The organism is Paenirhizobium daejeonense, assembly GCF_014280875.1.
Lineage (GTDB): Bacteria > Pseudomonadota > Alphaproteobacteria > Rhizobiales > Rhizobiaceae > Allorhizobium > Allorhizobium daejeonense.
Genome location: NZ_JACLAL010000009.1, coordinates 115,344 through 173,014 on the forward strand (window position 1 = coordinate 115,344; position 57,671 = coordinate 173,014).

44 protein-coding genes (2 of these 44 cut by a window edge) are annotated in these 57,671 nt (G+C 61.3%); 18 read left to right on the forward strand and 26 right to left on the reverse strand.

Annotated features, from left to right (window positions below; all coding sequences use genetic code 11):
* From H4I99_RS20355 to H4I99_RS20365, 3 genes are all read left to right on the forward strand, one after another.
* Window positions 1–163, forward strand: the end of a protein-coding gene (locus H4I99_RS20355; protein WP_163898803.1) for an ABC transporter permease. The gene continues 752 nt to the left of window position 1, outside the view; only the last 163 of its 915 coding nucleotides appear in the window; its start codon lies beyond the left edge, outside the window; the stop codon is at window positions 161–163.
* Window positions 156–1,784 carry an ABC transporter ATP-binding protein gene (locus H4I99_RS20360; protein ID WP_163898806.1) on the forward strand — a complete coding sequence of 543 codons (1,629 nt, stop codon included), beginning with the start codon at window positions 156–158 and terminating at the stop codon, window positions 1,782–1,784. Before H4I99_RS20355 ends, H4I99_RS20360 begins: the two co-directional genes overlap by 8 nt.
* A 209-nt stretch (window positions 1,785–1,993) precedes the next feature.
* The gene (locus H4I99_RS20365; RefSeq protein WP_163898809.1) at window positions 1,994–2,560 is read left to right on the forward strand and encodes an NADPH-dependent FMN reductase; all 567 of its coding nucleotides are present in this window, start codon (window positions 1,994–1,996) and stop codon (window positions 2,558–2,560) included.
* Between the two features lie 29 nt (window positions 2,561–2,589).
* Here H4I99_RS20365 and H4I99_RS20370 read toward each other — a convergent pair whose 3' ends face one another.
* Both H4I99_RS20370 and iolG read right to left on the reverse strand, forming a co-directional pair.
* The gene (locus H4I99_RS20370) at window positions 2,590–3,348 is read right to left on the reverse strand and encodes a sulfite exporter TauE/SafE family protein (RefSeq protein ID WP_163898813.1); all 759 of its coding nucleotides are present in this window, start codon (window positions 3,346–3,348) and stop codon (window positions 2,590–2,592) included.
* Between the two features lie 45 nt (window positions 3,349–3,393).
* A complete protein-coding gene (iolG, locus tag H4I99_RS20375) occupies window positions 3,394–4,386 on the reverse strand; it encodes an inositol 2-dehydrogenase (RefSeq protein ID WP_163898816.1) in 993 nt (330 codons plus the stop codon).
* 156 nt (window positions 4,387–4,542) lie between these two features.
* Between iolG and H4I99_RS20380 the strand changes: the two genes are divergently transcribed.
* From H4I99_RS20380 to H4I99_RS20405, 6 genes are all read left to right on the forward strand, one after another.
* A complete protein-coding gene (locus H4I99_RS20380; protein ID WP_163898819.1) occupies window positions 4,543–5,355 on the forward strand; it encodes a MurR/RpiR family transcriptional regulator in 813 nt (270 codons plus the stop codon).
* Window positions 5,356–5,542: 187 nt separating this feature from the next.
* Complete coding sequence (locus H4I99_RS20385; RefSeq protein WP_163898822.1) at window positions 5,543–7,495, forward strand: bifunctional 5-dehydro-2-deoxygluconokinase/5-dehydro-2-deoxyphosphogluconate aldolase; 1,953 nt, start codon at window positions 5,543–5,545, stop codon at window positions 7,493–7,495.
* A gap of 50 nt (window positions 7,496–7,545) precedes the next feature.
* Window positions 7,546–9,366, forward strand: coding sequence for a 3D-(3,5/4)-trihydroxycyclohexane-1,2-dione acylhydrolase (decyclizing) (iolD, locus tag H4I99_RS20390; protein WP_163898825.1), 1,821 nt, complete (start codon window positions 7,546–7,548; stop codon window positions 9,364–9,366).
* Window positions 9,367–9,368: 2 nt separating this feature from the next.
* Complete coding sequence (iolE, locus tag H4I99_RS20395; protein WP_163898828.1) at window positions 9,369–10,277, forward strand: myo-inosose-2 dehydratase; 909 nt, start codon at window positions 9,369–9,371, stop codon at window positions 10,275–10,277.
* Between the two features lie 72 nt (window positions 10,278–10,349).
* Complete coding sequence (gene iolB, locus H4I99_RS20400) at window positions 10,350–11,159, forward strand: 5-deoxy-glucuronate isomerase (RefSeq protein WP_163898831.1); 810 nt, start codon at window positions 10,350–10,352, stop codon at window positions 11,157–11,159.
* 48 nt (window positions 11,160–11,207) lie between these two features.
* Window positions 11,208–12,323: a Gfo/Idh/MocA family protein gene (locus H4I99_RS20405; protein WP_163898834.1), complete on the forward strand. Its 1,116-nt coding sequence runs from the start codon at window positions 11,208–11,210 to the stop codon at window positions 12,321–12,323.
* Window positions 12,324–12,391: 68 nt separating this feature from the next.
* On the opposite strand, the gene H4I99_RS20410 is transcribed toward H4I99_RS20405, so the two are convergent.
* The 10 genes from H4I99_RS20410 to H4I99_RS20455 all read right to left on the reverse strand — a co-directional run bounded on the left by H4I99_RS20410 (window position 12,392) and on the right by H4I99_RS20455 (window position 25,066).
* Complete coding sequence (locus H4I99_RS20410) at window positions 12,392–13,204, reverse strand: TIM barrel protein (RefSeq protein ID WP_163898837.1); 813 nt, start codon at window positions 13,202–13,204, stop codon at window positions 12,392–12,394.
* Window positions 13,205–13,266: 62 nt separating this feature from the next.
* Window positions 13,267–14,298, reverse strand: coding sequence for an ABC transporter permease (locus H4I99_RS20415; protein WP_099061357.1), 1,032 nt, complete (start codon window positions 14,296–14,298; stop codon window positions 13,267–13,269).
* Between the two features lie 31 nt (window positions 14,299–14,329).
* Window positions 14,330–15,868, reverse strand: coding sequence for a sugar ABC transporter ATP-binding protein (locus H4I99_RS20420; RefSeq protein WP_164490825.1), 1,539 nt, complete (start codon window positions 15,866–15,868; stop codon window positions 14,330–14,332).
* A gap of 80 nt (window positions 15,869–15,948) precedes the next feature.
* On the reverse strand, window positions 15,949–16,878 hold the full coding sequence (locus H4I99_RS20425; RefSeq protein ID WP_163898839.1) for a sugar ABC transporter substrate-binding protein: 930 nt from the start codon (window positions 16,876–16,878) through the stop codon (window positions 15,949–15,951).
* A gap of 491 nt (window positions 16,879–17,369) precedes the next feature.
* The gene (locus tag H4I99_RS20430; protein ID WP_163898340.1) at window positions 17,370–19,688 is read right to left on the reverse strand and encodes a xanthine dehydrogenase family protein molybdopterin-binding subunit; all 2,319 of its coding nucleotides are present in this window, start codon (window positions 19,686–19,688) and stop codon (window positions 17,370–17,372) included.
* On the reverse strand, window positions 19,681–20,154 hold the full coding sequence (locus H4I99_RS20435) for a (2Fe-2S)-binding protein (RefSeq protein WP_163898343.1): 474 nt from the start codon (window positions 20,152–20,154) through the stop codon (window positions 19,681–19,683). The genes H4I99_RS20430 and H4I99_RS20435 overlap by 8 nt, the downstream gene beginning before the upstream one ends.
* A 13-nt stretch (window positions 20,155–20,167) precedes the next feature.
* Complete coding sequence (locus H4I99_RS20440) at window positions 20,168–21,466, reverse strand: c-type cytochrome (protein WP_163898346.1); 1,299 nt, start codon at window positions 21,464–21,466, stop codon at window positions 20,168–20,170.
* Between the two features lie 161 nt (window positions 21,467–21,627).
* Entirely contained in the window at window positions 21,628–23,124 is a 1,497-nt protein-coding gene (locus H4I99_RS20445; protein WP_163898348.1) for an HAL/PAL/TAL family ammonia-lyase, read from the reverse strand.
* Window positions 23,125–23,195: 71 nt separating this feature from the next.
* A complete protein-coding gene (locus H4I99_RS20450; protein WP_163898351.1) occupies window positions 23,196–24,122 on the reverse strand; it encodes a fatty acid desaturase in 927 nt (308 codons plus the stop codon).
* Between the two features lie 89 nt (window positions 24,123–24,211).
* Complete coding sequence (locus H4I99_RS20455) at window positions 24,212–25,066, reverse strand: phosphate/phosphite/phosphonate ABC transporter substrate-binding protein (RefSeq protein ID WP_163898354.1); 855 nt, start codon at window positions 25,064–25,066, stop codon at window positions 24,212–24,214.
* A 215-nt stretch (window positions 25,067–25,281) separates the two neighbouring features.
* On the opposite strand from H4I99_RS20455, the gene H4I99_RS20460 reads away from it, so the two are divergent.
* From H4I99_RS20460 to H4I99_RS20485, 6 genes are all read left to right on the forward strand, one after another.
* Window positions 25,282–27,321 carry an O-linked N-acetylglucosamine transferase, SPINDLY family protein gene (locus H4I99_RS20460; protein WP_163898357.1) on the forward strand — a complete coding sequence of 680 codons (2,040 nt, stop codon included), beginning with the start codon at window positions 25,282–25,284 and terminating at the stop codon, window positions 27,319–27,321.
* 250 nt (window positions 27,322–27,571) lie between these two features.
* Window positions 27,572–34,483 (forward strand): hypothetical protein, encoded by a 6,912-nt coding sequence (locus H4I99_RS20465; protein WP_163898360.1) that lies wholly within the window; start codon window positions 27,572–27,574, stop codon window positions 34,481–34,483.
* Between the two features lie 151 nt (window positions 34,484–34,634).
* Entirely contained in the window at window positions 34,635–35,378 is a 744-nt protein-coding gene (locus H4I99_RS20470; RefSeq protein ID WP_163898363.1) for a fumarylacetoacetate hydrolase family protein, read from the forward strand.
* A gap of 105 nt (window positions 35,379–35,483) precedes the next feature.
* The gene (locus H4I99_RS20475) at window positions 35,484–35,834 is read left to right on the forward strand and encodes an MbcA/ParS/Xre antitoxin family protein (protein WP_163898366.1); all 351 of its coding nucleotides are present in this window, start codon (window positions 35,484–35,486) and stop codon (window positions 35,832–35,834) included.
* An 8-nt stretch (window positions 35,835–35,842) separates the two neighbouring features.
* Window positions 35,843–36,346 (forward strand): RES family NAD+ phosphorylase, encoded by a 504-nt coding sequence (locus H4I99_RS20480; protein ID WP_163898841.1) that lies wholly within the window; start codon window positions 35,843–35,845, stop codon window positions 36,344–36,346.
* A 225-nt stretch (window positions 36,347–36,571) separates the two neighbouring features.
* Window positions 36,572–37,492: a sugar kinase gene (locus H4I99_RS20485; protein ID WP_163898369.1), complete on the forward strand. Its 921-nt coding sequence runs from the start codon at window positions 36,572–36,574 to the stop codon at window positions 37,490–37,492.
* A 58-nt stretch (window positions 37,493–37,550) separates the two neighbouring features.
* Here H4I99_RS20485 and H4I99_RS20490 read toward each other — a convergent pair whose 3' ends face one another.
* The 6 genes from H4I99_RS20490 to H4I99_RS20515 form a co-directional block, all read right to left on the reverse strand.
* Entirely contained in the window at window positions 37,551–38,852 is a 1,302-nt protein-coding gene (locus tag H4I99_RS20490) for an alpha/beta fold hydrolase (protein ID WP_163898372.1), read from the reverse strand.
* 150 nt (window positions 38,853–39,002) lie between these two features.
* Window positions 39,003–40,100 (reverse strand): ABC transporter ATP-binding protein, encoded by a 1,098-nt coding sequence (locus H4I99_RS20495; RefSeq protein ID WP_163898375.1) that lies wholly within the window; start codon window positions 40,098–40,100, stop codon window positions 39,003–39,005.
* A gap of 9 nt (window positions 40,101–40,109) precedes the next feature.
* A complete protein-coding gene (locus H4I99_RS20500) occupies window positions 40,110–42,056 on the reverse strand; it encodes a glycoside hydrolase family 127 protein (RefSeq protein WP_163898378.1) in 1,947 nt (648 codons plus the stop codon).
* 28 nt (window positions 42,057–42,084) lie between these two features.
* Window positions 42,085–42,951: a carbohydrate ABC transporter permease gene (locus tag H4I99_RS20505; RefSeq protein ID WP_163898381.1), complete on the reverse strand. Its 867-nt coding sequence runs from the start codon at window positions 42,949–42,951 to the stop codon at window positions 42,085–42,087.
* Window positions 42,948–43,829 (reverse strand): carbohydrate ABC transporter permease, encoded by an 882-nt coding sequence (locus tag H4I99_RS20510; protein WP_163898844.1) that lies wholly within the window; start codon window positions 43,827–43,829, stop codon window positions 42,948–42,950. The genes H4I99_RS20505 and H4I99_RS20510 overlap by 4 nt, the downstream gene beginning before the upstream one ends.
* Window positions 43,830–43,999: 170 nt before the next feature.
* Window positions 44,000–45,244: an ABC transporter substrate-binding protein gene (locus tag H4I99_RS20515; protein ID WP_163898384.1), complete on the reverse strand. Its 1,245-nt coding sequence runs from the start codon at window positions 45,242–45,244 to the stop codon at window positions 44,000–44,002.
* Window positions 45,245–45,425: 181 nt separating this feature from the next.
* Between H4I99_RS20515 and H4I99_RS20520 the strand changes: the two genes are divergently transcribed.
* The gene (locus H4I99_RS20520; protein WP_163898387.1) at window positions 45,426–46,421 is read left to right on the forward strand and encodes a LacI family DNA-binding transcriptional regulator; all 996 of its coding nucleotides are present in this window, start codon (window positions 45,426–45,428) and stop codon (window positions 46,419–46,421) included.
* A gap of 23 nt (window positions 46,422–46,444) precedes the next feature.
* Here the strand turns inward: H4I99_RS20520 and relB are convergent, their stop codons facing one another.
* Complete coding sequence (gene relB, locus H4I99_RS20525) at window positions 46,445–46,993, reverse strand: type II toxin-antitoxin system RelB family anti-toxin (protein WP_099061186.1); 549 nt, start codon at window positions 46,991–46,993, stop codon at window positions 46,445–46,447.
* 144 nt (window positions 46,994–47,137) lie between these two features.
* Here relB and aptA point away from each other — a divergent pair, with 144 nt between their 5' ends.
* Complete coding sequence (gene aptA, locus H4I99_RS20530; RefSeq protein WP_163898390.1) at window positions 47,138–48,472, forward strand: omega-aminotransferase AptA; 1,335 nt, start codon at window positions 47,138–47,140, stop codon at window positions 48,470–48,472.
* A gap of 120 nt (window positions 48,473–48,592) precedes the next feature.
* On the opposite strand, the gene H4I99_RS20535 is transcribed toward aptA, so the two are convergent.
* From H4I99_RS20535 to H4I99_RS20565, 7 genes are all read right to left on the reverse strand, one after another.
* On the reverse strand, window positions 48,593–49,969 hold the full coding sequence (locus H4I99_RS20535; RefSeq protein WP_163898393.1) for an FGGY-family carbohydrate kinase: 1,377 nt from the start codon (window positions 49,967–49,969) through the stop codon (window positions 48,593–48,595).
* On the reverse strand, window positions 49,966–50,289 hold the full coding sequence (gene rhaM / locus H4I99_RS20540; protein WP_163898396.1) for an L-rhamnose mutarotase: 324 nt from the start codon (window positions 50,287–50,289) through the stop codon (window positions 49,966–49,968). The genes H4I99_RS20535 and rhaM overlap by 4 nt, the downstream gene beginning before the upstream one ends.
* On the reverse strand, window positions 50,289–51,305 hold the full coding sequence (locus H4I99_RS20545; RefSeq protein WP_163898399.1) for an ABC transporter permease: 1,017 nt from the start codon (window positions 51,303–51,305) through the stop codon (window positions 50,289–50,291). Before H4I99_RS20545 ends, rhaM begins: the two co-directional genes overlap by 1 nt.
* Window positions 51,302–52,300, reverse strand: coding sequence for an ABC transporter permease (locus tag H4I99_RS20550; protein ID WP_163898402.1), 999 nt, complete (start codon window positions 52,298–52,300; stop codon window positions 51,302–51,304). Before H4I99_RS20550 ends, H4I99_RS20545 begins: the two co-directional genes overlap by 4 nt.
* Window positions 52,301–52,310: 10 nt before the next feature.
* Complete coding sequence (locus H4I99_RS20555) at window positions 52,311–53,843, reverse strand: sugar ABC transporter ATP-binding protein (protein WP_163898405.1); 1,533 nt, start codon at window positions 53,841–53,843, stop codon at window positions 52,311–52,313.
* Between the two features lie 177 nt (window positions 53,844–54,020).
* The gene (gene rhaS / locus H4I99_RS20560) at window positions 54,021–55,016 is read right to left on the reverse strand and encodes a rhamnose ABC transporter substrate-binding protein (RefSeq protein ID WP_163898408.1); all 996 of its coding nucleotides are present in this window, start codon (window positions 55,014–55,016) and stop codon (window positions 54,021–54,023) included.
* 55 nt (window positions 55,017–55,071) lie between these two features.
* A complete protein-coding gene (locus tag H4I99_RS20565; protein ID WP_112826959.1) occupies window positions 55,072–55,884 on the reverse strand; it encodes a DeoR/GlpR family DNA-binding transcription regulator in 813 nt (270 codons plus the stop codon).
* Between the two features lie 204 nt (window positions 55,885–56,088).
* Between H4I99_RS20565 and H4I99_RS20570 the strand changes: the two genes are divergently transcribed.
* Window positions 56,089–57,671: the 5' portion of a bifunctional rhamnulose-1-phosphate aldolase/short-chain dehydrogenase gene (locus tag H4I99_RS20570; protein ID WP_163898411.1), read on the forward strand. 514 nt of this gene lie beyond the right edge of the window; only the first 1,583 of its 2,097 coding nucleotides appear in the window; its start codon is at window positions 56,089–56,091; the stop codon falls past the right edge of the window.

Genomic DNA, 57,671 nt, shown 5'->3' on the forward strand with positions numbered 1-57,671 from the left:
GGGGCGGCAGTACCTTACGAATGCATGGTGGCTCTCCTTCTGGCCGGGTCTCGCCATCATTCTCACCACCCTGTCCCTGAACCTTCTGTCGAACTGGCTGCGCATCGCACTCGATCCCGTGCAGCGCTGGCGACTGGAAATGAGAGGTCACAAGAATGGCTGAGCATCTTCTCGAAGTCAGGAACCTCTCGGTCGAGTTCCATACCGCAGCTGGCGTGGTCAAGGCGGTCAAGGATATCTCCTGGTATCTCGATCGGGGCGAAACGCTCGCCATTCTCGGTGAATCGGGATCGGGCAAGTCGGTCTCCGCCTCGGCGGTCCTCGACCTGATCGACATGCCACCGGGCCGCATCACCAGCGGCGAGATCCGGTTCGACGGTAAGGACCTCTTGAAGCTTTCCGCTTCCCAGCGCCGGGACATCAACGGTCGGAAGATCGCCATGATCTTCCAGGATCCGCTCAGCCATCTCAACCCGGTGTACCCGGTCGGCTGGCAGATCGTCGAGGCGCTCACCACCCATGGCGTCGACCGGCTGGCGGCCCATGCAGAAGCACTCAGGCTCGTGACCCGCGTGGGTATTCCCGAACCTGAAAACGCGCTCAAGAAGTATCCGCACCAGTTTTCCGGCGGCCAGCGCCAGCGCCTGATGATCGCCATGGCGCTCGCCATGAAACCCGATGTCATCATCGCCGACGAACCGACGACAGCCCTCGACGTGACCGTGCAGGCCGAAGTGCTGCGGCTGCTTGACGAGTTGCAGCAGGAAACCGGCATGGGCGTGCTCATTATCACCCACGACCTCGGCGTCGTCGCCGAAATTGCCGACCGCGTCGTGGTGATGAATGCCGGCGAAATCGTGGAAACCGGCAGCACACGCGAGGTCTACAAGAACCCCCAGCATCCCTATACGCGCAAGCTAATCGGGGCTGCCCCCGGGCGCGGCGAGATGCATCCGCCGCTGGAAGCCCGCGAGCCTGTCTTGAAGGTCCGGGACCTGCAGAAATACTACAGCGCCTTCCACGCGCTGGACGGCGTTTCCTTCGATCTCATGCCGGGCGAGACGCTGGCTGTGGTCGGTGAAAGCGGCTCCGGCAAGTCGACGCTCGCCCGCATCCTGCTTCGCCTAGACGAGCCGAGCGGCGGGCAGGCTTTCTGGAAAGGACGGGATCTCTTCACCCTTTCGCCGGCCGAACTCTTCAAGCTTCGCCGCGACCTGCAGATGGTCTTCCAGGACCCGACCCAATCGCTCAATCCGCGCATGACGGTCTACGATCTGGTGTCCGAGGCATGGGTCATCCACCCCGAGATCCTGCCGAAGAAACAGTGGCGCAGCCGCGTCGCCGAACTGTTGGTGCAGGTCGGCCTGCGGCCCGAGCATGCGGTGCGTTACCCGCATCAGTTTTCCGGCGGGCAGCGCCAGCGTATCGCCATTGCCCGGGCGCTTGCGCTCGAACCGCAACTGATCGTCTGCGACGAGGCCGTGTCAGCCCTTGACGTCTCGGTTCAGGCGCAGGTGATAGACCTTCTCGACAAGCTGAGAAAGGAGATGGGCATCGCCTTCATCTTCATCGCCCACGACCTGCCTGTTGTGCGCGATTTCGCCGATCACGTGATGGTGATGCAGAAGGGCAAGGTGGTGGAACTCGGTACGGTTCGCCAGATCTTCGAGGCACCGAAGATGCCCTATACACAGGCCCTGCTGGCCGCTGGCCTCGACCCCGATCCGGATGTGCAGGCAGAACGCCGCGAGGCACGGCTCAAGCTGGCGCGGGCCACAGGCTGAGCCCTTCAACACACGCAAAAGAATACGGATATCAGGCGGCTTCAGCCGCCTGACTGTTTTCACCCTCCAGCATCGGACACCTTTCCGCCTATCCTACCGCCAGCGGATAACAGCTTGACGCCGGGCCGTGCTGCCTCTCTTTTCCTTATCCGGATTGCCGCGTTGGCAATCCCCGGAACCATGAAGCCTGAACCAAGAGGAATGAAGATATGGCGAAACTGATCGGTATCTCCGGAAGCCTGAGACGCGGCTCCTACAACAGCGCATTGCTCAACGCTGCCGCCAAGCTTGCACCGACAGGATCGGAGCTTGCCGTCGGGACTATTCACGGAATCCCGCTCTATGACGGCGATCTCGAGGCGGAAAAGGGCATTCCGGAAGCGGTGCAGACGCTGAAAGACGCGATTGCGGCGGCCGACGGCCTGATCCTCGTGACGCCGGAATACAACAACTCCATTCCCGGTGTTTTCAAGAACGCCATCGACTGGCTTTCACGCCCTTCGAACGACATCAAGCGGGTCTTCGGCGGCAAGCCCGTCGCGCTGATGGGAGCCTCGCCGGGCGGTTTCGGCACGATCCTTTCGCAGAATGCCTGGCTACCGATCCTTCGCACGCTCGGGGTGGATTTCTGGTCGGAAGGCCGTCTTCTGGTGTCGCGCGCTTCGGGCGTCTTCGATGCCGATGGCAATCTCGCGGACGCCAAGATCGAGGAACAGCTTAAGGCCTACCTTGAGGGCTTTGCCGATTTCGCCACATCCCCGCGCAGCGGCCGGTAACGAATTCCGTGCTCGCTGACGCCGGTGGGTCAGATCAGCGATGCAACGTAATCCCAGATGAGCTTCAGCGAGAGCAGAAGTAGGGTTATCTGGATCAATCTGAAGAACAGCCCATCCGGAATCATCCGGGTGAGCTGCCGCCCGGCGATGGTGCCGATGATCGCGGGTACGGCGAGACCGAGAACGAGCGGCACGTCGAAATGCGAGAACTGGTTGAGCTGCCAGTAGGGAACGAGCTTCACCGCATTGACGATGGCAAAGAGGATCGTCGACGTCCCCGCGAAGGTCATCTTTTCCAGACGCTGCGGCAACACGTACATCTGGAACGGCGGCGCGCCGGAATGGGAGACGAAGCTCGTGAGCCCCGTCAGCACACCCCAAAAGACCCCGCCCGGAACGTCCGCCGAGCGCACGCGCGCCGCGCGGTAACGCTCGCCGAACCAGGCGTTCAGGCAGAAAAGGACCCCGACGGCGCCGACCAGCATGCCGATGAAGACGCTCGAAAGCGAGGCGCTGAAATACCAGCCGATGGCAACGCCCGCGATCGCGGCAGGCGTCAGGATAGCAAGATTTCGGGCGGAATAATCTCGCCGGTAGAGGTAGAGACCGACCATATCGCTGGCGACGAAGATCGGCAGCAGCAACGCCGCTGCCGTCACCGGCGAAATGACGAGGGCAAGGAGCGGCACCGCCAGCGTGCCGACCGAAGGCAATCCGCCCTTGGAAAGGCCGACCAGAAAGGCCGAGACGACAGCGATCGCCAGGATGAGTGGCGTATGTTCGATCAACGGCCCTGCCCTTCGTTCACAATCACCCCGCTACGGGTTTAGCCCTCAGACGAGTGAGATCGTCACATGCTCCGAGGCGGATCTGAGCGCCGCATCGGCAAGCTGAAGGGCAATCAGCCCATCTTCCGCCGAAGGCGACGGCGCGGTTCCCTCCACGATCGAATCGATGAAGGCGGAGATTTCCGCCGCATAGGCAGCCGTATAGCGCGTCATGAAGAAGTCGTGCAATGGCGGGCGAGTGTAGCCGTTTCCGGTTGCGATCTCGATCGACACCGGCCGCTGGTTTTCGGCAGAAACCGCACCAAGCGATCCATGAACCTCGATACGCTGGTCATAGCCATAGGAGGCGCGGCGTGAATTGGAAATCATCGCCTGCCGGCCGCTTGCCGTCGTCAGGATGATGCTGGCGCTGTCGTAATCGCCGAGCTTGCCGATTTCCGGATCGACCAGCACCGAGCCGAATGCGGTGACGCTGACGATTTCCTCGCCGAGGAGGAAACGGGCCATGTCGAAGTCATGAATGGTCATGTCGCGGAAAATGCCGCCCGAAACCTTGATATAGGAGGCCGGCGGCGGACCGGGGTCGCGGCTGGTGATCGTCACCATTTCCACGTTGCCGATCGTGCCGTCTTCGATGGCCTTGCGTACCGCACGAAAATGCGGGTCGAAACGACGATTGAAGCCGAGCATGACGCGCGCGCCGGTCTGGCGAACAACCTCAAGGCAGGCTTTCGCACGCACGACATCCAGATCGATTGGCTTCTCGCAGAAAATGGCCTTGCCGGCCTTGGCGAAACGCTCGATCAGGTCGGCATGGGTATTGGTCGGCGTGCAGATGACGACGGCATCGACCTCGGGATCGGCGAGAACCGCGTCGATCGTGCTGACCTTGCAGCCGGCCTGATCGGCAATGGCCTGCGCCGCCTCGGCCACGGCATCCACCACCGCCACCAGTTTGGCGCGGCTGTCGCTGGCGATTGCCTGTGCATGAACCTTGCCGATGCGACCGGCGCCCAGAAGCGCAAGCTTCGTTACCATGATATCTCCTCCCTTAGGTGTTGCCGCCCTGCGCCGGGCTACCCCTTCATTCCTCGATCCGGGGGAGCATAAATATCGGCGTAAAACGCGTTTGGAATATATATTCTATTTTGCTAGAGTGTGGACAGATGGCTGTCAAGCAGGAAAGGAAACCGCATGAATGAAAGCGCAGTGCCCGCCACGGTGAAGGCCTTCGAGGAGCGCCTGCTAGAGGTTTCCGCCAGCCTGCCGAAGCGGCTTCGGCAATGCGCCGACTATGTCGCGGCCAATCAGGACCGCATCGCCGTCTCCACCGTGGCCGAGATGGCGGAAGGGGCCGGCGTGCAGCCTTCGGCATTCATGCGCTTCTGTCAAATCATGGGGTTTTCCGGCTTCTCCGAGATGCAGCGACTGTTTCGCGATTCCTATGTCGGGGGATGGCCGGACTATGCCACCCGTCTCGACCATCTACGCGAAAAGGGGAAAGAAAGCGGCGGCGGCCTCTTGGCGGAGTTCGTGGAAGCAGGTCGCGCCTCTTTGGAAAGTCTGCTGAAAACTGTCGATCCGCACGAGCTTGACGAGGCCGTCTCCATTCTTGCCAAGGCCGACATCATCCATATTATCGGCCTTCGCCGTTCCTTCCCGGTCGCGAGCTACCTCGCCTATGCCTTCGAGAAGATGAAGGTACCTGCCATGCTGCACAGCGCCGTGGGTAAGCTCGATAACCAGAGCGCCATCAGGCCCGGCGATGCCGTGCTCGCCATCACCTTCTCTCCCTACACCGCGGAAACGGTCGATCTCGTTACCGCCGCGAGAAGCCGTGACATCCCGGTTGTCGCCCTAACAGATACCGCCGTCAGTTCGCTTCGAAAATCAGGCGCAAAGCTGATCTCCGTCACGGAAGTGGATTTCGGGGCCTTTCGCTCGCTCTCCGCAACGCTTTGCGTGGCGATCACGCTGGCCGTCGCGGTTGGAACGCAACGTGACTGAATATTTTTGTTGAAATTCCAAAAAATGGAATTTAAAATCCAAATTAAGAATAGGCGACGCTAGGGAGTGCGATCGTCAGAAAATACCGGATGCTTCACGAGACCTGAGGAGGGTTTGGGCACCGGCAAACGATAGGAACAGGCCCGAACGCTCTGCGGACAAGGGCATGCAGCCAGGGAGGAGGCTCGTGAAAACACTCGATCTCATCACGATCGGCCGATCGTCTGTCGACCTCTACGGCGTACAGATCGGAGGCCGGCTCGAAGACATGGCCTCCTTCAACAAGTATATCGGCGGTTCCCCGACAAACATCGCCGCCGGCACCGCCCGCCTCGGGCTGAAGTCGGCGCTGATTACCCGCGTCGGCGACGAGCATATGGGCCGCTTCATCCGCGAACAGCTTGAGCGCGAAGGCGTCGATGTGCGCGGCGTAAAGACCGATCCGGAGAGGCTGACCGCGCTGGTGCTGCTGGGCATCCGCGACGAGCACCAGTTTCCGCTGATCTTCTACCGCGAAAACTGCGCCGACATGGCCTTGTCGGAAGAGGATATCGATCCTGCCTTCATCGCGGAAGCGGCCTGCGTCTGCGCGACCGGAACGCATCTCTCTCATCCGCGCACCGAAGCTGCGGTCCTGAAGGCGCTAAACCTCGCCCGCGAAAGCGGCGCCAGAACAGCGCTCGATATCGATTACCGCCCGAACCTCTGGGGTCTTGCAGGCCACGGCGCCGGCGAAAGCCGCTATATCGGCTCCGATGCCGTGACGGCCAAGCTGCAATCGACGCTGCACCTGTTCGATCTCATCGTCGGAACGGAAGAAGAATTCCATATCGCGGGCGGTTCCACCGATACGATCCAGGCGCTGAAGGCGGTTCGCCGCATCTCTAAGGCAGCACTCGTGTGCAAGCGCGGACCGCTTGGCGCGGTCGTCTTCGCCGGAGACATTCCCGAAAGTCTGGACGAGGGCCAAACGGGCCAGGGCTTCCCGATCGAGGTCTTCAACGTGCTGGGCGCGGGCGACGGCTTCATGTCCGGCCTGCTTAAAGGCTGGCTGACCGGAGAGGACTGGCCGACGTCGCTCAAATTCGCCAATGCCTGCGGCGCTTTCGCGGTGTCTCGCCATGGTTGCACGCCGGCCTATCCGAGCTGGGAAGAACTCCAGTATTTCTTCCGCACCGGCATTCGCGACAAGGCGCTGCGCAAGGACGAGGCACTGGAACAGGTGCATTGGTCTACCAACCGCAAGATCGATCGGTCGACCATGCGGGTCTTCGCCTTCGACCATCGCATGCAGCTTGAGGCGATGGCGAAGGAAATCGGAACCGAGCTCGGAAAGATAGGCGCGTTCAAGCAGCTTTGCCTGAAAGCCGCTCTCGATGTTGCCGGCGAAGACACCGGCTACGGCATTCTCTGTGACGGACGGCTGGGGCGCGACGCGCTCCATGCGGCCAGCGGCTCGGGTCTCTGGATCGGCCGGCCGGTCGAATGGCCGGGTTCCCGTCCGCTGACGCTGGAAGCGGAGATCGGCCCCGACTACGGCGGACTTGGCGAATGGCCACTGGAAAACGTGGTGAAGGTCCTCTGCTTCTACCATCCTGACGATCCGCCGGAGATGCGGGCCGAACAGGAAGCGACCGTCATCCGTCTCTTCCATGCCGCCCGCCGCAACCGTCTCGAAATGCTGCTGGAGATCATTCCCTCCAAGGTCGCACCGACGGACGACCTGACCGCCGCCCGCATCATCGACCGCTTCTACGAGATCGGCGTCTATCCCGACTGGTGGAAACTGGAGCCGATGCGCACCCATTCATCGTGGAAGAATGCCTGCGAGGCCGTATCCCGCCACGATCCCTATACGCGCGGCATCGTGGTGCTCGGCCTCGACGCACCGGAGGCGGAGCTTGCAGAAAGCTTCCGGCTTGCGGCCGGCTTCGATCTGGTCAAGGGCTTTGCCGTGGGCCGAACCATCTTCGGTGAGGCAGCGCGTAAATGGCTTGCCGGTACGATCAGCGACAGCGAGGCGGTAGAGGACATGACGCAGCGCTTTCGCAATCTCTGCCGCATCTGGGATGATGCGCGAGCGTCGAGTGCGGCCACCGCGCAGGGTTCACCAGCAATCGCGGCAATACAGGCAAGATAAGGCGGTTCATCCACCACAACGAGATCGAACCGACCGGGAGGAGAAGCGGCGTGAAAACGATCAGACTGACAGCCGCCCAGGCAATGGTGCGCTATCTGGCGAACCAGATGAACGAGCACGGCGAACCCTATATCGCCGGCGTCTGGGCAATCTTCGGCCACGGCAACGTGGCCGGCATCGGCGAAGCCCTGCATGGCATTCGCGATGAACTGCCGACACTGCGCGGACAGAACGAGCAATCGATGGCCCATGCCGCGATTGCCTATGCCAAGCAACTTCGCCGCCGCCGCGCGATGGCGGTGACCTCGTCGATCGGCCCCGGCGCGCTCAACATGGTCACGGCGGCGGCCCTTGCCCATGTGAACCGCCTGCCGGTGCTCTTCATTCCCGGCGATGTCTTTGCCAATCGCGGCCCGGACCCGGTCTTGCAACAGATCGAGGATTTCGGAGACGGCACGGTTTCGGTCAACGACTGCTTCCGCCCGGTCAGCCGCTATTTCGACCGGATCATGCGGCCCGAGCAACTGCTGACCGCCCTGCCCCGCGCCATGCGCACCATGACGGACCCCGCCGATTGCGGACCCGTCACCCTCGCCTTCTGCCAGGACGTTCAGGCCGAGGCCTATGACTATCCGGAGAGCTTCTTCGAAAAGCGTGTCTGGCGCATGCGCCGTCCCGAGCCGGACAGGGCCGAGTTCGAAGCCGCTGTTGCCGCGCTCAAGTCCGCGAAGAACCCCGTCATCGTCGCCGGCGGCGGCGTGCATTTCTCGGGCGCGACCGAAACGCTCAAGACCTTCGCCGAAAAGCACAGGATCCCCGTTGTCGAAACACAGGCCGGCAAGTCCGTCATGGCCTGGGATCATCCGCTGAATTTCGGTGCGGTGGGCGTCACGGGAACGGAATGCGCGAATATCGTTTCCGAAAAGGCCGATCTCGTATTCGGGGTCGGCACGCGCTTCCAGGATTTCACCACCGGCTCCTGGGCGCTGTTCAAGAACCCGACGCGCAAGATCCTCGCGCTGAACGTTCAGGCCTATGACAGCGCCAAGCATGACGCGATCCCGCTGACGGCGGATGCGAAGATCGGACTTGAACAGCTCTCCGCCGCTCTTGGCGACAAGACATTCCAGGCTCCGGATCCGGCAATCAAAAACGGCTGGTTCGCCAAGGCGGATGCGGTGACGAACGCGCCCAAGGACAGCAACAGCCTGCCGACCGATATGCAGGTGATCGGCGCCGTGCAGCGGTCATCGCGCGACAACACCGTCGTCATGTGCGCTGCCGGCACCATGCCGGGCGAACTGCACCAGCTCTGGAAGGCGAAGCTGCCGCTCTCGTATCACATGGAATACGGCTTTTCCTGCATGGGCTACGAGGTCGCGGGCGGCCTCGGCATCAAGATGGCGGAACCCGACCGCGACGTCATCGTCATGGTCGGCGACGGCTCCTACATGATGATGAACTCGGAGCTTGCGACCGCAGTCGGCATGGGTGTGAAGATCACCCTCGTGATCACCGACAATCGCGGCTACGGCTGCATCAACCGGCTGCAGATGGGCACCGGAGGAGCCGAATTCAACAATCTCTACGCTCACACCAACGTCAATCCGATCGCCATCGACTTTGCCGCCCATGCGGCATCGATGGGCGCGGTCGCCAGCAAGGTCGCCAGCATCGCGGAACTGGAAACGGCTCTCGCCGCGACCCGTGAATCGACCGTGACGACAGTGATCGTGATCGACACCGACCCGTATCCCACGCCCGATGCCGGCGGTCATTTCTGGGACGTTGCGGTTCCCGAAGTTTCGCCCCGCGCCGAAGTCAATCAAGCCCGCGCCCGCTACGAGGCAGCACTCAAGGAAAGACACTGACCATGATCCTCTACGGCACAAATCCGATTGCCTGGTCCAATGACGACGACCGCACGCTCGGCGCCCATATCAGCCTTGATCAGTGCCTCGACGAAACAGCGAAGATCGGTTTCGACGGCATCGAGAAGGGCCACAAGTTCCCGCAGGATCCGGCCGGCCTCAAGGCCGTGCTGGAACCCCGCGGCCTGCGTTATGTATCCGGCTGGCATTCGCTGAACCTGCTCACTCATTCGATCGAGGACGAGAAGAAGGCCATGCAGCCGGCGCTAGACCTCCTGAAGGCCATGGGCTCCAAAGTCATCATCGTCTGCGAGACCTCCAACGCCATTCACGGCAATGATGCCGTCGCAGTCAACGCACGCCCGAAGCTTTCCGAAGCGGACTGGGCAAAGTTCGGCGCAGGCGTAGAGGCCCTCGCCGAATATGCCGCAGCGCAGGGAATTGCCCTCGTCTACCACCATCACATGGGCACCATCGTCGAGAGTGAGGACGAGATCGACCGGCTGATGGAAAATACCGGCCCGCATGCCAAGCTGCTGCTCGATACCGGCCATTGCCTGTTCGGCGGCGGCGATCCGGAGCGTGTCGCCCGCAAGTACATGAACCGGGTCGGCCATATCCATGCAAAGAACGTCCGCCCGGTTATCGCTACGCAGGTGCGTGAGGAGAACCTCTCCTTCCTCGAAGGCGTGCGTCGCGGCGTCTTCACCGTGCCGGGCGACACCGAAGGCGGCGTCGACTTCCCGTCGGTTCTCGCGGTTGCAGCCGAGCACAGCTATCAGGGCTGGCTGGTCATCGAGGCCGAACAGGATCCAGATGTCCGCAATCCCTTCCAGTACCAGAACCTCGGCCTGAAATCGCTGAAGGCCATGGCTCGGGAAGCCAGACTGGACAAGGCAGCGGCGGCCTGACCGCCTCCACGCCCCTTATGAACCTTTCGATACGCCCGATCCCGAAACCATGGATCGGCAAGGAGATGACAGATGAGTTCCCTCTTGCGCAAACCGTCGGGAACGTCCGGCAAGGTTCATGACATCACCCCGGCCAGCGCCGGCTGGGGCTATGTCGGCTTCGGCCTCTACCGGCTGAAGGCAGGCGAAAAAGCCGCCGAGCAGACCGGCGATACGGAAGTCATTCTCGTGCTTGTCGAAGGCAAGGCGGAAATCACCGGCGGCGGCAAGGCTTTCGGGGAACTCGGAGACCGAATGAGCGTCTTCGAGCGCACTCCACCGCACTGCGTCTATGTTCCCGCTGAAAACGAATGGTCGGCGGTCGCCACGACGGACTGCACGCTGGCCGTCTGCACCGCTCCCGCAACGGCTGGCCGCGAGGCGCAGGTGATCGGTCCCGCCGGCATTTCTCTCAGCGAACGCGGCAAGGGCGCCAATACGCGTTACGTCTATGCCATCGCCATGGAGGACCGCGACGTCGCGGACGCATTGCTGGTGACGGAGGTCTTCACGCCCCAGGGCAACTGGTCGTCCTATCCGCCGCACCGGCATGACCAGGACAACTATCCTGACATGACCTATCTCGAGGAGACCTATTACCACCGGCTGAACCCGGCACAGGGCTTCGGCTTCCAGCGCGTCTTCACCGAGGACGGGTCGCTGGACGAGACGATGGCGGTTTCCGACGGAGATGTCGTGCTCGTGCCCAAGGGGCATCACCCCTGCGGCGCGCCATACGGCTACGAAATGTATTACCTCAACGTCATGGCTGGCCCCCTGCGCAAGTGGCGCTTCAAGAACCATCCGGACCACGACTGGATCTTCCGGCGCGACAATCCCTGACGCGCCGTTCCCACATCATCATTTCAACGAAGCTCCCGGGAGGAGAACATGAGCGGTCTCGGTATCGGCCTGATCGGCACGGGTTACATGGGCAAATGCCATGCACTGGCATGGAACAGCGTCGCCAGCGTCTTCGGCGACGTAGCGCGGGCCCGTCTTGTGACGCTGGCGGAAGTGAATGCGGACCTGGCATCGAAGAAAGCGGCTGAACTCGGGTTCGCCCGTTCAACAGGCAACTGGCGCGACCTGCTCTCCGATCCGGAAATCGACGTCATCTCGGTGACGACACCCAATGCCTTCCATCCCGAAATGGCAATCGCCGCCCTTGAGGCAGGCAAGCATGTCTGGTGCGAGAAGCCCATGGCACCGGCCCTGCAGGACGCCATTCGCATGCGCGATGCGGCGAAGAAATCCGGCCGCGCCGCCGTGATGGGCTACAACTACATCCAGAACCCGATGATCCGCCATATCCGCCGTCTGATCGACGAAGGCGCGATCGGAAGCGTCAACCACGTTCGCGTCGAGATGGACGAAGACTTCATGGCCGATCCCGAAACGCCCTTCTACTGGAAGAGCGAGATCGCCTCCGGCTATGGCGCGCTTGACGACTTCGCCGTTCATCCGCTGTCGCTGCTCTTCACGCTTTTCGGTCATGTGGAAAGTGTCGTCACCGACATGGTGAAACCCTACCCGACGAGACCGCTGAAAGATGGCGGCAACCGCGAGGTCGAGAACCACGACATCGCAAGCGTATTGATGAAGCTGGAAGGCGGGATCTCCGCCGTGCTGCTCGCCAACCGCGCCGCCTGGGGACGCAAGGGGCGTATCGCCGTGCAGATCTTCGGCTCGCAGGGCTCCATCCTCTACGATCAGGAACGGATGAACGAGTTTCAGCTCTATCAGGCCTCCGGCCGTCCGGAGGAACAGGGCTTCCGCACGATCCTCGCCGCCCCGCACCACAAGCCCTACGACCGCTTCATTCCCGCCCCCGGCCACGGCCTCGGCTTCAACGACTTGAAGATCATCGAATGCCGCGAACTGATCGCCGCAATCGGCGGCCAAAAGGCCCATGTCATCGACTTCGAGGAAGGGCTGAAGATCGAGCGTTCCGTGCACGCCATGGCCCAGGCATTCGCCGAGAAGGGGTGGGTATCCGTCGCTTGAGGACACAACCAACCGGACACAAAAAAGGGGCGCTTTGCGCCCCTTTTCTTTGATCAGAAATCTCCCTTTCACACGCGCGAGCGAATGAACGCGATCGACTGCGCCAAGGCCTCGGCCGGGTCCGGCGCTTCATGCACGGAAGACGCAAAAGGTTCGAACGAGAAGAAGCCGGAATAGCGTTGTTCGCGTAACGCCCGGATCTGGCCGATATTGCCGAGCCGGTCTTCGCCGTCGACCAGCACGCGATGGGCGTCGAGCATGTCATCGACACCAACGGCCTTGTCGGTGACACCGGAAATATGCACGAGCCCGGTTTGCGCGGGGTAGAGTTCAGATTCGCCAGCGAGATGATGATGGAAGGTATCGTGAACGAGGCGGAAGCTCGCGCCGAAGCCGAGTTCGTTGATGGCCTCAACAGCCTCCCTCTTCGAACGGAGCGAGCAGATCGGAAAGCCCAGCGGCTCGACTAGCCCGCCGATCCCGGCATCGGCGAGAATGGGTTGCAGACCTTTCAGGGCCTTGCGCAAACTCGCCTGCCGTTCACCATCGACACGACCGCTTCCGTCATTGACCGGCACCAGAACCAGGGCACGCGCACCGCAGTCGCGAGCGTAGCCTGCAAGCGCCTTCGCTTCTTCCTCGCGTTCGGTTGTCCATTCGTTGAACCGCTGCAGCGCGTTGATCGAAAGGATCGTGAGCCCCCGGTCCTCCGACAGCTTCCGAATATCGTCCGCCCGCGTTCCGTCGAGGATGGCATTGCCTGCAAGATCGTTGCGGATTTCCACAGCCCTGGTTCCGAGCTTTTGCGCAAGATCGAAGAAAGCCGGCAATGGCAGTTGCGGCGCGGACATATGGTTCAGCGCAAAGGAGATATCGGTCATGAGAATTCCTGCTCCGAATGGAAAAAGGGCCGGCGAAGCCGGCCCTGAGGTTGAGGAGGAGATCAGCGTTTCGCGCGCTTCTTCTGACGGTAGACGTCCGCAACCACGGCGGCCACGATAATCATGCCCTTGATGATTTCCTGGTAGTAGGCATCGACACGCAGGAAGGTGAAGCCTGAAGTCATGACGCCGAGGATGATCGTGCCGATCACCGTACCGGTGATACGGCCAGCACCTCCCGCAAGCGACGTCCCGCCAATGACGGCTGCGGCGATCGCATCGAGTTCGTACATCACGCCCATGCCGGCCTGCGCGGTCTGTGCTCGAGCTGCCGTGACGATGCCTGCAAGACCGGCCAGCATGCCGGCGATGGCATAAACCTTGATCAGATGCTTTTCGACATTGATACCGGAAACCCGGGCCGCCTGAACGTTGGCGCCGATCGCATAGGTGAACTTGCCATAGCGGGTGTAGCGCAGCGCGATATGGAAGATGATCGCGACGAGAAGGAACACCACCACGGGCCAGATGCCGGTACCGATGAAGGTGAACTGCTCGGTCAAACCGGAGACCGGCTGGCCCTTGGTGTACCACTTGGAAATACCGCGCGCCGTTACCATCATGCCCAGCGTAGCGATGAAGGGCGGGATCTTGGTTCGGGCGATCAGCTGGCCGTTGATGTAACCGGCCAGCAGGCCGATCAGAATACCGACGGCAATCGGGACGAAGAACGGCATGTCCGTCAGGCCCGGATAGAGCGCGCGCGACCAGGTCGAGGACTGGGCGAAACTCGCCGAGATCATCGCCGTCATACCGACGACCGAGCCGGAGGACAGATCGATACCGCCGGTAATGATGACCTGCGTCACCCCGACCGAAATGATGCCGATCACCGCGACCTGCAGGATCATGATCGTCAGGCGCTGCGGGTTCATGAGGAAGCTCTGGCCGACGAACACCCAGCCGAGCAGCTCGAAGATCAGGGCAATGCCGATGAGCACCAGCAGGATGTTGGCTTCCGGCGGAATGCGGTGGCTGTTGGGCCGGCCTGTCTTCAGATCGACATCGGCCTTGGTGGCAGTTGGATGGTTCATCATCTCCTCCCTTTCGTTCATCGGGACGGCGTCAGCGCGACGCGAGGTCCATGACCTTGATCTGTGTGGCTTCCGAACGGTCGAGGAAGCCGGTAACGCGTCCCTCGTGCATGACCATGACGCGATCGCTCATGCCGAGAACTTCCGGCATCTCGGACGAGATCATGATGACGGCGACGCCATTCCTGGTCATTTCGGTGACCAGCCGATGGATTTCCGCCTTGGCTCCGACATCGATGCCGCGGGTCGGTTCGTCGAGAATGAGGATCCTCGGATTGGTCAGCATCCAGCGACCGATCAGCACCTTCTGCTGGTTGCCGCCGGAAAGATTTTCGATGCGCTCGTTGAGGTTAGGTGTTTTCACGCGCAACTTGCGGCACATGTCTTCGCAGGCCGTATTGAGGCTCTTCTGCTCGACGAAACCCTTGTCGACATAGCGATCCTGCAGCACGGCGAGCTGCATGTTTTCCAGCACCGAGAGGATCAGCAGGCAGCCGGTATCCTTCCGGTCCTCGGTGAGGAAAGCCATGCGGTTGCGGATGGCCTCGGTCGGGCTGTCGATCGCAACGGGTTTGCCGTCGATCTCGATCGAACCGGATGAGGCCGGCGTGACGCCGAAAATGGTTTCGGCGACGTTCGAACGGCCCGACCCTACAAGGCCGGCCACGCCGAGGATCTCGCCGGCACGGACATCGAAGGAAACATCGCGAAAGACGCCGTCGAGCGTCAGGTTCTTCACGGACAGAATGACATCCCCGAGCGGGACATCCTCCTTGGGAAACATCTGAGTGATCTCGCGGCCGACCATCATGCGGATGATGTCATCACGGGTGACGTCGCTCGAAGCATGGGTGCCGATATACTTGCCGTCGCGGAACACCGAGAATTCGTCGGCGATTTCGAAAAGCTCGTTCATCTTGTGGGTGATATAGACGATGCCGATCCCCTGTTCGCGAAGATCGCGAATGATGCGGAACAAATGTTCCACCTCGCGCTCGGTCAGCGCCGACGTCGGCTCATCCATGATCAGCACATCGGACTCGTAGGACACCGCCTTGGCGATCTCGACCATCTGCCGGTTGGCAACGGAGAGGTCGCCGACCTTGGTTTCCGGATGGATCGCGATGTTCAGGCGATTGAAGAGAGCGGCCGTCTTCCGGTTCATCTCCTTGTGATCCACGAGGCCGAAACGGTTCAGCGGCTCACGGCGGATCCAGATGTTTTCCGCGACAGTCATGTAGGACATCAGGTTGAGTTCCTGATGGATCATTGCGATACCGTTTTCGAGCGCATCGAGGGGCGATTGAAGCTGAATCTCGACGCCCTTCATGAGCACGCTGCCTTGATCGGGCTGATAGATGCCGGCAAGGATCTTCATCAGCGTGGATTTGCCGGCGCCGTTTTCTCCCATCAGGGCGTGCACGCTGCCACGCTTCAGATGGAAGCTGACATCGTCGAGCGCCACCACACCGGGGAATTCCTTGCGGATGCCTTCCGCGGCCAGAAGAAATTCGGCATTCGGGATCGCGCCGCTCTTGCGGACAGCAGCCATCGTTGTCGGGCTGACCATAGCAAAGTCTCCTCGCTCATCATCCGGGGTGGAATGCGGGCGATAGCCCGCACTCCTTTCGGTCTTTCCTGAGAGAAAGATCAGTTCTTAGCCTGGTAGTCCTTGAGGTTTTCCGGCGTCACGAGTTCGAAGGGAATGTAGACCTTCTTGTCGACGGCTTCGCCCTTGGCGAGCTTCAGGGCAGCATCGAGAGCGCCCTTGCCCTGTCCGGCAGCGTTCTGGAACACGGTGACATCGAGATCGCCCGCTTCCATGGCAGCCAGAGCGTCCTGGGTCGCGTCGACACCTGCGACGACATATTCCTTCATGTCCTTGCCGGCAGCCTTGAGCGCCTGGATTGCACCAATTGCCATTTCATCGTTGTTGGCGATGACAGCGTTGAATTCGAGACCACTCGACAGCCAGTTGGTCACGAGGTCGGAACCTTGCGTACGCTGCCAGTTGGCGGTCTGCTCTTCTACGATCTCGATGCCCTTGCATTCGTCGGTCGCGACCACATCACGAACGGCCTGGGTGCGCATGCGGGCGCCCTGGTTGGAAAGCTCGCCCATCATGACGACGGCCTTGCCCTTGCCGCCGAGAAGACGGCACACTTCCTTAGTTTCCAGGGTGCCGGCAACGATTTCTTCGGATGCGACGAAGGACTGCTTGTCCGGCAGTTCGTTGACGTTGACGGGTTCACGGTTGACGTAAACAAGCGGAATGCCGGCATCGGCAGCGAGCTTCGACATGGCAACCGTCGCATCGGTATCAACCGGATTGACGATGATGGCATCGACGCCTGCAGCGATGAAGTTCTGGATCTGGCTCTGCTGCTTGGCTACGTCGTTCTGCGCATCCTCGACCTGCAGCGTGACACCGCTCATGTCTTTGGCATAGTCCTGCATGCCGTTGCGCAGAACGGTCAGAAAGTTATCGTCGAACAACGCCATGGAAACGCCTACGGTCTCCGCATGCGCAGCGGTGCTCAGGAGCACGGAAACAGCCGCGCCCAGTACGAGCTTCTTCATCATGATCTTCTCCTCCCAGTGTGTCCGGCGCCACTCGTTCATGCCGGAAACCAGCCTCCCCGACCGGTTGCGTATCCTCCTTCGCTCGATGAGGAAAACGGAATAAAGAAACCGTATTTGTCATCTCGCAAACTATTTATTCCATTTTTTGGAATGCGCGTCAATCGCCCGGATGGAAATTGAGCGGGCGGAACGACGCTTTATCAAATGCCTTGCGACACTGGTCCGACCTGGCCGGAAAAGCATGAACGCCCGGCCGAGTTCGGCCGGGCGTTCCCATGGAAACCATGATGTGATCGGATTACGGGAAATCACCGCCGGGATGAGAACCGAGGCCGTGTCCCATTAAAACCAAACAACCGCATCGAACGGCTTCGGTCGAATGGAGCACGTCCGTCGCTTCGCGGCCCGCTGGAGCCGCACAGTTGCGTACCTCCGAGCTTCATTCATCTCCTCAAGGTGATGACATGGATCATGAATGTCGATCCAACCTAGCCCTTCAGTGCCGCAAGCACCGCTTCCGGAGTGATGGGAAGATGGCGCAGGCGTACACCGACCGCCTCGAAGATCGCATTGCCGATTGCCGGCGCCACGACCGTCGTTCCCGGCTCACCGAGACCAACCGGCACTTCGGTACTTTCGACGATCTCCACCACCAGCTCAGGCGTGTCAATCATCCGTAGCGGTGTGTAGGTGTCTAGATTGCTGTCACGCACCTGCCCGTTCTCGAACTCCGTGCCCTCATAGAGCGCCATGGAAAGTCCCCAGAGGGCAGACCCCTCGCACTGAGCACGGGCGCCATCGGGATCGACGGCGATGCCGCAGTCCACCACCAGCCAGATCTTTTGCACGTCGATGTGGCCGGTCTTGCGGTCGACATGGAGCTGTACGGCTCCACCGACCCATGTTGGCATGGAACGCGCCTGCCCATAGGTCGTCGCAAGCCCGATGGCGGTGTCAGCGGGAAGCGCGGTCTTGCCATAGCCCGAGAGTTCGGCGACGCGGGAAAGCACATACGCCTGCCTTGAAGCCCCGCCGACGGAATCCGGCGCAGTGCCGGCGTTGCGTCCCTCAGCCTTCAGGAGATCGAGACGAAACTGCAGCGGGTCCTTGCCGGCCTGTACCGCAGCCTCGTGCATGAAGCTTTCCACCGACCAGTTGATCCAGCCCGGAGAGACGGAACGCAGCCAACCTGGACGGAAGGTGCTTTCCGCCAGATCGTTGGAGATCGCCCGCAGCCGCTGAGCGCCCACCGAATACCAATGGTCGCCGCCATCGCTGGAGAAGGGATCGTAGGCTTCTCCATTGACACCCTTCGGCATGAAGCCCGGGATCATTACCTTGGTCGGCCAGCCGGCTGCGACTGCCGTATCCATCGCAATGACGTTCCTGTTCTCGTCGAATGCCATGCGCAGCTTCTGCACCGACGGCGAACGCGGGCTGTCGAACAACACGTCCTGCGGCCGCATCATCACCATCTTCACCGGCTTACCGCCGAGCGCCTTGGAAGCGAGCGCAACCGGCACCGCATAGTCGCCGTTCAGCCGCCGGCCGAAGCCACCGCCGAGCAGGTAACTGCGCATGATGACGCCGTTTTCGTCCACGCCGAGAGCCTTCTGCAGCCAAGGCAGCGCAAGTGACTGCCATTGGTTGCCGGTGTGGAGTTCCCATACGCCCTCCGGATTCTGGAAGGCCAGAGCGTTGAGCGGTTCGAGCTGGAAGTGCAGCACCGTCGCCGTGGTATATTCGGCCTCGATCGTATCGGCAGCCTTGGCGAAGACCGGATTGACATTGGTGTCGCCTGTATCGAGGATCGCCCCCTTGCTTTCATCCGCGATCAGCTTGCGGGCGTGGTCCTGAATATCGGCCTCGCCCACCTTGGCGGTTTCGCCGGCCTTCCACTCGACCTTCACAAGCTCGGACGCCTTGCAGGCGGCCCAATAACTGGCCGCGATCACCATGGCCCAGCCCGGAACGGTTCCCGAGGGATCCTCGAGCCTGATCGTCTGCTGATAGCCCTTGACGGATTTCGCAACGCTGTCGTCAATGCTGACGATTTCCGAACCGTAGCGTGTCGGCGGCATAAGCGGCACGGCATAGACCATGCCTTCGACCTTGGCGTCGATGCCGAAGATCGCCTGGCCCGTCGTCTTGCCCGAGATGTCGAGCGCTGTCACATCCTTGCCAACCATGGTCAGCTCGGAATGAGGCTTGAGCGGGAGAGCCTTGAGTTCGTCCTCGGAGAAACTTCGGGTTAGGCCCTGCGCCACCAGTTCTCCGAACGTGGCGGTGTTCCCGCCGCCGGAAACCACGCCATCGGCCACTTTGATGTCCGATGCGGGGATTCCCCAGAGTTCCGCCGCCTTTTCGGCAAGCGCCACGCGTCCCGCGGCACCGGCCTGTCGATAGACCGGCCAGCTCTGCCAGACGGACCAACTGCCGCCTGTGACCATGAGGCCCCATTTGGCATCGGTATCGACATGTTCGATATGCACGTCATCCCATTTCGCACCGAGTTCGTCGGCAAGGATGCGGGCGATCGCGGTGCCGACATGCTGGCCCATCTCGGCGCGGATAATATTGACGTTGACCTTGCCCTCGGCATCGAGCCAGTACCAGATCGCAGGCTCATAGCGAGCGCCAGCGGCCTCGACCGGCAGGCCATCCGCGACCTGCGGGTTCATGGCCGCAAGACCTCCGCGCGGGAAGCCGAACACTGCGCCGGCCGCGCACATGGAAATCAGGAAGCCACGGCGGTTGAGTTGCGGTCCCTTGCCCTTGGGAAGGGAGAAACGAACGGTATCAGCCATTGACGGTTTCCCCTCTCATTGCGGCGGCTGCTTCGCGAACAGCCTCGCGGATGCGGCCATAGGTCATGCAACGACAGAGATTGCCGGTCATAACGGCATCAATGTCATCATCGGTGGGATTGGGAATATCCTTCAGAAAGGCAGCCGCCTGCATGATCTGGCCGGACTGACAGTAGCCACATTGCGGCACCCGCAAGTGACGCCAGGCCTGCTGGACGGGGTGCATGCCCTCGCTGTCGAGGCCTTCGATGGTGGTTACATCCGCGCCGGCCACGTCCTGGACCGCAGTTATGCAGGAGCGCGTGGCGCGCCCGCCGACATGGACGGTACAGGCACCGCACATGCCGATGCCGCAGCCGTATTTGGTGCCGGTGAGGCCAGCTTCGTCACGAATGACCCATAGCAGCGGAGTATCAGGTTCCACGTCGATCTTGACGGCGCGGCCGTTGATTGTGAACTCGATCATAGTCATGTCCTCGTCAATTCGTGACAGCTTCGGCTCGGATATCGGCGACCTTGCGCGCAAGATCCGGCCACGGGCCGAGATCGGTGCGCTTGTCACGCAGATAGCCGGCAATGGCCGCGATTTCCTCGTCGGAGAGCGCATTGCGGAAGGCAGGCATCACCACACCCTTGGTCCCGTTCACGGCATTCACGCCGTCGAGGATAACATGGATGAGGTTGGTCGGATCGCCGAGCCGGGTTGCCGAATTGATCGCCAGATCGGGACGCCCCTCGATCACGCTGGTGGCGTTGTAATGACAGGAGGCACAGGCGGTCGCATAAAGGCGCTCGCCGAGATCCTTGCGGTACGTCGGATCGGGCCGCCCCGCCTCAAGGCTCGCCTGCACGATCGGGTTCTGGGCCGGATCGCTGTCCGGTGCGCCGACAACATCGCCGAGATAGGCACCGATCGCCTCGAGATCGCTCTTCGGCAATTCCCTGAGACCGGCATGCACCACCGGACCCATCGGGCCGGCGGCAATGCCGTGATAGGTGCCGGAACCGGTTTCGAGATATTGCGTGAACTCGGCCGCACTCCACGGCACGGCGGAGGGGTTGGCGGCAGTTAGAGCCGGAGCAAGCCACTTGTCGATAGAAGCGCCGGCGTATTCAGCCGTCTTCATTTCAGCACCCACCGCGTTGCGGGGCGTATGACAGGCTCCACAGTGAGAAACGCCCTCGGCGAGATAGGCGCCGCGGTTCCACTGGTCCGATTTGGAGGGATCCGGCTCATAGCGGCCGAAATTGACGAAGAGCAACTTCCAGCCAGCCTGCAGGATGCGCTGGTTGAGGGGGAAGGGAATGGAGCTTACCTTGGTCTCTTCCTTCACCGGCGCGATGTCGGCCATGATGTAGGCATAGATCGCATCGACATCCTCGTCGGTCATCTTGGTGAAGTGATCGAAGGGGAAAGCCGGGAGGAGATGGCTGCCCTGGCGATTGACGCCGTCATGCATGGCACGCCGGAAGGCTTCGGGCGACCATGTACCGATGCCGGTCTCCGGATCGGGCGTGATGTTGGAGGCATAGATCGTGCCGAACTCGGTCTCGATCGGATAATTGCCGGCATAGGGCTCACCGCCCTGTGCGGTATGACAGGTGGAACAGTATCCCGCAGCAGCGAGAACACGTCCCTTTTCGATCGTTGCGGCATCGAACTTCGGGCGTTCGTCCGCGGACATCGCGGCGATCGGCGAGTGGTAGGCATAAATGCCGAACCCGATCAGAACGACGATGGCGCAAGCAACGATTACGGAAAGGACGGATTTGAGCATGGGCGCGTCAATCCTTATTTTTTGGGAGGAACGAGCCGCGCATTCTCGCACTCTCGCATGATCTAAAATACCGCGCCCTTCCCCTGCGTCAAGTTGCCACGGAGAACCATTCTGTCGTCAAGAAATGAACACTTGAAAATGATCGGCTGGAATCGATGTCCTCAGTCAAGCGTCGGAAGGTTTGTGCCGATAAACTGCCGCACTTCTTTAACAAGCCCGTTCAAGGGGCGGTCGTCGCGGTAATACGGCACACGGGCGCGTATCCTTCGGTGGAGAACCGCCGTCGCCGGGGCCGCCGGTGGTGTCTGCGGCTGGAGATCGAAGGCCTGCGCGGCCGCAAGCAGTTCGATGACGATAACCGTTTCGAGATTGCCGATAATGGCGAGAGCCTTGTCGGCGGCCGGCGTCGCATGGGTCAGGATATCCTCCTGCAAGGCAGAGGTAATGCCGCCATCGAGGCTTGCCGGTGCGGCCAGCCGTCGGTTTTCCGCCACGAGCGCCGCCGCAGTGTACTGGATGATCATGAAGCCGGAGCAGACACCGTTATCCGCGGCAAGGAAGGCCGGCAAGCCGCTGACCAGCGGGTTGACCAGCCGGTCGATCCGTCGCTCCGAGATCGCCGTGAGTTCCGCAGCCGCGACAGCGAGCGCATCCATTGCAAGACCGAGGGCGGCCCCCACCGCATGGGCCTGCGAATGCACCTCTGGCGCGGAAGCGCTTCCGGTAACCACCGGATTGTCCGTGACACTTGAAAGCTCGCGGTCTACGACTTCCGCGACCTGCGCGAAGGCATCTCGCACCGCACCGTGTATCTGCGGAATGGCGCGCAGGCTCAACGGATCCTGCGTGCGGCGGCCGGCAGATTGTTTCAACCGTTCACTACCGTCGAGCCAGCGCCGCAAATTATCGCCAACCGTCTGCAATCCGGGAGACTTGCGAAGGGTGAGCGGCATGGCCGCGAATGGGTCCGCCTGCGCGCCAAGGTTTTCATAGGTCAGTGCCGCCGCCGCATCCGCCCACTCCAGGAGCCTTTCCACACGGGCGAGCGCCAGCGAGGCAAGGCCGGTCGCGCAAGGCGTACCGTTGACGAGGCTCAGCCCTTCCTTGGCCAGCGGCACAAGTGGAGGCAATCCGGCGCGGGCGAGAGCCTCCCTCCCGGTCATGATGACACCGCCATGCCGCGCATCCCCTTCACCGATCAGCACCGTGCCTATGGCGGCGGCGTGGGTGAGATAGCCGACCGAACCCCGAGCGGGAATGACGGGCAGGATGTCACCGTTCAGCAGGGTCAGCAAGGCCTCGACCGTCTCCCGGCGAACGCCGGAGTAGCCATGGGCGAAATTGGCGATCTGAGCCGCCATGACGGCACGGGTTTCGGGCTTGCCAAGCGGATCGCCGACGCCGCAGGCATGGCTGAGGAGGATGTTTCGTGACAGCGCCTTCTGTTGGCTCTCATCGATGACGACATCACAAAGGGCACCCACACCGGTATTGATGCCATAGCCGCGAATACCGTTTGCAACCAGAGCGTCGGTAATGTCGCGCGCATGCTCGATGCGTTGCCAAGCGGCATCGGACAGCTGTAAATTCGCTCCCCCGGCAACGGCCGCAATCTCCCGCCATGTCAGGGGGCCATCGAGAATGACGGTCTCACTCATAAGGGAGTTCCTTTTGCAGGCAGGGGATCCGCAGGTGACCGACCGCCGGATAAGCCCGGCGTGTCAGGTGTTCAGGGATGGTGCGGATGTCTCGGATCATGATGCGGTGTCAGCAGATAACGGCGGGCGACGTCGAGATAACCATCATAAAGCAGCCCGCCATTCAGCGCGACCAGCGCCTCGCGGTCGCGACGATAGAGAGCCGGAATGTGATACCACGGAACGCCGGGACGTTCATGATGCAGAACATGCAGGTTGTTGTAGAGAAAAAGCAGACCGAACAAAGGGCTGTTTTCGACGATTGCGGTACGCTCTTCGTAGCTGTCGGCGTAGCGATGCTCGGCATAGGAGCGCAGTCGGCTCAAGGCCGCACCGGCATAGACGAAGCCGAGAAGATAGAGCCAGAACGGCATGCCGCAGATGTAGAGCACCCAATAGAGCACCGCCGCCACGCCAAGACCGTGACGAAGCCAGATCATTCCGCGCTGCCGGTCGCCGCGAAGGATCATCAATGCCTCCTGCGTCAGGAAGATGAAAAGCATGACCGCGGGACCGATGGTCAGGCGACCGAGAAGGGTCGTGTTCCAGCGCGAAAGCATCTGGCCGACCGAGCCCATCGCGTTCCATGCGACCTGAGTGAGATAGTAGGATTCAGGGTCTTCGATTGGATCCGTCAGGTACTCGTCGCGATGATGCACGAGATGGCTCTCCTTGTAGATCGTATAGGGAAGCCATAGCGAAATGGGCGGCCAGCCGATCGCGTCGTTGGTCCATTGATTGCGTGTCGGGTGCCCGTGGATCACCTCATGCTGCAACGATCCCTGCCAGGCGATCAGCCAGGCGCCGATGACGACAACCAGCAGGACTGGCAGCGACTGCCACCACCATGTCACGGCCAGAAACCCGCCATAGATGACGACTGCCAGAAGGATCGTAGGCCATTCGATGCGGGAGACCGGCGGCAGGGACTGAACGGTCGCAGTGCGATTTTCCGGCATGGAGAACTCCAGAAATGTGCCGAGGCGGCGGGCGGATATATTATTCAATATATTCTACAGAAAATATAGCATTACATAGAGATCGTCAGTCAGGCGAGCTGCGGATATCCCATGGAGCGGGCCTCCTCTTCAAACACGAGCAGCCGGCCATAATCGGCATCGGAGAGGGTGACGATATCGCGCAAGGCAAGCGTCTGGCGGACCTGCTCCATGGCAGGGTCGACAAGGGCGGCGCGCAACACTTGGCGCATGGCTTCCACCTCGCCGTCCGAAGCGCTTGCCCTGGTGATGAACGGCAGGCCCGGCCCCGATGGGGTGCGCGCCAGAACACGAACACCTGCGAGCCGGTCCGGAGCGAAGCGCTGCAGATTCCCGTAGGTGACACAATCGATCGCCGCGACATCGGCATCGCCGGCTGTGACGGCCGCGACGCTGGCAATATGCCCGCCAGTTTCGACTACGGCGGAGAAGAAACACCCGTCTTGAGCGAAAGGAGCGACCGCCCGGCGAAAAAGGTTCATGCCGGAATTGCTGTCGCGGCTGTTGATCGCGGCAGTGGTGCCGCGGAGGTTTTCCAGCGAACCGACGGGATCGTCCGCGCGAACGATGATGAAGCTGCAGGCATCAGGACCATCGCAGCCGGGAAGGGCATAACTCGGAGTGGCAACGAGACGCACATGGCCCCGAAGGCTGTGCATATAGGGGTAGCCACAGGTTTGGGCGAACAGGAGGCCGGGATGAAACCAGATTTCGTTGTAGGCGAGATCGGCGTTTAGGGCGTCGGGAGCGCCATCTATCCCCTGCTGTCGAAACCCGTCACGAAGAAAGCGCCAGAGCGCGTCATTTGCGGCAGCTATCGGTGCCGGACTGGCATACATGTCAAGGCTTGCGGTCCGCGTACCGCCATATCCCTCGATCCGCGGAGAATACCGCTCGACCTGCATGCCCTGACGCCACCTCTCGGCTTGAACAATGAATATGTATATACAAATGACATAAGTCCATACAGCCGGAAAGTGGGATTCTCCGGTATTCCGGATGTTTTCACAGCCTCGTGACATGCCTAGGGCAAGCTTCGTTGGTTAACGGTGGGGAGTTTTTATCGAGTCGTTGGCAACGCCGGCCATCACAGCCGGTCATATACGGGATGTTCAGGATCATGAATGATCTATCGGCCTCGAAATCCATTTCCGCCCTCGCCGGCATGCTGGAGCTTGCCCGCACCCAGAAACTGCCGTTCAACGATCTCTTCCAGTTTGCTGAAAGCAGAAGTGCAGCCGGGCTGAAAGCCGAGGCCGCCGAGATCTACAAGAGCTGGATCGCCTTCAACGAGGGGCATCCCTTCCTCCATCTCGTTTACTTCAACTACTCCGTGACGCTCCGCCAGCTTGGCGATATCGCGGGCTCCATCCATGCACTCAGGGCCTGCCTGAAACTCGATCCGAAGTTCGGCCCCGCACATATCAATTTAGGACGGGCCTTCGAGGACGCCGGCGTTGCGACGCAGGCCATACAGCAATGGCGCACTCTGGTGGAGCTGACCTCAGACAGCACGGCGGACCGGATCTCCCATCGCCTCATGGCGCTCCAGCATATCGGCCGCGTCATGGAAAATGCCGGCCTGCTGGAAGAAGCGGAGACGGTCCTCTGGCAGGCCATGGAACTGCGGCCCGACAAGACCGAAGCCGGCCAGCACTGGAGCGCGATCAGGCAACGCCTGTGCACATGGCCGATCCTGGCCTCCTCTGACCATATTTCAAAGCGGCAACAGATCGATTCCATGTCGCCATTGGCGCTTGCCTGCTTCTCTGACGATCCGCTGTTCCAGCTTGCACGCGCATACCGTTATAACAAGTCCTTCGTCGGGCGCCCTGATATAAGCGGCTTCCCGCGCAAGACGCCAAAGCGGAAGGTCGGCACCGGCCAGCGGCTTCGCGTCGGCTACGTATCGTCCGACCTCCGGGACCACGCAGTCGGCTTCGCGCTTCGCGAAGTGCTGGAATTGCACGACAAGGAAAGCGTTGAAATCTACGCCTATTATTGCGGCGATCCCGCGCCGAACGACGCAACGCAGGCCCGCATGAAGAAAGCGGTCGACTGCTGGCGCGATATCTCCCCGCTCAACGATGAGGAAGCGGCGCGACAGATCGCAAACGACGACATCGATATCCTCATCGACGTCAATGGTTACACCAAGAGTGCGAGAACGAAGATCTTCGCCTACCGCCCGGCACCGGTCATCGTCAATTTCTGCGGCTATCCAGGCTCCATGGGCAGCCCGTTCCACCAATATATGATTACCGACGGCCACATCGTTCCGCCGGAAAACGAGATCTACTACTCGGAAAAAGTGCTGCGCATCGCCTGCTGCCAACCCATCGACCGCAAGAGGGCGATCGCTGAAACCCCTTCGCGCGCCGAAGCGGGCCTTCCTGAAGACGCCTTCGTCTTCGCCTGCTTCAACGGTATGCAGAAGATCACCGAGGACACCTTCGCCCAGTGGATGAAGATCCTCGTCGCCACACCCGGCAGCGTGCTCTGGCTCCTGAGCGGCAACGACAGCGCCGACCAGCGCCTGCGGAAGATTGCGGAGAGTGCAGGTGTCGCACCCGAACGCCTGATCTTCGCGCCCAAGGCACCGAACGCCCGACACCTCGCCCGCATTGCGGTGGCCGATCTGTTCCTTGACACCTTCCCTTATGGCGCCCATTCGACCGCAGCCGACGCGCTGACCGTTGGTCTGCCGGTACTTACCTTCCCCGGCAAGAGCTTTGCGGCGCGCTTCTGCCACAGCATCGTCGCGGCAGCCGGCATTCCGGACCTGATCTGCACCGACCCGGAGGACTACGTCGAGAAGGCAATCGGATTCGCAAAGGATCCTGCAAGCCTCGGCCGGCTCAAACAGGCCCTGAAGGATGCACGCGAAACCAGCGTATTGCGCGATATTCCGGGCCTCGCCCGCCGTCTGGAAGAGCTTTTCTGGCAGATGCAGGCGGAATGCGAGCGCGGCGAAACGCCTGTGCCGGACCTGCGCAACCTCGATGTCTACTACGACATCGGCGCAGAACTCGTTCTGGAGAACATGACCTTCACGGATGACGCCGCCTACAGGCAGCGTTATCGCGAGAAGCTGTCGGAATGGCACGATTTCTCGCCCATCCCGCAGGACAACCGCCTCTGGACCGCTCCGGATACCTGAGGATTTCACGCGTCTGCGCATCTGCCGAGCAAAACAGCCATATCGAAGTTGCGTAGATTTATCTGCGTAGGACCAACTACAGGTTCAGGCAAGCCAGTTGCCTATAATTCCCTTTAGCTAGGTAGAGTCTCGTCCTGCCTGCGGCGTTTGCCGCGGGCCGGACCGGCGACGCCGGCCGCGGCCCCTCCGGGACGACTGTTCGTAAACTTTATTGATTTCGACAATCGGCTAACGCCAAAGGTTTTCTCGCATGACCTCGACCATACCTTCGCTCAGCGTCACTCAGATCAGGTCTCTTTCGACCGCCGCCGTCGCGGCGTGGACCACGGAAGACGTGTCATTGCTGTCCACACGACAGCTTAACGCACTGTCCTCTGATCAGATCGCGGCGTTGGATACCGAGGACGTCGATGTCCTGAATTCCCAACAATTGAGCGCGATCTCGCAGGGCGCCATTGTCGGACTGACCTTCGAACAGCTGGCCGTGCTGGACAAATACGATGTCGAAAGCCTGACCTCGAAGCAGGTCGCAGCCCTCACTACCGCCCAACTCAGCGCCCTGACGACGGCTCAGGCCGAAGCTCTAACCTCGCTGCAGGTTTCAGCCCTCAGCTCGCTCCAGATCGCGGCTCTCGGCGCGGAGGATCTTGCGGAGTTCTCGACAGCCGATATCGCTGCCATCAGCCAGAAGGCGATTGTCGGCCTGTCCACCGACGTGTTGGCTTCGTTGACAACCAACCAGATCGCGGCGTTGAGCACGAAAGCCGTCTCGAGCCTGACGACCGACCAGATCGCGGCTCTCTCCACGAAGCAGGTCGCAGCCCTGACGACTACCCAGGTCAATGTTCTCAAGGCTGCACACGTTCAGGCCCTGGGCACCGACGACATCGCTGTACTTTCGACCAGCCAGATCGCGGCCATGAGCACGAAGGCTATCCCGGCCCTGTTCATCGACCAGATCGAAGCCATGTCGACCGCGCAGGTCGAGGCGCTCACCGCAGCGCAGGTCAAGACGCTGACATCCACCCAGCTTGCCGCGCTTGGCACGGAAGATCTGGCGACATTCTCGACCGCCGACATGGCCGCGATCACAGCCAAGGCTCTCGCCGGCATGTCGACAGAACAGATCGCATCCCTGTCGACCATGCAGATCGCCTCCCTGAGCACCAGCGGGGTCACTGGCCTGACAGCCGACCAGATGGGCGCACTTTCGACCGCGCAGGCAGAGGCCCTCACCGTTGCCCAGGTGAAGGTACTGAGTTCATTGCAGATCGCCGCACTCGGAGCCGACGATCTCGCGACATTCTCGACCGCCGACATGGCCGCGATCACCAACAAGGGCGTAGCGGGTCTCTCGGAAGACGTCATTGCATCCCTCTCTTCCGCGCAGCTTTCAGCTCTCAGCACGAGCGCCATCGCCAGCCTGAAGGTGACGCAGATCGCGGCCCTGTCCACCAGCCAGTTGGCCGCGCTGACGGTGACGCAGGTCAGCGTTCTCAAGGCGTCGCAGATACAGGCACTCGACGTCGACGACATCGCCGCGATGACAACCGCGCAGATTGCTGCGCTTAGCACAAGCGCGGTCGCGAACCTGACAACCGATCAGGTTGCAGCACTCTCCACAGCCCAGGTCGAAGTCCTGACGATTACTCAGGTCAAGGCGTTGGGTTCCGTCCAGCTTTCCGCTCTGGGAGCTGACGATCTCGCGACATTCTCGCTCGCGGAAATCGCGACACTGACGAGCAAGGCAATATCGGGTCTTTCGACCGATGTTCTGGCATCGCTTTCCACCAACCAGATCGCCGTGCTGAGCACCAGCGCGATTACGGGCCTTACGACCGATCAGATCACGGCCCTTTCTACCGCGCAGGCCGAAGCGCTCACCGTGGCGCAGGTGGGGTCGTTGAGTTCCCTGCAGATCGCAGCGTTGGGTGCCGACGATCTAGCGACGTTCAGCTCCGCGGAAATCGCCGCCATAAGCTACAAGTCCGCAGCCGGGTTGGTAACGGACGCCATTTCCGCACTGACTTCCAGCCAGATCGCGGCACTGAGCACGACGACGATCGCAAACCTGACGACAGACCAGATCGGCGCCCTGTCGACAGCCCAGCTGGCGGCACTGACGGCAGCGCAGATTGCCACGCTCAGCTCGAAGCAGATTGCAGCATTGGGCACCGACGACATTGCGTCTCTGTCCACCAGCCAGATTGCGGCTCTCAGCGCCAAGGCCGTAGCGGGTCTCAGCTCCGACCAGATCCAGGCCCTGTCCACCAGCCAGGTCGAGACCCTTTCCCCGACGCAGGTCGCCGCACTCACCTCGCTGCAGCTCGCAGCGCTGGAAACGGCCGACATCGCGACATTCTCGACCGCCGATATGGCAGCGATCAACTCGGCCGCCATTTCGGGCCTGTCGTCGGCACTGATCGAAGCGCTTTCCACCCAGCAGATTGCTGCACTCAGCACGACGGCTATCAAGGGTCTCAGTAGCGATCAGGTCAACATGCTGTCGACCGCGCAGGTCGAGGCCCTGACCCCGACCCAGGTCGCCTCCCTCACCTCGCTACAGCTCGCAGCTCTGGAAACGGCCGACATCGCGACATTCTCAACCGCTGATATCGCTGCGATCACCTCGACCGCGATCTCGGGATTGTCGACGAGCATCATTGCAGCCCTTTCCAGCGAGCAGATCGCGGCCCTCAGCACGACCAGCATCAAGGGCCTCAGCACCCTGCAGATCGATGCCCTGAGCTCGACCCAGGTCGCAGTCCTTTCAACCAAGCAGCTGGCCGCGCTCAGCTCCGCGCAGGTCGCCTCGCTGAACACAGGCAATGTCACGGCATTGACCACCGAGCAGCTGGCCGCTCTCGGAACGGCCGGTATCGCCGGCTTGAGCACCCGGCAGATTGCCGCGCTGGAACCCGAGCAGATCGCCATCCTGAGCACGACCCAGCTTGCGGCACTGACATCCACCCAGATCTCGGCATTCGATACGGACGATCTCGCGGTGCTGACCACCGCACAGATCGCAGCGCTCAGCGCATCCGGCATCACAGGCCTGACCACCAAGCAGATCGACGCACTCAGCAGCGATCAGATTGCAGCGCTTTCGACCAAGCAGATCGCGGCACTCAGCTCCGATCAGATTGCGGCGCTCGATACGGGCGATATTCAGTCCTTCTCGACGGCCGGCATCGCCGCGATCAGCGCAAGCGCCATTTCGGGGTTGTCTACCGCCATTCTGGCATCACTTTCGTCCGAACAGATCGCAGCACTCAGCACGGCCGGTATCGCAGGACTGACCACGAAACAGGTCGACGCCCTGAACGCGTCGCAGGTTGCAACACTCTCCACCAAGCAGATCGCAGCCCTGAGCTCCGCTCAGCTCGCGACTTTCACCACGGACGAGATCGCAGCGCTTTCGGCCTCGCATATCGCAGCGCTTTCAACCGCCGCCATCACCGGGCTTTCGACCAAGCAGGTCGTCGCCTTGAGCACGGCACAGGCAGAGGCCCTGACCTCCGCGCAGGTCGGCGTTTTCAGCTCGGCACAGATCGCAGCTCTCGGAGCCGACGATATCGTGACGTTCTCGACCAAGGACATCGCGGCCATCAGTTCGGCTGCCATTGCGGGACTGTCCACGGATGCCATCGCGGCACTCTCTACCGTCCAGATCGACGCCCTGAGCACGGCCGGCGTTGCGGCCCTCTCCACCAAGCAGATCGCCGCGCTCAGCACCGTTCAGGCTGAAGCTCTGAGTTCCTCTCAGGTCGGCGCGCTCACCTCGGCGCAGATCGCGGCACTGACGGCCGCGGATATCGCCACATTCTCCACGGCCGATATCGCTGCCATCAGCGCGACAGCAATTGCGGGTCTGCAAACCTCCGTACTGGCATCACTTTCGACCGCCCAGATCGTGGCACTCAACACCGCCAGCATCGCCACTCTTTCCACCAAGCAGATCGATGCGCTGAGCAGTGATCAGGTCAAGGCCATGACTACGGCCCAGATCGGAGCCCTGACATCGAGGCAGGTGGCAGCGCTGGGCACGGACGACATCGCCGGTCTTTCGACGACGCAGATCGCGGCCATTGGCACTGCCGGAATTGCCGGCCTCTCCTCCGCCCAGATAGACGCGTTGACCACTGCACAGGTCGATGCGCTCTCCACCAAACAGATCAATGCTCTCAGCTCGGCCCAGATCGCTGCTCTCGGATCGGAAGACCTCGCGACCTTCTCTACGAAGGACATCGCCGCGATCAGCTCCACCGCGATCGCCGGCCTGTCGTCAGCGCTTGTCGCCACCCTTTCCAGCGATCAGATCGCGGCATTCAGCGCTACCAGCGTCGCCGGCCTTTCGACCGACCAGATTGCGGCGCTCACCACCGCCGGCGTCCGGGCGCTGTCGACCGCGCAGATCGCAGCCCTGACTTCGCGTCAGGTCGCCGCCCTCGGCACTGACGACATTGCGGCTCTTTCGACCGAACAGGTAGCGGCTCTCAGCACTGCTGGCATCAAGGCTCTGGGCACTGACGACATCGAGGCCATGAGCCCCGATCAGATCGAGGCCCTGACGAGCCTTCAGGTCGCAGCGCTGACATCGACGCAGATCGCAGCGCTCGGCACAGACGATATCGTGATGTTCTCCACCAAGGACATTGCGGCACTCGCCTCGAGCACGATTTCCGGGTTGTCGACCACCCTTCTGGCTGCTCTTACGACCATCCAGATTTCGGCTCTCAGCACCACGGGCATTGCCGGCCTTTCCACCAGCCAGATCGCTGCCCTTGGTACCGATCAGGTCGAGGCCCTGTCGTCCTCTCAGGTTGCGGCTCTCAGCTCGGCACAGATCGCGGCTCTCGGCACCGACGACCTCGACGTGTTCTCGACCGCCGACATCGCAGCCATCAGCTCCAACGCCATTGCCGGCCTGACCTCCGCTCTTCTGGCGTCGCTTTCGGCAGACCAGATCGAGGCGCTGAGCACGGCCGGCATCGCCGGGCTCTCGACCGACCAGATCGCGATCCTTAGCCTCACGCAGGTCAAGGCCCTCACCACCGCGCAGATTGCAGCGCTGAGTTCCAAACAGGTTGCGGCTCTCGGAACCGACGACATCGCGGCACTCTCCACCAGCCAGATCGCGGCCTTGAGCACGGCGGGCATCAAGGGACTGACCACCGACGATATCGTGGCGCTGAGCCCCGAACAGGTAGAGGCGCTGACTGCGACACAAATCGCGGTGCTGAGTTCTACGCAGATCGCGGCCTTCGGCACCGACGACCTCGATACCTTCTCCACCGCGGAAATCGCTGCGATCAGCTCCAGCGCGATTGTTGGCCTGTCCACGGAACTTCTGGCATCGCTGTCGCCCGATCAGGTCGAAGCGCTGAGTGCCGCGGGCATCGCAGGGCTTTCCTCGGCCCAGATCGCTGCCCTCAACGCCATGCAGATCGATGCGTTGACGACCGCTCAGCTCGCGGCATTGACATCGAAGCAGGTTGCAGCGCTCGGTACCGATGGCATCGCATCGCTGACCACCGCCCAGATTGCAGCACTCGGTACGGCTGGTATCACCGGTCTCACTACCGCGCAGATCGACGCGCTGAGCGGTGCGCAGGTCGCGGCCCTGACATCGGCTCAGGTCGCGGCATTCAACTCCACCCAGATCGCGGTCCTCACCGTCGAAGATCTCGACATGTTCTCGACCGCCGATATCGCGGCGATCAGTTCGACCGCCATTGCAGGCCTCTCGACTGCGACGATTGCAGCGCTTTCCACCGATCAGATCGCGGCCCTGAGCACTGCCGGCATTGCGGGGCTCTCGACCAGCCAAATCGTGGCGCTAAGCCCCGAACAGGTCGAGGCGCTTTCCTCCACACAGGTCTCCGCTCTGACATCGAAGCAGATTGCAGCGCTGGGCACGGATGACCTCGACATGTTCTCGACGGCGGATATCGCCGCCATCAGCTCGACGGCCATATCCGGCTTGTCGGCGGCCGCACTTGCCGCATTCACGCCGGATCAGATCGCCGCACTCGGCGCCGCGGGGATCCCCGGCCTGTCTACCACCCAGATCAGCATGCTGAGTACCGACCAGATCGCGGCGCTATCGACGGCCCAGCTTGCGGCTCTGACATCCAAGCAGGTTGCGGCTCTTGGAACGGACGACATCGCCTCGCTCTCCGCCAGCCAGGTTGCAGCCCTCAGCGCTGCGGGCGTTGCCGGCCTGACCAGCAGTCAGGTTGCAACGCTCACCGCAGACCAGATCGAAGCCCTGTCAACCGCCCAGATCGCGGCCCTCAGCTCGGATGGGCTTGCCGGCCTGACTGTGGAAGATATCGAGACCTTCTCGACCGCAGAACTGGCTGCAATCAGCTCCTCGGCGATCAAGGGTCTGTCGACAGCCATTATCGCGGCGCTCTCCACCGGCGAGATCGCATCTCTCGGCACCGCCGGCATCCACGGCCTGAGCAGCGCCCAGGTCGATGCCCTCAGCAGGGAACAGCTCGACTCGCTCACGACCGACCAGATCGCGGCGCTGAGCTCCGACGGGCTTGCGGGCCTGACCACGGAGGACATGGAGACCTTCTCGACCGCGGACCTGGCAGCGATCAGCTCCTCAGCGATCAAGGGCCTCTCCACGGCGATCATCGCGGGACTTTCCTCGAGCCAGATCGCCATTCTGTCGACGGGTCAGGTCGCTTCGTTGGGTTACAATCAGGTGGCGGCGATGAGCACCGCCCAGATCGACGCCCTGTCGATCACGCAGATTGCCGCCCTGACTGCGGTGCAGACCGCAGCCCTTGGCACGGATGACATTGCCCTGTTCTCCACCGACGAGATCGCCGCGCTGAGTTCCAGTGCAATCGCCGGGCTGAGCACCGGGGTCATCGCCGCTCTGACAACGGCTCAGGCCGAGGCCTTGACTTCGGGCCAAGTCGGCTCTCTGACCTCGACGCAGGTCGCGGCGCTGGAGATGGAGGATCTCGCCACCTTCTCCACCGAGGACATCGCATCCTTCAGTTCCACCGGTGTCGCGGGTCTTTCCACCCAGGACATTTCGGGCCTGTCGAACGCTCAACTGGATGCGCTAATGTCCTCGCACATGGGAAACCTGAATTCCGATCAGGTGGCGGCCGTCATCTCCGCCTATCTCCAGGCGTGACCAGATTGACAAAAGGCAGGGTCTTCGCCCTGCCTTGACATCCTGAAAGATAGAACGAGGGACCATATGGAATCGCAAGTTGGTGCCGCATGGCTCGACAGCGGCGGTGCGACGGGATACCTGATATTCCCCTTCAATTCCGGATGATGCCATGTCTCCCACTTTCGACCCGACAACCCTCGCCGCCTCGCTGATGCAGGCCAAGGCCCGTATTCCCTCTGACACCCTTGTCGCGCCCTCGACGATCGCGGAAGCTTTTGCCGTGCAGGCGATCACGATGGCGGATGCGCCCGCGGCACCGCTTGGCTACAAGGTTGCCCGGTCTCCTGAAGGTGCTGCCGTGACGGGACGACTGCTGCCGCTTCATCTTGGCGGTGACGCGACATTCCCGTGGCGGGCGGGCGTCGCGATCGAAGCGGAAATCGCCGTCCGGCTTGCGACGGCATTGCCGCCCCGTGCCGGTGGCTATACCCGCGACGAGGTCAAGAAGGCCGTTGGCAGCGTGCATCTCGGCCTCGAGGTTCTGGACAGCCGCCTCGTCGAGGGCAGCAGGTCTCCCTACCTGCTTTTCCTTTCCGACCGACTCGGCAATGCCGGCTATCTTCTTGGGCCGGAAGTGCCTGCGGCCCTTGTCGATGATGTGGCGGGCACGCCCCTCGAAATCACTCTGGGCGACGAGATTATATTTGCCGACGCCGCCAAGCATCCGGCAGGCGACGTGGTTGCATGGCTCGTGGATTGGGCCAATCGGGAAGACCGGCCGGAAAGTTCGCTTGGTGCGGGAGAGATCATCACCACCGGCAGCCTTTGCGGCGCGGTTCCCCTTGCCAAGGCAGGCCTGCTGACGATCAAACTCGGTGCGGAACACCTGCTGACCGCGAATTTTGCTGGTTAAGGGTAAAATCCGCCCGGAGCCTCGCGTTCCTCGATCATTGAATTCCTCTCATTCTGACGCTATATTGCGTCAGAATGATTGGCACAGGCTATCGAGGTGAATATCATGGGACTTGCCCAGTATTCGGATGACGGAATGTTCGCTCCGCGCAAGATCGCCGACACGCTCCGCACCACCAGCGAGGAAGTTGCCCGCACAGCCGGGCTCGGCAAGGACGCCGTACAGCGCAAGGACCGGGTGCGTTCGGACAGGACGCAACGGCGTCTTCGCGAGATGGTTGAGATCCTCAACAAGGTCGAGCCGCGTTTCGGCTCGGCCCTGATGGCATATGCCTGGTATCGCTCCGAACCGCTCCCCGGCTTTTCCGGCCAGACTGCCATGCAACTCGTCCGCAGCGGCCGGGCCGAGGACGTGCTCGATTATATCGACGCGGTCGACGCCGGCGTTCACGCCTGAATATGCCCATCCCCTTTCGCGGCAAACTCTACCGCGCGCTCAATCCCGTTTACGCCCGCGAGCCGCTTTCCGGCCGCGGCGCAGAGCTTTATGGCGGGCGGTTCAATCCGAAAGGCGTTCCGGCGCTGTACGCCTCCTTGTCCGTAATGACGGCGCTGCGGGAAGCAAACCAGGTCGGCAATCTCCAGCCGACAACACTCGTTTCCTATGACGCCGAAATAGAGCGGGTTCTTGATGGTCGGGATGTAGCCGAACTGGCGAGCTTGGGAATGGATGCCTCGACGCTTGCCGCCTCCAACTGGCGCGACGAGATGAAGACACGGGGCATTGCCAGAACCCAGGAATTCGCCCGACAGGCAATAGCCGACGGCTATCAAGCACTGCTCGTCCGCAGCTTCGCGGTCGGCGCGAAAGACGACGATTTCAATCTGGTGCTATGGCAGTGGGCAGACGTCGCGCCGTCGAAACTGATCCTGATCGACGATGAACACCGGCTGTCCCGCTCGCCGTGATTGGCAGACAGGTCCCGGCCGGCTCTACCTTCCCATGTTGTCTTCTATAATTGGCTCCACTGAACTCGACATCGATCGGCATGTCGGGATATTTATCGCTGCCTCTTTGCATTCCAGCGATGAAATGAACCATCGACTGAGTGAACCAGAGCGGCGGTGAGAGGGCCGACAGCGATCATCCGTTGTCCGGTAGAGGAACACATTCGAATAAGACGGGCCAGCAATATGATGAAACGAATGCTGTCGATCGGCGAGTGCATGGTGGAGCTGCGGCAGGCGGAGGAAGGCCTTCTGCGCAAGGGATATGCGGGTGACACGTTCAACACCGCCTATTACGCCCGCCTTGCCGCGCCCAAGGACTGGGCCGTGAGCTATCTGAGCGCCGTCGGCATAGACAAGGTCTCCGAGGAAATGCTCGGTTTCATGGAAAGCACCGGCGTCGAGACCGGCTTCGTGCGGCGCGTCGAGGGACGCACACCCGGCCTCTACATGATCCATCTCGACAAGGGCGAACGCAGCTTCTCCTACTGGCGTTCGGCATCCGCCGCAAAGACGCTCGCCGACGATCCGGTTCATCTGCGCGCCGCAATCGAACAATCGGACGTGGTCTTCTTCTCGGGCATAACACTGGCAATCCTGAGCGCCGACGCCGTCGAAGCCCTGCTTTCGGAACTGCGCCGTGCAAGGACGGCAGGCAAGACGGTGGTCTTCGATCCCAACATCCGCCCGCATCTCTGGCAGGACAGGACGGTCATGCTCGACACCATCAATGCAGGTGCGGCTGTGGCAAATCTGGTGATGCCGAGTTTCGACGATGAAGCCACCCATTTCGGCGATGCCGATCCGGCTGCAACCATCGCACGCTACAAGGCGCTCGGCGCTGAGAACGTGGTAGTCAAGGACGGCGCCAACGGCATTACCCTCAGTTTCGCCGGAAAGCCGGCCGAATTCATTACCGCTACCCGTGTCGACAAGGTCGTCGATACCACCAGCGCCGGTGACAGTTTCAATGGCACCTTCCTTGCCCGGTACGTTCAGGACGGTGATGCGCGGGCAGCGGCAACAGCTGCAGCCCGCGCCGCGGCAGCCGTTATCGGCCATCACGGAGCGCTGGTTCCGCGGGAAGCGCTTCCCGCCGCGGCATGAGATCCGCTTCTTGCCGGCATCCTGACCGCCAGGGCGGTCAGAACGATATCCGGTTCGATCAAGAGCGACGGCCGCCCCGCTCCGTCACCATATCGACAAGCCGGCGGAACACGCGCGGCGACTGGCGTACGCCGTCATGCTCGAACTCGTTGGTAACCCAGCTTTCGAGATTTCCGACACGCGAGGCGGTGTCGAGCGAAAGCCCGGCATCCACATACATGTCGTCGAAATAGACGGCAGCGGCGACCGGAACCTCGTTCGAGGCAAGGCGCGCCGGGTCGTATAGGCTGCTATATTCCTCCCGCGCGGCAAGTGCCAAGGCACCCGCACGGAAGGGGCGCAGTGACCGGATCTCGTCGAACATCCAGGAAAACATCATCTCGCCGGTGAAAGTCAGTGGCCTCTGCGCCTCGCCGAACTGAGGGAATTCCGCCCGGATACGCTCTGCCGCCCAGTTGGTCGCGCCATGACCCTGCCCATAGATACTTTCCTGCAGCACGGCGAACAGCGGATTGGCATCATAGGAGGTAGCGCTCATCACCGAGGCGAGGAAGACATCGGAAAGCCGGTCTGCGCCCGAAGACGAGAAAGCTTCGTCGACCATCCAGTGGATATTTTCAAAGCCCGGCGCCATGCCGAAATCGATGCCGATCGTCTGGAACCGGCGAACCGAGAGTCGGTCACCATCCGGCAGTCGGACGTCATTGGCTGCGAGAAAATCCGCAATGCGGCCGATACGCTCGCGGTCTTCCGGATAGCGCTCGTAGTAGCGTTTCGTCTTTCCGGCGACGCGAGGGTAAGTCAGGCGATAGACATCGTCCGCCGTGGCATCGAGCCCGGCGAGACCGCCGGTGACATAACAGGCAGACAGACCTTCCGGCGCCCTGGAAAGGTAAGTGAGCGTCAGGAACCCTCCATAGCTTTGTCCAAGCGTTGCCCAGCGCTCACCGCCGAACACGGTTTTCCTGACATGCTCGAAGTCCGCGACGATGCTATCGGCACGGAAATAGGCGAGATAGTCACCAGCCGCCTGCCCATCGCTGCCGAAGCGTTCCATGGTGGCGCTTTCGACCCTTGAGCTTCGACCCGTCCCCCGCTGATCGAGCAACACGACGCGATGGGTCTTGATCGCTTCCGCCAGCCAGGATGGCCCGCCATTGGCCGGGCGCGGCGACTTGCCGCCCGGTCCGCCTTGTAGGAAAGCGAGCAGCGGCAATTTTTCATGTCTGCGAACGGGGTCGCAGACTTCGCGCGCGAAAACCTCGATCGCCTCGCCATCCGGCTTTGCCCAGTCGAGCGGAACGGAAATCAGATGATCCCGGATGAACATTCCGGGAATGATATATTCGGAAACCGCCATGATCTTCGTCCTTTGCTGTCCGTATCTGGCCAAGATGTCCATCAAACGATAAACGCGTGACCTGGGACAGGCCCATGTCGACCGGCCTGCCCTCGTGACTTTATCCGGCACCGCTAGCGCGCCAAGACCCCAAAAGCCATAGGCCTTGTGTCAGATCGCCAGCGACCGTTCGGTGTCCACGTCAAACAAGTGCATCTGGTTCATGTTGATCGACAATGGCACCGTGGTTCCGGCCTTAGGCCCAGCATCGGGCTCGATGCTGGCGCAGATGCCGGCGCCTGCGACGTTAAAGTAGATCATCGTGGTTGCGCCAAGCGGCTCCACCAGATCGACCGGAGCGTCGAAGGGAACCCAGCCCTGACGGTCCTGCCGGGCGGAAATAGATTCCGGGCGGATACCGAAGGTGACAGCCTTGCCCGCGTGGCTGCGGAAGACATTCGCCTTTTCCGGCGGAACCGCAAGGCGCACGCTACCCTCGAGAACGACGGAGAGACCATCGCCTTCCGCCTCCAGTCGCGCCGGCAGGAAATTCATCGACGGGGAGCCGATGAAGCCCGCGACGAACTTGCTTGCGGGATTGAGGTAAAGCTCCTGCGGCTCGCCCATCTGCTCGACGATGCCCTGGTTCATCACCACCACCCGATCCGCCATGGTCATGGCTTCCACCTGATCGTGCGTGACGTAGACCGTCGTCGTCGGCAGCAACTGATGAAGACGCTTGATTTCGGTCCGCATCTTCACGCGCAGCTTGGCGTCGAGGTTAGACAGTGGTTCATCGAACAAGAAGACCTTCGGATTGCGGACGATGGCGCGGCCCATCGCGACACGCTGGCGCTGGCCGCCGGAAAGCTGGCCCGGACGACGCTCCAGCAGTTCGGTGATGTGTAGCGTTTCGGCAGCCGTCGCGATCCGCTTGTCGATCTCCGTCTTTTGCAGGCTCTGCTGCTCCAGGCAGAAGGCGATGTTCTCGCGCACCGTCATATGCGGATAAAGCGCATAGTTCTGGAACACCATGGCGATATCACGTTTGCCGGGACCGAGACGGTTGACCACCTGATCGCCGATAATGATCTCGCCGCCAGAGATATGCTCAAGACCCGCAATCATCCGGAGCGTTGTCGACTTGCCGCAGCCCGAAGGGCCAACGAAGACGACGAACTCCTTGTCCTCGATATCGAGACTGACACCGCGCACGGCCTCATAGATACCGTAGGACTTGACGACATTCCTGAGTTCCAGTCGAGCCATGCCCGCCTCCTATTCTTCCGTCAGCCAGACCTGCATCGCGCCTTCGTCGCGATTGGCCCAGAGGTGGTAAGGAATGGCCCTGAAGGCCTTCGGCTTCAACGAGGGCCGTGTCGTGCGGTAGAGCGTGCCGCTCCAGTCGCCGGCATCGGCTTCCAGCGCATCGCCTTCCAGCACCACAGCGCCGCCGAGCAGGTCCGCATCGAAACGAGGCTTGAGCGCCGCATCGCGGATGATCCGCAGACGCTGCGGCTCCGTGCCGATATCCGCCTGCTCGACGCAATAGACCACCGGGCCGCGCTTGAAGGCAACGCGGTTGGCATCCTCGCCCACCGCGGGATGGGCGTAGACGCGCTCCACCGGCATGTCGAAGGACAGGCGGATCTCGTCGCCATCCTTCCAGTCCCGCGTGATGGCGGCGTAGCCCTTTTCCATGGAAGCGGCGAAATCAATCTCCTGACCATTCACCAAGATCCGCGCCTTTTTGCACCAACCCGGAATATGCAGCCGGAAGGTCAGCGAGGCCGGGGCCGAGAGGCCTAAGGCAAGACGGACATCGCCATCCCAGGGATAGGCGGTATCCTGCTGCAATCGCAGGAAAATGTCATCGACATCCAGTTCGGCCGTGTTGGCGCCATAGAGGTGCACTGCGACCTCACCGTCCTTCACCGAGTAGAAATACTGGCCGAGCGAGGTGATGAAGCGGGCGATATTCGTCGGGCAGCAGGGGCAGTAGTGCCACTTCCAGCGGCGGTTCTGGCCGTGGCTTTCCAGCACGTTCTCGTAGAAATAGTGCTCCCCATCGCGGGAAATGCCCGAGAGAGCGCCGTTGAACAGAACGGTTTCCAGTGCATCGGTAAACTTGCCGTCGAGGTCGATCTGGGCCATGCGATGGCTCCAGAACCCAAGCGCCACGGCGGCGCAGGTCTCGGCATAGGCCGTCTCGTTCGGCAGGTCGAATTCGCGGGTGAAGCCTTCGTTGGAAGCAGAGGGACCAAGACCGCCGGTCACATAAAGCTGGCGACCGGTAAGATTGTCGAACAGCTGGTCGCAGGCCGATTTCAGCGCCGGATCGTCGTTCTCATAGGCGAGGTCGGCCATGGCCGAGAAGAGATACATGGCGCGGACGGCATGGCCGACTACCTGCGTCTGCTCCCGCACCGGCACGTGCGCCTGGCTGTAGGCATAGGTCTTGTAGACATAGTCGGCCGGATCCTCGCCGCGACGGCGGGCTTCCTCATCAAAGTAGGACGGCATGCGGCCGCGCTCATCGACAAAATAGGTGGCGAGCTTCAGGTGACGCGGATCGCCGGTAACGCGGTAGAGTTTTACGAGAGCGAGTTCGATCTCCTCATGGGCGTCGTAGCCGCGCAGTTTGCCTGGCTCGGTACCGAAGGTGTCGATGATATGGTCGATGGCACGGATCATTACATCGAGGAAACGGCGCTTGCCGGTAGCCTGATAATAGGCAATGGCGCCTTCCAATAGATGGCCCATGGAGTACATCTCGTGCAGGTCGCGCAGATTGGTCCAGCGCTTTTCGGGCTCGCGGCGGATGAACCAGCTGTTGAGGTAGCCGTCAGCCATCTGCCCGTTTTCGAGCTTTTCGACGATCGCGTCGATCTTCGCCTCGACATCCGGGTTGGGATTGTTCTTCAGCGTATAGCTGGCTGCCTCGATCCACTTGCCGAAATCGGAATCGAAGAAATGCTGCATCGACAGGCCGCTCGGCTGGATCGGCCGCGCCAGCGGCCCGGCCGGCTTGTCGAAGTCGAGTACTTCGAGAAAGCCCTCTTCATCGAGACGCATGTGCTGGGTCGGAATGGTGACGTCGCGCGCAGTGTCCGACCAGCTCTTCCAGAAGCCGGCATCGAAGGAAACGCGGGTGTGGTCGACGGGAACGTAGCGTTCGAAAAGACGCGGCGCGCTGCCGGCCGCCTTCTTCAGGGACGAAGACATGAAAACTCCTTCTGCAGATGTCTGCGGGTCATTTCACGGCGCCGGCGGTGAGGCCGCGCACGTAATAGCGTTGAAGAGCGAGGAAGAGCAGGATGCAGGGCACCATGGTGACCGTGATCCCGGCCTGGAGAGCGCCCCAGTCGATGATGCCGTAGATGCCCGACGACACGTTCACCAGCATGATCGGAAGCGTGAACTTGTTCTGGTCCGACAGGAAAATCAGCGCGGCCAGAAACTCGTTCCAAGAATTGAGGAAGGCGAACATCGCGACCGTCGCCACGCCCGGCAGCGCCAGCGGCATCATGATGCGACGCATCAGCGTCCACTGCGAGGCGCCATCGATGCGGGCAGCCTCGATCAGCGCGCCGGGGATGGCGTCGAAGGCATTGCGCATCATGAAGATCGAGAAGGGAAGCTGGAACGTCGTGTAGACCAGCACCAGCCCGAACAGGTTGTTCTGCAGCCCGAGGAACTTCAGGATCAGGAAGAGCGGCGTCAGGATCGACTGGAACGGGATCATCATCGTCGCCATGACGATCACGAAGATCAGCGACTGCCCGGGGAAGCGGAACTTGGAGAAACCGTAACCGGCCGGCACAGAAACCAGAACCGTAATGGCAATGGTGCCAAGCGCAATCAGCACCGAGTTCGCGGCATAGACGTACCAGCCGGCACCGACATCCTCCAGTCGCCGATAGTTTTCCAGCGAGAAGGCCTTGGAGAACAGCGCAACCGGATTGGCGAGCGCTTCGGCCGCCGGCTTGAAGGAATTGGCGACCGACCAGACGATCGGCATCAGGAAGAAGATGGCGAGGAGCAGCGATACCAGGATGAAGGTGGTGTGGCCGATCCGCTCTCCGGCAGTCCGCTCGGATGTTTGATTGAAACCGCTCATCGACCTTCCTCCGGACGTTCGCGCATGAAGCTGAGCTGGATGGAGCTGATGGCGACGAGCACCACCAGCAGGGCGAAGGAGAGCGCGGAGCCATAGCCCAGGCGATAGGACGAGAAGGATGCGAGATAGATGGAGAATACCGCCGAGATCGTGCTGTTTTCCGGCCCGCCCTGGGTGATGATGAAGAACTGGTCGAAGGCGAGCATCGACGAGGTGATGTTGAGAACCATCGCCAGCAGCAGCGAATTGCGCATTAGCGGCAGGGTGATGCGGCGGAAACGGGAGAAGACACCGGCGCCGTCGATCTTTGCGGCTTCCACGACTTCAGCGGGGATGCTCTGCAGGCCGGTGAGCAGGATCACCATGGTGAATCCGGCCGTCTTCCAGACCACCATCAGGATGATGACGGCGAGCGCCGGCCAGAAGCTTTCGAGCGGCCGGGGAGCGGCATCGACGAGGCCAAGGCCCTGCAGCAGCCGGGAGAAAACACCGCTATCGGGATTGAGCAGCCACATCCACAGCGTGGATGCCGCGCCGAAACCGATCACGACCGGCATGAAGAAGACGGTCCGGAAAAAACCGGCGCTTTTCAAGGGACGGTCTACGAGAAGCGCCAGCGGAAACGCGACGGCAAGAATGGCGGCCGTTACCAGCACCGTATAGAGCAGCGTAAAACCGAGTGAATGCCAGAGCTGGGTGTCGCCCAGCAGTTCCACATAGTTCTCGAGACCGATGAACTTCCTGCGGCCAAGCAGCGGCCAGTGATAGAAACTCATCCAGATGGTCATCGCCAGCGGGATGACGAACAATCCGATGATGAAAACCATGCTCGGTGCGATGAAGGCGAGGCCGAGCCAGCCATGCGGCTCTCGGGCCATGGCAGGGGCGGAGGCTTCGCGCACCTCTCCTGTCTTGGGTGTGGACACCAAAGTACAGTCCTTCTTTCAGTGTGAACATCGGCCGCCTTGCGGCATTCCTTCGGCCCTCGCGGCAAGACCACGTCAGGCAGTGTGACCGAGGGGCAGCACTGCCACCCCTCGGGACAAACTCAAGGGTTGGTACGGTCGAGGATCTTGGTGAACTCGTCCTGCGCCTTCTTAACAGCACCATCGACATCGTCACCGAAGATCGCGCCCTGGATCAGGTTCAGGAACGGACCGGTGCGGCTGACGAACAGCTCGTCGGAGGAGAAGGTGTATGGCGTGCGCGCCTTGGCCAGAATTTCATACGCAACGAGGTTGCGCTTGTCGAACTGGGCATAGGCCTGATCAGCAAGATCGGTGCGTGACGGCATGCCGGATTCTTTGGTGATGAACACCTGCTGTTCCGGCTGCATGTAGAAGTCTACGAAGTCGAGAAGGACCTTCTTCTTCTCTTCGCTGACACCCTTGATCAGGGCAAGCGAGTCACCCCCGGCGAAGCTCGACGCACCGCCCTTCGGACCCGGGATCGGGGCAACGTCGAATTTTACGTCCGGATATTTGCTGGTCAGAAGATTGACGATGTAGGAACCGGTCATCAGCACGCCGACCTTGCCCGAGGCGAAGGCTTCGACGGCATTGTTGCCGTTGCCCGAACGCGAGGTCGGATGGATCGCGCCGGCGGACCACATGTCACGATAGGCCGCGAAGGTATCCTTCAGCGCAGGCGTATCCACGGTTGCCTGACGGCCATCCTCACTGAGGATGTCAGCGCCGGCGGCCCAGATGTGCGGCAGGAAGTCGTAGATCAGCCAGCTTCCCGAATTGGCGACAAAATAGAAGCTGTAGGTATCGTCACCGAGCGCATGGATCTTCTTGGCGTCCTCGGCGATTTCCTCCAGCGAGGCCGGAGCCTTCTTCGGATCGAGGCCGGCCTTTTCGAAGAGGTCGGTGTTGTAGGCGATGATCGAGGCATCCGGCAGGGCGGGCACGCCATAGATCTTGCCGTCATAAGTGGCGAGGCGAACGTGCGACGGGCTGAGCGCGTCGGTGTAGGGCAGTCCCTTCACGAAATCGGTGATGTCTTCCAGGCTGTCATTGGCGGCAAAGGTTGGAAGATAGATCAGGTCGAGAACTGCACCTTCCGGAGGGGAGCCACCGGCAATCGCCGCACCGAGCTTCGGAACCATCTGCTCGGCCGTGATCTGGGTAACAGTGACCTTGTCCTCGTGCTTGGCACTATATTGTTCCGCAAGCGCCTGAAGGACAGCGCCGGAAGACGTGCGGACCCAGAGACTGACCTCCTCGGCATTAGCAATGGACGTCGACCCTGCAAGAGCCAGGGTAGCGAGGATGATTTTCGCCTTGTACATCGAATTCCCCTTTTGGTTGCAGTCACTCGGTGATACGGGCGACCTGAAAATTACGGTAGGCGAGAAAAAATCCATTGTCGACAGTGTGTGGGCAGAGAAAACTGGGAAAATTGAGAAAAGCTTTTCTCTTTGTTGAAATCATTTGATAAAAGGTTTTCTCAAAATTTCGGAGCACAAGTGCATGAAAAACGAGCAGCCGAGGCGGACGACCATCCATGATGTGGCGAAAGCCGCCGGCGTCAGCATAGCCACCGTCTCGAAAGCGTTGAATAACAACGGCAGGATGCAGCCGGAAACCCGAGACCGCATTAAGCGCGCGGCAGCAGAACTGGGTTTCCGGCCGAACGCGCTGGCGCGCGGCCTGCTCAGCAAGCGCAGCTTCACTGTCGGCCTTCTCACCAACGACGCCTATGGCCGTTTCTCGCTGCCGATGATGGCCGGTGTTTCAGAAGCCCTTGTAGACCATGGCGTTTCGGTCTTTTTGTGCGCCACAAATGACGACCCGGCTCTGACCCACCTGCACATCGAGGCCCTGCTCGACAAGCAGGTCGATGGCATAGTCTTTTCAGCCACACGCCTCGACCGCCGCCCCCACATGGACCTGTCGAGCCTGCCGATCCCGGTGGTCTATGTCTTTGCCGAGGGACCGCCCGGCAGCGTGGTCATCATCCCCGACGACTATCAGGGCGCGCGAATTGCCGTTCAGCATCTGATCGACAAGGGCCGCAAGCGGACCGCCCATATCACCGGACCCGACGATTACCGCGCCGTCAGGGTGCGCGCTGAGGCCTATCGCGATCTCTGCGGCGGAGACGAGCCGGTCCTGTTCGGGGAATGGGAGGAAAGCTGGGGGCATCAGGCCGTGGATCTTCTATGGTCGCGCGACCAGGCACCGCCGGACGCCCTCTTCTGCGGCAACGACCAGATCGCGCGCGGCGCGATCGATGCGCTACGTGATCGCAACATCGCAATTCCCGAAGATGTTTCCGTCGTCGGCTTCGACAACTGGGAGATCGTCGCCGAGCAAACCCGACCGCCATTGACGACTGTCGACATGGGAATGAAGGAGCTGGGACGTCAGGCTGGGCTCGCCGTGCTGACCCTTTCCAAAGGGCAGTCGATGAGCGGCGGTACGCGCAAGCTGCCTTGCAGTCTCGTGGTGCGCCAATCGAGCTAAGCCAAGGGGCGGTTGTCCTATTCTCAGAAAGTCGGCGGCGTGCAGGCGCTGATGACCTCACAGGGAACCGGTCCGACACAGCGGAACCGATGCGGCCGGCGGCTTTCGAAATAATAGGCATCACCCGCCCCGAGAATGCGTCTTTCGTCGTCCACGGTCACTTCCAGCCGACCGGAAAGCACAATGCCACCCTCTTCCCCCTCATGCACCAGCGGCACCTTGCCGGTATCGGCGCCCGGCTGGTAGCACTCCTTCAGGATCTGCAGGCTTCGACCGAAAAGGCTCTCGCCGATCTGTCGATAGGAAATCGCGCCCTTGCCGATCTCCACCAGTTCCTCAGCCGCATAGAATGCCTTGCGCGGCTTTTCCGGCTCGAAGGCAAAAAACTCCGCAAGACCGATCGGAATACCATCCAGAATACGCTTCAATGCACCGACGGAAGGGTTAGACGCATTCGACTCGATCAGTGAGATCGTCGAGTTGGTAACCCCTGCCCGCTTGGCAAGTTCGCGCTGCGAGAGATTATGCGCCATGCGCAAATGGCGAAGCCTGTTGCCGATATCGACCGTCATGGGGCACTCTGGTGTTCAAGGTGTTCGAAATATCGAAACACACGATACCGAAATGTTAAATATCAACAACTTAAAAAAGCCGAGAAAAGGACTTGTTCAGTGGTCAAAAATCGCTGAACTCATGACATCTTAAAGGAGACCCGCATGGACCACCGCAGCAAAGCCAACGCCCCCGTCCTCGACAATTTCTGGATGCCTTTCACCGCAAACCGGCAGTTCAAGGCCACGCCGCGGCTGCTGGCTGAAGCGGAGGGCATGTACTATACCGACATCGACGGCAACAAGGTGCTCGACGGCACCGCCGGCCTGTGGTGTTGCAACGCCGGCCACGGCCGCAAGAAGATCGTCGAAGCTGTTGAACGCCAGATCCGTACTCTGGATTTCGCACCGACCTTCCAGATGGGGCATCCGGCAGCTTTCGATTTCGCCGCCAAGCTTGCTGCCCACGCACCGGGTGGCGCTGCCGCCCAGCTCGACCGCGTATTCTTCACCGGCTCCGGCTCCGAATCCGTCGATACCGCCCTCAAGATCGCCATCGCCTATCAGCGCGCAATCGGCCAGGGCACCCGCACCCGCATCATCGGCCGTGAAAAGGGTTATCATGGTGTAGGCTTCGGCGGCATTTCCGTTGGCGGTCTCGTCAACAACCGTCGCATGTTCCCGCAGATCCCGGCCGACCACATGCGCCACACGCTGGACCTTGAGCGCAACGCCTTCTCCAAGGGCCTGCCGCAGCATGGCATCGAACTGGCGGAAGATCTGGAACGGCTGGTCGCGCTGCACGGCGCCGAAACCATTGCTGCCGTCATCGTCGAGCCGATGTCCGGTTCGGCCGGCGTCATCCTGCCGCCGAAGGGCTATCTGGAGCGCATTCGCGCCATTGCCGACAAATACGGCATCCTGGTAATCTTCGACGAAGTCATCACCGGCTTCGGCCGCCTCGGCACGCCGTTCGCTACCGATTACTTCGGCGTGACGCCGGATCTCGTCACCACGGCAAAGGGCATCACCAACGGTACGATCCCGATGGGCGCCGTTTTCGCCAGCCGCAAGGTCTATGACGGCCTGATGGTTGGCCCGGAGAACGCCATCGAACTGTTCCATGGCTACACCTATTCCGGTCACCCGGTCGCCTGCGCCGCCGGTCTCGCCACCATGGAAATCTACGAGGAGGAAGGCCTGCTGACGCGCGCCGCCAGCCTCGAGGAATACTGGCAGGAAGCCCTGCACTCGCTGAAGGGCCAGCCGCACATCATCGACATCCGCAACATCGGCCTCGTCGGCGCAATCGAACTTGCACCGCGCGACGGCGCTCCGGGCACCCGCGCCTATGACGTCTTCGTCGATTGCTTCAAGAAGGGCACCCTGATCCGCGTTACCGGCGACATCATCGCGCTTTCCCCGCCGCTGATCGTCGAGAAGGAACAGATCGACACGATCGTTTCCACGATTGCCGACGCCCTCAAGCGCGCAGCCTGATGAAAAGGAAACAGCCAGCCCGGTTCTTCGGGCTGGCTGTTTCGAACAGCACATTGTTTCAAGCGGCTCTTCCAGCCTATAAGACGAATTCGTTCGGCTCCTGAGTTCCGCAAACGAAACTCAGCTCTCCACAGCCCGGCGCCACTGCTCCCGATAGCCACCGAGATCAAGCGACGGCTCATACCGTATCGCTCCGGAAACCTCCGGCCGCACTCCCGTCAGCATGGCCGCCCCGAGCGCCGTACCGCTCAGTGAATCACCGGCCTGTATGGCGACCTCCCTGCCCGTCGCCGACGCCAGTGCCGTCAGATAGACTGCGTTCCGGCTCATCGGTCCCTCGACGACGATCTGCCCCCGCGCTCCGATCAGATCGAGGCAAACTTCCGTCATCAGCGCCATGTAGAGCGAGGCAGCAACGACCTTTTCCGCATTGGAAGCGGGAGAACCGATCCACTGCGTCCGGTGTCCCGGAAAGGGACCGGAACCTTCGACAACATTCGGCAGGATCATCAACGACTTGCCGATGACCGTATCGACCACTTCATCCAGATCGCCGTCCGGCATGGTGAGGCCTTGCGTCAAAACCTCAAATTCCCGGCCGCCCATGAAGCGTGCCGAAGGCGTGGCCTTGCCGAATGCATTGACGTTGGCGAGGCTGTCTCGTTCCGGCGTCAGGGCATCGAGATTGCCCGGCGTCGCAAAGCACACCACCCAGGTCCCTGTCGAAACCACCGAAAATGGCGGTTCACAGGCGATAAGATGGGGCAGCAGCGACGCATTGGAATCGTGAATGCCGCAATAGACAGGCACCGGCCGTTTCAGCCCCAGCACCACGCAAAGCTCAGGCCGTACGGGTCCCAGAGCGTCGAAGGCCGAACGGATCGGAGCCATGCGGTCGCGGATGCCGAGACGATCAACCAGCGATGAGAACTCGCCTTTCGCGGGGTTCCAGAGATCCGTGTGGCAACCGAGCGACGTCGCCTCGTTGGCCACTACCCCGCTCAGCCGCCACGCCCAGTATTGCGGATAGGTGAGAATGGCCCAGACGCGTTCGAACGCCTCCGGAAAGGCGCTCTTCTGGAAATGCAGCTGCGCACCGAGATTGAGGCCCGCGGAAAGGGCGGGCGAGCATGTCTCGGAGAATTCCGGCCGAAGCCCTGCATACGCTTCGCGGATTTCCCGCGGGTATTCGAACTCGTAATCGAGCACCGGCAGCGCCAGTTCTCCGTCTTTGCCCAGCAGCACCGCGCTCGCACCGTGAGTGGTGATGGAAATCGCGTCGAAGCCCGGAGCCCGGGCGAATCCCGCAAGCGTTGCCTGAATGAAGGACCAGAGTGCCTCTATGTCATAATGCGGATAGGGCGGCGCGGCGATGACGGTGTTGGGCGTCTTGCGCACAGCGATTTCGGCGCCGCTTTTCCCATCCAGCAAGACCACCTTGGCATTGGTCTTGCCGATATCGATGACGGCGACGCGCGCGTATTTCGTATCCGTCATGGCAGGTGGAACACTGTCACGAGATCGGTGGCGACCGGTGAATTGTCCGGATTGCTCGCCATGATATCGGCCATGTGAGCCCACCAACGCTTCATCACCGGATGCTCCGGAAGGCTAGCCATGCCATGGGTCTTCGGGCGCGTCAGGACACCGAACAGCGTGTTGGTCTCGCGGTCCAGATGGATCGAATAATCGCTGACGCCGGCCTCGTGCAGAAGATCGACAAGATCCGGCCAGATCTCATCATGACGCTTCCTGTATTCGGCCTCCATGCCGGGATTGAGCTTCATCTTGAAGGCATGCTTTTCCAGCTCGGACATCAGCTCTTCCTCGCGTTGCGAATGCGACGACCGATGATCGGCAGCGCGATGGTGACGATCAGAAGCAGGCCGATGAAGATCGACATGACGATGCCCGGGACGTTGAGAAGGCCGAGGCCGAAGGTGACGAGGCCCATGACGAAAGCGGCGATGACGACGCCCGCAATGGTGCCAGCGCCGCCGAGGATCGAGACGCCGCCGAGGACCACCATGGTCACGACCTCAAGCTCCCAGCCCTGGGCGATCGAAGGGCGGGTCGAGCCGAGACGCGAGGTCAGGCAGACGGCGGCGATACCGCTCATCAGGCCGGTGAGCACGAACAGGATGAACTTCACCCGCTCGACCGGAATGCCGGAGAAACGCGCCGCAAGCGGATTGTTGCCGATCACATAGACCTGCCGGCCAAAATTCGTCGCATGCAGAAGAATGGCGAAGACACCGGCGAGAACGAGGAAGAGCACGAATTCGAAGGAGAACACCCAGAAGACATAGCCCTGGCCGAAATAGCCGAAATCGGCGGGATATTTACCATAGGCCTGATCGCCGAGCACGATATAGGAAATGCCCCGAAAAAGGCTCATCGTGCCGATGGTGACGACGATGGACGGCAGTTTCAGCCCCGCAACCATCAGGCCGTTGAAAGCACCGCAGGCAAGGCCGACGCCGATGCCGATGGCGACGAGGCCGGGCGTGCCGACGCCCATCTGAACGGCAGCGCCCATGGCGGTCGATGCAAGCGCGATAATGGCAGCGACAGAAAGATCGATTTCGCCTGCGATGATGAGCAGCGCCATTGCGAAGGCGATCATCGCCTTCTCAGTGAAGTTGAAGGTCGCGTCCGACAGGTTCCAGGCATCGAGGAAGTAGGGCGACGCCAGCGAATTGGCGATGAAGATCACCACGGCGACGCCGAACAGCAGGACCTCCCAGCTTCCCATCAATCGCTTGAAGGGTGTGCCCAACCGATCCGGAATCTGACGGCGTGTCACGACGTTTTCGGAAGCTGCGACGGTCATGCGGTCACCTCATGGGTATCCTTGGCTGCGCGGTCGCGCAGGATGATGCGGCCCTTCTTGCGCTCGGCACGGGCGTTGAAGACGACGGCCAGCACGATCACGATGCCGGAAATGGCCATCTGGGCAAAGGGCGAGATGCCGATCACCGGCAGCGCATTCTTGATGACGCCGAGGAAAAGCGCGCCGAGAACGGTTCCGACCACGGTCCCGATACCGCCGGCAATCGACACGCCGCCGATCACATTCGCCGCAACGCTATCGAGTTCGAAGCCGGCCGCGATATCGACATAGGCAACCGCATAGCGGGAAACCCAGAGATAGCCGGCAAGCCCCGCAAGCGCGCCCGAGACCACGAAGGCGAGAAAGCGCGCCCGGCCGATATCGATGCCGGCATAGACTGCTGCCGTCGGGTTGCCGCCGGCGGCATAGGTCGAGCGACCGAAGGGCGTGCGGGTCAGGACGAACCAGATCAGGAAGACGATGGCGATCGCCACCCAGGACAGGATCGGCAGCCCGAGCACCACGAGACGCGGCAGATTGAGAAAGTCGGGGGTCATCTGGTGCGCATTGACCCAGCTGCCACCGGAAAGCACGAAGGCCATGCCGCGATAGATCGTCAGCGTGCCGAGCGTCACCACGATCGGCGGGATCTGCAGGAGCCAGACGAGGAAACCGTTGATCGCACCAAGGACCGCACCGATCACGACGGCCAGAACGATCAGCAGCGCCAGCGGCAGGCCCGGATAGGCCGCGTCGAGCATCGCGACTGCCATGCCGGTAAAGGCCAGATTGGCGGCAACCGAGAGGTCGATCGACTTGGTCAGGATGACCGTCATCTGGCCAAGCGCCAGAATGATCAGGATCGACGTGTCGTTGAAGATGTTGGCGAGGTTTCCGGGCGTGGCGAAATTGGATGCCCGGGTCGAGAAGCCGGCGATCATCACGATGATGATCAGCCCGAGCAACAATTCGCGGTTTTTCAGGAGACGTTGCATTGAAATGTCCTTACGCATTACCGGTCGCGGCGCGCACCAGCGTCTCGGCGGTGAGGCCCTGACGCGGGTAGATGCCGGCCTGAAGACCTTCGCGCATCACCATGACGCGGTCCGACATGCCGAGGATCTCGGGCAGTTCGGAGGAGATCATGATGATCGAGAGGCCTTCGTTCGCGAGTTCAGAGATGAAGCCGTGGACGGCGGCCTTGGAGCCGATGTCGATGCCCTTGGTCGGTTCGTCGAGGATGATGACCTTCGGCTGGGTGGCGAGCCACTTGCCGATGACCACCTTCTGCTGGTTGCCGCCCGAAAGCGTTCCCACCGGTACGGAGAGGGCCGCCGCGCGCAGGTCGAGCCGTTCGGCATATTTGCGGGCAAGCGAAAACTCGTTGATCGCTTTCAGGAAGCCGCGGGCCGAGGTGCGCGCCAGGGACGGCAGCGACATGTTCTGGTAGATCGGCATTTCAAGCGCGAGGCCATGGCGGCCACGCTCTTCCGGCACATAGACGATGCCGGCGGCAATGGCGTCCGCAGGGGAGCGGATCACGACATCGCGTCCCTCTAGCTTCAATGACCCGGAGGCCGGAACGGTAATGCCGAACAGCGACTGACAAAGCTCCGAGCGACCGGCGCCGATCAGGCCGTAGACGCCGAGGATCTCGCCCTTCTTCAGCTCGAAAGAAATGTCGCGGAATTCCGTCTCATGGCAGTAGCGCTCGACGGCAAGCACAGTGCCGCCGATGGCAACCTCCACCTTGGGGAAGACGTCGTGCACGTCGCGCCCGACCATCAGGCGAACGATTTCATCCTGGGGCGTGTCCTTGAGGATGCCGGCGCCGACCATCTTGCCATCACGGAAAACGGCATAATTCTCGGCAATCTCGTAGACCTCGTCGAACTTGTGGCTGATGAACAGGATCGCCTTGCCCTGACGCTTCAGGCCTTCGACAATGCGGAAAAGATCGTCGATTTCCTTGCGCGAAAGAGCGGCGGTCGGCTCGTCCATAATGACGATGCGCGCTTCGACGGAGAGCGCGCGCGCGATTGCCACGAGATGGCGCTGCGCGATCGAAAGATCCTTCAGGCGAATGGTCGGGTCGATGTTGCTTTCAAGCTCCGCCATCAGCTGGCGGGCGCGCTGGTTGATGGTCTTCCAGTCGATCAGGCCGAAACGCGTGCGGGGCGCATGACCGAGAAAAATGTTCTCGCCGACAGTCAGCTCGTCGAAAAGCACCGTTTCCTGATGGATCGCGGTCACGCCCGCATCGATCGCGGCTTGCGCGCTGGCAAAGGCCATCGCCTGACCATCGATCAGGATCTCGCCCTCGTTCGGGCGATAAATGCCGGTCAGGATCTTCACGAGCGTGGACTTGCCCGCGCCGTTCTCGCCGATCAACGCCGTCACCTTGCCGGGATAGAGCGCGATGTTCACACCATCGAGCGCCTTCACTCCGGGAAAGATCTGGGAAATGCCACGCATCTCGAGGATGGGCGTGTCAGCGGGCGATGGCGTAGTATCGAGAGACTTGGCTTGAACGGTCATGGTCTTTTCGGTTCCTATAAGCCCCTCATCCGCCTGCCGGCACCTTCTCCCCGCAAGCGGGGAGAAGGACGCAAGCCACGCGGCGTCATCCTGTTGTCGGGGCACGTCCCCTCTCCCCGCAAGCGGGGAGAGGGTTAGGGTGAGGGGCACGAGGCCCCCACGTTTGGAGATGCAGGATCAGAAGATCTTCGAGAACTGGTCGATGTTCGATGCGTCGTAGACGAACGGATCCGCCATTGCGGCTTCGCCGTTGTCACCGATCTTGATCTTACCCATGCGGCCGGCTTCGATTTCCGAGCCCGGAGCGCCGTCGGTGTCGCCCTTGGCCAGGTGGTAGGCGATCTGGGTTGCCGAGTAACCGAGATCGATCGGGTTCCAGATGGCAAATTCCTTCGTCGCGCCGGACTTGATGGCACCTGCCATTTCCGAGGGAAGGCCAAGGCCCGTCACGTAGACATCACCGATCTTGCCTGCATCCTTCACGGCCTGGGAGGCTGCGAGAACGCCGACGGTGGTCGGAGCAACGATGACCTTCACGTTCGGCGAGGACGACAGCAGGCCGTTGGCTTCGCGGTAGCTCTTGTCGGCGAGGTCATCGCCGTAGACCGTGGTCACCAGGTTGAGGCCGGGGAAATCCTTCAGCTGCTTCTTCATTTCCTCGATCCAGATGTTCTGGTTGGTCGAGGTCGTGGTGGCCGACAGGATGGCGAAGTCACCCTTGCCTTCCGGCAGGTGGTCGGCGGCAAGCTTGAGGCACATCTTGCCGATCAGCTCGTTGGAAGACGGGTTCAGGTGCATGATGCGGCCTTCCGGAGCAACGCCGGAGTCCCACGAGATGACCTTGATGCCGCGCTGGGCAGCCTTCTTCAGCGCCGGAACGACCGCATCCGGGTCGTTGGCGGAAATCGCGATGGCATCGACGCCCTGCGCGATCAGCGAGTTGATGACTTCGATCTGGCCTTCGGCCGTCGTGGACGTCGGGCCGGTATAGATGATCTCGACCCCGCCGAGCTCCTTGGCAGCTTCCTGCGCACCTTTGTTTGCGGCTTCGAAGAAGCCATTGCCGAGCGACTTGACCACGAGCGCGATCTTCATGTCGGCGGCGCTTGCGGCAGACCCCATGGCCATGGCAGCAAGGGCGACGCCTGCGAGCAGTGTCTTGGCAAATTTCATCTGATATTCCTCCCAGGTTGATGGACTGCTTGAACTCCCCACGCAGCCGCGCCTCTCATGCGACCGACGTGGTATCCTCCTTCTCGGTCGAGGCCATCGGCTTGACCGTTATGAGCTTTATGCCTGAATTGGTGACCATCGCGGCCGCCTCCTCCGGAATCTTGTCATCCGTGATGATCGTCGAGACGTTGTCGAGCGAACACAGGATCAGGCTGGAACGCCGTGAAAACTTGCTGGAATCGACCATGACGATCAGTTCTTCGGCCTGCCGGACCAGCTTCTGCTCGCTCTGGATCACCAGCGCATCCGATTCCATAACGCCGAGCGCATTGATGCCCTGCGCGCCGATGAATATGCGACGAGCGTAGAAATTGCGGATCGCGTCGTTGTCGAAAGGCGAAAGGATCAGGCTCTGGTCGCGATAGATCGCGCCGCCGGGAACCGAGACCGTGCATTTCGAATTTTTCACCAGATGCTCGGCGATGGCGAACGAATTGGTCATGACCTGCAGACGGCGGGCGGACATGAAGTGCACCATCTGGAAGGTAGTCGTGCCGCCATTGATGATAATCGAATCGCCTTCTTCGCAGAGATCGACGGCTGCGCGCGCAATTGCGCGTTTTTTATCGATGTTGACTGATTCCGAAACCCGGAACGGCCGCGCCGCGAGATTTCCAAGCTGCGGAGGATGCACCGCCTCGGCGCCACCGCGCACCCGGCGCAGTTTGCCCTGCACATGAAGCGACGCAATATCCCTACGGATCGTGGCTTCGGAAGCCTCCGTCAGTTCGGCGATATCCTGCACGGTGATGACCGGCTTTTCCTGGATCGCGCTTAAGATAATGCGATGTCGTTCGCGTTCGTGCATGGGCTCCTCCTGAGTTTGATTTATTCGTATTGCTTTTATGCTGTCAATCAAAAACGATCAAAAAAGATAATATTGCACCGCACAATGAACATTTATGATCGAAATTGATTGACAACGGTCGGATCGATGCGCGATACCGTCGACCAGAAGGAGATGGTCCGTTCAGTGAGGCGGTCCATGAATCGACACGCAAGGGAGGAAGCAATGACGGGCCAAACCCGCCTTCTCGAAAACCGTTGGGACGACGCTTACGCTGCAAAGCTCGATGAACCGGGCAAGCTGCTCTATCGCTCCAATCTGCTCGGCGCCGACAAGCGCATCACCAATTACGGCGGCGGCAACACCTCTGCGAAGGTGATCGAAACCGATCCGCTCACGGGCAATCAGGTCAGCGTCATGTGGGTGAAGGGCTCCGGCGGCGACGTCGGCACCATCAAGCTCGATGGTTTTGCCACCCTCTATATGGAAAAGCTCGAAGCTCTCAAGGGCATCTACCAGGGCGTTCACGACGAAGACCGCATGGTCGGCTTCCTGCCCCATTGCACCTTCAATCTCAACCCGCGCGCAGCCTCGATCGACACGCCGCTGCACGGTTTCGTGCCGTTCACGCATGTCGACCACATGCATCCGGACGCGATCATCGCGATCGCCGCTTCGAAGAACTCGAAGGAACTGACGCAGAAGATCTTCGGTGAGGAAATCGGCTGGCTGCCCTGGCGCCGCCCGGGCTTCCAGCTCGGTCTCGACCTCGAAGCCTTCGTCAAGGCCAATCCGAAGGCCAAAGGCGTCGTGCTCGAAAGCCACGGCCTGTTCACCTGGGCGAACGACGCCAAGGAATGCTACCTGCTGACGCTCGAAATCATCAACAAGGCGATCGAATGGTTCGCCAGGGAGACGGACGGCAAGACGATCTTCGGCGGCGCAGTCGCCAAGAGCCTGCCGGAAGCCGAGCGTCGCGCCATCGGTGCACGGCTGATGCCAGAAATCCGCGGCCGCATCGGCAAGGCCGAGCGCAAGCTCGGTCATTTCGACGACCAACCCGCTGTTCTCGAATTCGTCAATTCGAAGGATCTGAAGCCGCTCGGCAGCCTCGGCACATCCTGCCCCGACCACTTCCTGCGCACCAAGATCCGCCCGCTGATCGTCGACTTCGACCCAGCCAAGCCGGATGTCGACGCTGTTATCGCTGGTCTCGACAAGGCTCTCGAAAACTACCGCGCCGACTACACGCGCTATTACGAGACCTGCAAGCACGAGAACTCGCCTGCCATGCGCGATCCGAACCCGGTCATCTTCCTGGTTCCGGGCGTCGGTATGCTGTCTTTCGCCAAGGACAAGGCAACCGCCCGCATCGCCGGCGAATTCTATGTCAACGCCATCAACGTCATGCGTGGCGCCTCAACGGTCTCCGAGTATCAAGGTCTGCCGGAACAGGAAGCCTTCGACATCGAATACTGGCTGCTTGAGGAGGCCAAGCTCCAGCGCATGCCCAAGCCGAAGTCGCTTGCCGGCCGCGTGGCCTTCGTCACCGGCGGCGCCGGCGGCATTGGCCGGGCAACGGCTGAACGGCTGATGTCCGAAGGCGCCTGCGTGGTGCTGGCCGATATCGACGCCAACGCACTGTCCGATACGCTTGGCGACTTCTCCAAGCGTTACGGCGCGGATGCCGTTCGCTCCGTCACTCTCGACGTGACGAAGGAAGACGCCGTCGCTTCGACCTTCGCTGAAGCCTGCGTCGAATTCGGCGGTGTCGACATACTCGTTTCCAACGCCGGCATCGCCTCCTC

Bases quoted from the DNA above. Each gene is read 5' to 3' on its own strand.
- H4I99_RS20360 (WP_163898806.1), top strand. From the start codon at position 156: ATGGCTGAGCATCTTCTCGAAGTCAGGAACCTCTCGGTCGAGTTCCAT.
- H4I99_RS20365 (WP_163898809.1), top strand. From the start codon at position 1,994: ATGGCGAAACTGATCGGTATCTCCGGAAGCCTGAGACGCGGCTCCTAC.
- iolG (WP_163898816.1), bottom strand. From the start codon at position 4,386: ATGGTAACGAAGCTTGCGCTTCTGGGCGCCGGTCGCATCGGCAAGGTT.
- H4I99_RS20380 (WP_163898819.1), top strand. From the start codon at position 4,543: ATGAATGAAAGCGCAGTGCCCGCCACGGTGAAGGCCTTCGAGGAGCGC.
- iolE (WP_163898828.1), top strand. From the start codon at position 9,369: ATGATCCTCTACGGCACAAATCCGATTGCCTGGTCCAATGACGACGAC.
- iolB (WP_163898831.1), top strand. From the start codon at position 10,350: ATGAGTTCCCTCTTGCGCAAACCGTCGGGAACGTCCGGCAAGGTTCAT.
- H4I99_RS20405 (WP_163898834.1), top strand. From the start codon at position 11,208: ATGAGCGGTCTCGGTATCGGCCTGATCGGCACGGGTTACATGGGCAAA.
- H4I99_RS20410 (WP_163898837.1), bottom strand. From the start codon at position 13,204: ATGACCGATATCTCCTTTGCGCTGAACCATATGTCCGCGCCGCAACTG.
- H4I99_RS20415 (WP_099061357.1), bottom strand. From the start codon at position 14,298: ATGAACCATCCAACTGCCACCAAGGCCGATGTCGATCTGAAGACAGGC.
- H4I99_RS20420 (WP_164490825.1), bottom strand. From the start codon at position 15,868: ATGGTCAGCCCGACAACGATGGCTGCTGTCCGCAAGAGCGGCGCGATC.
- H4I99_RS20425 (WP_163898839.1), bottom strand. From the start codon at position 16,878: ATGAAGAAGCTCGTACTGGGCGCGGCTGTTTCCGTGCTCCTGAGCACC.
- H4I99_RS20430 (WP_163898340.1), bottom strand. From the start codon at position 19,688: ATGGCTGATACCGTTCGTTTCTCCCTTCCCAAGGGCAAGGGACCGCAA.
- H4I99_RS20435 (WP_163898343.1), bottom strand. From the start codon at position 20,154: ATGATCGAGTTCACAATCAACGGCCGCGCCGTCAAGATCGACGTGGAA.
- H4I99_RS20440 (WP_163898346.1), bottom strand. From the start codon at position 21,466: ATGCTCAAATCCGTCCTTTCCGTAATCGTTGCTTGCGCCATCGTCGTT.
- H4I99_RS20445 (WP_163898348.1), bottom strand. From the start codon at position 23,124: ATGAGTGAGACCGTCATTCTCGATGGCCCCCTGACATGGCGGGAGATT.
- H4I99_RS20450 (WP_163898351.1), bottom strand. From the start codon at position 24,122: ATGCCGGAAAATCGCACTGCGACCGTTCAGTCCCTGCCGCCGGTCTCC.
- H4I99_RS20455 (WP_163898354.1), bottom strand. From the start codon at position 25,066: ATGCAGGTCGAGCGGTATTCTCCGCGGATCGAGGGATATGGCGGTACG.
- H4I99_RS20460 (WP_163898357.1), top strand. From the start codon at position 25,282: ATGAATGATCTATCGGCCTCGAAATCCATTTCCGCCCTCGCCGGCATG.
- H4I99_RS20465 (WP_163898360.1), top strand. From the start codon at position 27,572: ATGACCTCGACCATACCTTCGCTCAGCGTCACTCAGATCAGGTCTCTT.
- H4I99_RS20470 (WP_163898363.1), top strand. From the start codon at position 34,635: ATGTCTCCCACTTTCGACCCGACAACCCTCGCCGCCTCGCTGATGCAG.
- H4I99_RS20475 (WP_163898366.1), top strand. From the start codon at position 35,484: ATGGGACTTGCCCAGTATTCGGATGACGGAATGTTCGCTCCGCGCAAG.
- H4I99_RS20485 (WP_163898369.1), top strand. From the start codon at position 36,572: ATGATGAAACGAATGCTGTCGATCGGCGAGTGCATGGTGGAGCTGCGG.
- H4I99_RS20490 (WP_163898372.1), bottom strand. From the start codon at position 38,852: ATGGCGGTTTCCGAATATATCATTCCCGGAATGTTCATCCGGGATCAT.
- H4I99_RS20495 (WP_163898375.1), bottom strand. From the start codon at position 40,100: ATGGCTCGACTGGAACTCAGGAATGTCGTCAAGTCCTACGGTATCTAT.
- H4I99_RS20500 (WP_163898378.1), bottom strand. From the start codon at position 42,056: ATGTCTTCGTCCCTGAAGAAGGCGGCCGGCAGCGCGCCGCGTCTTTTC.
- H4I99_RS20505 (WP_163898381.1), bottom strand. From the start codon at position 42,951: ATGAGCGGTTTCAATCAAACATCCGAGCGGACTGCCGGAGAGCGGATC.
- H4I99_RS20510 (WP_163898844.1), bottom strand. From the start codon at position 43,829: ATGGCCCGAGAGCCGCATGGCTGGCTCGGCCTCGCCTTCATCGCACCG.
- H4I99_RS20515 (WP_163898384.1), bottom strand. From the start codon at position 45,244: ATGTACAAGGCGAAAATCATCCTCGCTACCCTGGCTCTTGCAGGGTCG.
- H4I99_RS20520 (WP_163898387.1), top strand. From the start codon at position 45,426: ATGAAAAACGAGCAGCCGAGGCGGACGACCATCCATGATGTGGCGAAA.
- relB (WP_099061186.1), bottom strand. From the start codon at position 46,993: ATGACGGTCGATATCGGCAACAGGCTTCGCCATTTGCGCATGGCGCAT.
- aptA (WP_163898390.1), top strand. From the start codon at position 47,138: ATGGACCACCGCAGCAAAGCCAACGCCCCCGTCCTCGACAATTTCTGG.
- H4I99_RS20535 (WP_163898393.1), bottom strand. From the start codon at position 49,969: ATGACGGATACGAAATACGCGCGCGTCGCCGTCATCGATATCGGCAAG.
- rhaM (WP_163898396.1), bottom strand. From the start codon at position 50,289: ATGTCCGAGCTGGAAAAGCATGCCTTCAAGATGAAGCTCAATCCCGGC.
- H4I99_RS20545 (WP_163898399.1), bottom strand. From the start codon at position 51,305: ATGACCGTCGCAGCTTCCGAAAACGTCGTGACACGCCGTCAGATTCCG.
- H4I99_RS20550 (WP_163898402.1), bottom strand. From the start codon at position 52,300: ATGCAACGTCTCCTGAAAAACCGCGAATTGTTGCTCGGGCTGATCATC.
- H4I99_RS20555 (WP_163898405.1), bottom strand. From the start codon at position 53,843: ATGACCGTTCAAGCCAAGTCTCTCGATACTACGCCATCGCCCGCTGAC.
- rhaS (WP_163898408.1), bottom strand. From the start codon at position 55,016: ATGAAATTTGCCAAGACACTGCTCGCAGGCGTCGCCCTTGCTGCCATG.
- H4I99_RS20565 (WP_112826959.1), bottom strand. From the start codon at position 55,884: ATGCACGAACGCGAACGACATCGCATTATCTTAAGCGCGATCCAGGAA.